Genomic DNA, 57,671 nt, shown 5'->3' on the forward strand with positions numbered 1-57,671 from the left:
GGCAGGCCATGGTTTTGCCCGAACCGCTTTCGCCGACCAGCCCGAGGATCTCGCCTTGATGCAGATCGAATGACAACCGGTCTACTAGCGTCACCTCGTGGCCACGGTTGATGGCGACCACGCTCATGTCGCTGACCTTCAGTACCGGCGTGCTCATCGGCGCTCTCCCAGTGTTTCGGCCACGCCATCCGCCAACAGGCTGAAGCCCATGGCGAGGGTGACAATGGCCAGGCCCGGAAACAGGCAGATCCACCACGCCGACGTCAGAAACGCCTGACCTTCGGCGACCATCGTGCCCCACTCGGCCAGCGGCGGTTGCACGCCCAGTCCCAGGTAGCTGACCGACGCGCCACTGAGCAACACCAGTACCGCGTCGGACATGGAAAACACGATCGAACCAAACAGCGCGTTGGGCAGCAAATGGCGAAACAGAATGCGCAGGTGCCCGAAGCCCAGGCTCTTGGCGGCGAGGGCAAAGTCGCTTTCCTTGAGTACCAGAATCTGCGAGCGGATCAGGCGGGCATACGACACCCAGCCCACCAGCGCCATGGCGATATAGAAGCTGGTCAACCCAGGGCCGATAATGGCAATGATCGCCAGCATCAAGACCAGAAACGGGAACGCCAGAACAATGTCGATCACGCGCATGCACAGGTTGTCGAAGCGTCCGCTAATGTAGCCGGACAGCGCACCGACGAAGGTGCCGATCATGAACGGGAAGACAACGCCGAGTACGCAGATCTGCAGGTCGATACGGGCGGCCCAGATCACGCGGGACAGGATATCGCGACCGAAATTGTCGGTCCCGAACGGGTGCGCCAGATGCGGCGCCATCAGGCGTAATTCGGTGTTCTGGAAAATCGGGTCATAGGGCGCCAGCCACGGCGCGAAGATCGCCAGCAGCAACCACATGCCCAGCAGCGACCCGCCAAGCAGCATGGCCAGTCGGCCGTTGCGCAAGCGCAGACGCAGTCGCGTACGCCAGTGAACCGGGGCGTGAAACTGAGCGACGGTCATTTGATGTTCACCCGGGGATCGACCGCAACCGTCGCCACGTCGGCCAGAAAATTCACCATGACCGTTGCGCAGGCGAGCACCATCGCGACGCCCTGCACCACCATGTAATCGCGGCTGAAGATGCCGCGCACCAGCAGCTGGCCGATACCCGGAATAGCGAACAGGCTTTCGATGACCACCGTGCCGCTGATCAGCCAGCCGATGTTCACCGCCAGCAGGTTGATTGAAGGCACCAGCGAATTGGGCAGGACGTGGCAGCGAAACAGCGCGCCTTCACTGAGCCCTCTGGCCCGAGCCGCCGTGACGTGGTCAGCCTGCAATTCCATCAGCATGCTGGCGCGCAGGTTACGCACCAGCACGGCAGACAGCGCCAATGCAATGGTCAGGCATGGCAGCACCATGTGGTGGATCTTGTCGAGCCAGTCGTTGCCGTAGCCTGACACGGGAAACCAGCCAAGCTGCACGCTGAACAGCAGGATCAGCATGATTCCCAGCCAGAAGGCGGGCATGCCCAGCCCTGTAGTGGTGAAGACGCGAATGAGGTTGTCGCACCAACGGCCTTTGTTGCGTGCGGCAAGGGTGGCCAGCGGGATGGCAATCAGCAGCGCCAGCAGCACGCTGCCCAGCACCAGAAACAGGGTTGGCTCCAGGCGCGTGACGATCAGTTTCAAGACATCGATCTTGTACAGCAGCGACTTGCCCATATCGCCCTGTACAAGATTTTTCATGAAATAGACGTATTGCATCCACATCGGCTGATCGAGGCCGTACTGGGCACGGATGTTGGCCAGCGCGTCGGGCGTGCTGCGGGCACCCAGCAGAATGCGCGCCGGGTCGCCGGGTATCGAGCGCACCAGGATGAACGTCACCAGGCTGATACCGAATAACACCGGCAACAGCTGCAATGGGCGTTGAAGAATGAAGCGATAGCGACCCAGATTCATTGCACGCCCCGAGGTGGTTGAAGAAGATCAAGCAGGATCAAAAAAATCGCTGCGGGCCCCTCATGATAGAACGACACTTCAGAACCGTCGGAAAACACCCGTCGCGTGATCCTGCTTCGCAGCAGATAACCGCCTTCGATCAGACAAAACGTAACCTGCTGGAGAAACACCGTTTTTCTGTGGGAGCGGACTTGTCCGCGAAAAGGTCGGTCCCCCCGATACATAGGCAGTGACCGAAATACCGCATTCGCGGACAAGTCCGCTCCCACCAGGTTTGCCGCAAGACAGCGCTGCGGTATTTCCGAAAAGATAATGACTCACCCTATCGCGCCGCCCATCGGGTGACAGCTAGCAATTCTTATAGGTTTTTAACGCACAGCTCGTCCGGATTAAGGCGCGTGGCACTGTCCTTGCTTTGTGGATTGCTATAGTTGTCATTCGATGGGTCGAATGACAAAGGAAGTCATGCCATGCACGTGAGATTGTCAGATTTCAATACACGTCTACAGTCGGCGGCCACGCTGGACCAGCAGATGGACTGCGCATGGACGCTCGCCTCGGGGCTCGGCTTCGATGCGGTGGTTTACGATTACAGCCCGGTGCCCGTGTCCCATGATGGTGCGCTGATCACCCCTTCATTGCTCACACTGCGCAACGCCCCCGAAGACTGGCACACGCTCTGGTGCCGAAAGGGTTATTACCAGATCGACCCGGTTCAGCAACTGGCGGTGAACAGCGTCTCGCCTTTTGTGTGGTCGTATCTGCCCAAGGCTGAAACGGTGTTGCAGACCGTCATCAAGGACCTGCACACACCTGTGGTCCGCTACCTGAATGAATTCCATATGACCTGCGGCGTCACGGTGCCCATTCACATGCCCAAGGGCGGTTTCGCCACGCTGACGGGCATCTGTTCCGACAGCAGTGACGTTGCGCTGGAAGATGCACGGCAAAACCTGGCCGAATTCGGCCTGCTGGCCCATGCCTTTCAGGAAGTGGCCTACCCGCTGTTCGACGAAGCCATGCACTCATGCACCACCATGAAGCTTACCCGCCGCGAACGCGAATGCCTGAGCTGGTCCGCTGAAGGCCTGACGGCCAGGGAAATTGCCCAGCACCTCAACCGCTCCGTCGCCACTGTGACGCTGCACCTCAACTCTGCCATGCAGAAGCTCGGTGCGAAGAACCGTGTCCAGGCCGTGGTGCGAGCCGTGCATTATCGATTACTCGACAGCTGACCTGTCTGATCGGCAAAAACCTATCATTTCTTCCAGTTATCCCAGATGAAAAGCAGCGCTAAGGTGTCCTGATCCATAAACGGGAGACCGACAGCATGTCAGAGAGCACGATCCAGGAAGGTTACGCACCCTTTGGCGATTACCGCACCTGGTATCGCGTTACAGGCAATCCACACGGCCCGCGAACGCCGCTGGTCATCCTGCACGGCGGTCCGGGCTGCACCCATGATTACGTGGATGCCTTCAAGGACATTGCCACCACTGGGCGTGCGGTCATCCATTACGACCAACTGGGCAACGGTCGCTCGACCCACCTGCCGGACAAGAAGGCCGACTTCTGGACGATTGACCTGTTTCTGGCTGAGCTGAACAACCTGCTGATGCACCTGGATATCGCCAACAACTACGCCCTGCTCGGACAATCATGGGGCGGCATGCTCGCTTCAGAGCACGCCGTGCTTAGGCCGTCAGGGCTCAAGGCGTTGATCATCGCCAACTCGCCAGCCGACATGCACACGTGGGTCAGCGAGGCCAATCGCCTGCGCAGCGAGCTGCCCGAAGCGGTGCAGAAGACCCTGCACGACCACGAGCAGGCAGGCACCTTGCAGGACAAGGAATATAAGGAAGCGTCCCGCCTTTTCTACAATCGCCACGTCTGCCGCGTAAACCCGTGGCCTGAGGAAGTGAAACGCACCTTCGACGAGATCGATGCCGACCCGACGGTGTACCACGCCATGAACGGCCCGACCGAGTTTCACGTGATCGGCACGATGAAAGACTGGACCATCGTGGATCGCCTGCACCTCATTCAAGTGCCAACGCTGCTGATCTCGGGACGCTATGACGAAGCCACGCCGCTGGTGGTGAAACCTTACAAGGACAACATCCGCGGTATTCAAGCGGAGGTTTTCGAGGAGTCCAGCCACATGCCCCACGTGGAAGAACGGATGGCCTGCATGGGTGTGGTCGCGAAGTTTCTGGACGAAGCGGGCGCGGTGGCAAAACCGTAACGCGTAATCAGGCACACTGGCCGGAAGGTGCCAATCAGCCTTCCGCCCGGCCGGGCTGGCTCATGTGAGGGGGCTGACGAACCAAGCCGTGTGAAAACGCAATGCTATAAAACCCGCGTATTCAGCATGTTACAAACTATTTGATCAACGCCTTCCTCAGCGCGTTAGCCACCTGTCGATAAGCACTAACTATTTAGCGCAATTAACCTAGCACTAACACTGGAAGTATCATCCTGAGTCTAGTTCTTACGACGACACGTGAATACCCTGAATAATCATTAACACACCTGACGCTACATGAAGTTTTCTTAATGAAGGTTTTATTAAAGTGCCTCCGCGCCCAGCAGAAAAACTGTTTATAGGAAGGGACACTCTTGCCCTCCGTAAACGCTTTGCCTTCGGAGGCAAACATGAACCTCAGGTCATTAAACATTTCCCGCAGAGCGTCGCTCTGCTTTGGCATCATCACTTTGCTGCTGGTGGGGCTGGGGGGCTTTTCTTACCTTCAGATGGGCCAGCTACGAGCGGCCGAACAAAATATCGCGCTGAACTCACTGCCCAGTATTCAGGTGATCGACGACATCCAGATCGCCTTGCTGCATGCGCGCCTGGAAAGCATCCGCATGCTGGCCACCGCTGCCCCGGACGCGCATCGTGCTGCCGTCGCCAAGACCAACGATGCCATCGGCGCGCTCCAGTCGAGCAGCGAGTTCTATCGAAAAAACCTCATTTCCAGTGAGCAGGACCGGCTGCAATTCAATGACGCAGGCACAAAAATGGCGCAGTACATTGATGGCTTGAAGCAGGTCATTGCGCTGGATTCCACGGATCATGACAAAGCGCTCACGCTCGCCAATAACGAACAAGCGCAGCGGGCAGGCGCGTACCAGGAAAAACTCACCGTCGTGCGCGATCAAAATGCACTGGAAGCCAAACGCTCCGGTGAGGACGCGACGGCGGTCTATGACCACAGCGTCAAAGTGCTGTTGAGCGTGGTGATCATTGCCTCGATTCTGACCGTTTTTCTGGCCATAGCGCTGACGCGCAGCATTGTCGAACCCATGACCTCGTCCTTGAAACTGGCCGAAGACATCGCGGCAGGCGACCTGACTGGCCAACTTGACGTGACCGGCAAGGACGAAGCCTCACGCTTGATGAGCGCACTGAACCTGATGTCTAACAACCTGCGCGACACCGTTCAGCAAATCTCGGGCGCTTCGACACAGTTAAGTACCGCCGCTGTTGAAATGACCTCCATCACCGAAAGCGCGGACCGTACCCTGCAACAGCAGAACAGTGAGATCGAACAAGCGGCGACTGCCGTGAACGAAATGAGTGCGGCCGTCGAAGAAGTGGCGCGTAACGCCACGTCAACCTCCGAGGCCGCCAAGCACTCTCGCACAGCGGCCGACCTTGGCAACCAGCGAGTCGCAGAAACCCTGACGGCCATGCAGGGCCTGACCACCCTGGTCGAAGGCTCTTCGGCGCAGGTCACGGCACTGGCCAATCAAGCACAGGACATCAGCAAAGTGCTCAGCGTGATCCGCGCCATTGCCGAACAGACCAACCTGCTGGCACTGAACGCCGCCATCGAAGCCGCACGTGCAGGCGAGCAGGGCCGTGGGTTTGCCGTGGTAGCCGACGAGGTTCGCGCGCTGGCCCACCGCACGCAGACCTCCACTCAGGAAATCGAACAGATGATTTCCGCCATTCAGGCAGGCTCATCCGCCACCGTCGAATCCATGCAGAAGAGCACACAGGAAGTCCATAGCACGCGCCAGATCGCCGAAGATGCCGGGCAATCATTGCGCCAGATAACTGCTTCAGTGCTGGAAATCAATGATCGCAACCTGCAGATCGCCACGGCCTCGGAGCAGCAGGCGCACGTCGCACGCGACGTCGACCGCAGCCTGGTCAGCATTCGGGACCTGGCCACCCAGAGCAGCGAAGGTACTCGTCAGACGTTGATTGCGAGCAACGAACTGTCCAGGCTCGCCGTGAACATGAATGACCTGGTGTTGCGCTTCAAGACCTGATATCGCTCGTACTGTTATGCCGCATACGACGCACTCTGCCTTAACCTGCACAACCACCGACTGTTGCCGGTCCGGGAGGCCTGAACGGATAGGACCGGGTTGAGCGTCAGGTCCGCAGGTTTTCCATCCTGGGCACTGGCGTCGTAGCCAGCCAACGCACGCCCGACGCCTGCACCCGTCTGTTCGCAAAGACACGCGTCTTGAGCGGCACGCAGCAGGCTGAGAGGCAGGCTTATATCGTTAGTACACTACGGCGCAACTACGTTATTGGGGTCAGTACAGCGTCACTTTGTCACATTCACGGAAATTTTCATGTAACCCTCGATCAGGTATGTCAGGATCGCAACCGGCATACACCGCTGGTATTCTCCAGTGCCAGATGTTATCTGCCGGTACTTCAACGATCAGGCCAGGGCCTCGCAATTGAACACTACATTGACTTCGTCAGAACTGTCCGTCATCAGTGAAATCGAGACCACCTCAAGCTTGTTGAGACTGGTGACACGACTGACCGGGCTGCGATTTGCCGCGATTGCCAAAGTCACCGACACCAACTGGACAGCGTGCGCGGTTCACGACGAGATCAATTTCGGCGTCGAAGCCGGCCATGAACTGAAACTGGAAACGACGTTCTGCAACGAACTGCGCTTGAATCATCGCCCTATCGTGATCAACGAAGTCGCCACCGACCCTGTCTACGCCAACCACGTCATCCCCGGGATGTTTGGCTTCCAGAGCTATTTCTCGCTGCCCATCATTTTCCCGACCGGGGATTTCTTCGGCACGCTGTGTGGCCTGGATCCGCTGCCGAAAAAACTCGACGATCAGCAACTCCTTGAAACCCTCAAAGTGTTCTGCACCCTGATCGCCAACTCGCTGTACGCGCACCAACAACTGACCCAGTTGCAGTCTGAATTGAGCGTCCTGCGTCCTGAGCAGACTACGGCTTGAGCACCCGCTCCATGATCAGCGTTCGCTCTTCTCCTTCAAGCTGCTCACGCACCATCGTGAACCCCAGCGCAGCATAAAAGCCCTGTGCCGTCAGCGAAGACGGCACGACCAGCACACTCACACCCGCCTCGACAGCCGCTCGCTCGACCTCATCCATCAAGCGACGTCCGACCCCTTGCCTGTGCCAGGCAGGATCGACAAACACCGAACGCACCGCCCGCCCATCCAGACTCGCCGTGCCGACCATCACACCCCCGCACACCGCTACAAAAACCCGACGCCGCATGATCAACGCCCGCACCGCTGCGGGGCTGAAGCTGTGCTGCACGCGCTCGATCACACTGGGCGGATAGTCCTGAGCATTACTGGCATGCAACGCAGACACAATCACACCACTGATGGCCTCGGCATCTGCCTGCACGGCTGGACGAATCTGACAGTTCATCTCATTCCCCGAAAACACTTACATCGTTGAAGCCCATCCAAGGGATCGCGCAACACCACGCACATCGCTAAGAGCCAGCCTTTCCCCAAAGACCAAAAAGCCCGGCACAAACCGGGCTCTTCAGACACTACACAACCGCGTGAAGCTTACTGCGCAGTCTTCAGCTTGACCACATCACCGGAAATCGTGGTGGTGTAGCCACTCAGAACCCAGGCCCAGAACCATTTTTCCTGTACTTGAGTATTGATCAGAGCATCACCGCCCTTGGACTTGATTGCCGCATCCTGAGCGCGAACAAAGCGGCTGTTCTGACGGATAGGGATCACGCCAAACAGCATCAGACCCGTAGCGCTGGCCTCGCCATGACCCAAAACGGTGTACTGGTTGCTGTCGTAATGCGGCGACTTGATCGGCGCGCCGGTGCAGCCGGCCAGAACAAGACCAAACGCTGCAGAAGCGACGACTTTGCTGATGTACTTCACTGAAAAACTCCATGGAAACATGCCCGGGATCCAATTCTCGGGGGGGGCGATACCTTACCTGTTGGTGGAGGAGATTGGAATGAATGAGGGGGTTGCGACTGAGCGGGCAGTTGCAAAGAAGTGTTGGCGCGTGCGAAGTGATAGTGGCGCATGGCCGGTATCTGATCCACTCAAATGAGTGCATTGATTAAAAGCCGTACGATGCAGCAACTTCATCAGAAAGAGTGCCACTACCAAGGCTAGGTAGCCCACTTCACCCTCTGCTTGCGACGTAGGCATGGCCTGCCACGCCGTCAGTTGCTTTTGCACATCTACTCACCTTACTTCTTTACGCAGATCACTGATAACCAGGCTCCACTAACTGACCGCTGCACCCCGAATCAATTGCTATTGCCCCATCGGTTTTCACAGAAATTCGATTCTGACTAGTCTGGAATCCCGAACCACCTGCCTCAACCCTGAAATAGGTCTCTGTTTGTTTTGGTGGTACCCCGCCCTCTTCTCAAACAAGTGGCGAGGCTGGTTCAGTTGATGCAGTTTTACCTTTCGCACCGTTAACTCATACTAGAAGTTTCAAAAGTAAATTTCACTCCTGACTGCTCCACAATAGAACCGACCTTACTTAAAAAGGTACTTGATTTTATATCTGGGGGATACTTACAGACTACGTTTATAGAGACCTGACGTCCTTTCGAATCTGGATAGACATCCAACAACTCTCCACCCTCTATAAAATCAATGTACAAATTAAGCTTTTTCTGAAGCAGCAATAAGTGTTCATCACCCCACTCCAGATGATCACTAACAGTTAAAACAAGCTCCCCACTCTCCTTATCAACACCAATAGCATCAATAACACCAGTTTGTTCGACTGTCATAAAACCTCCTTTAGGGCCTAACCACATCCACCGTCGTCGGCGGAATCTGGGTGCCTCCGGGGAACCCAGGTTTCCCTTTACCCACAACAACTGCTCCTGATTCTTTAATTTCAGGAAAGGCTATTTTTTGATTTGTGGTTAGAGGGGCTGTCGCTGACGCCTTACATTCTGTACAAACAATATTCCCCTCCGCATCTTTACCCACTAAATCGATTCTAGTTCTGGTACCACTTTGGGTTTTAACGGTCACCTGCTGGACAACACCAGTTTGAGTCTCTTGGAGCTTATCCATCGTTTGTACTTCAAAGGCCTCGCCAGCAGCTTTGTTTTTAGCTAATTGACTGACTGTATCACTTGTGGCGGTTGCACCCGATGGGGCACCTGCTTCTTTTGCACCAAAATATCCATCAGGCAGATCACACGGCCCCGTATTGTGCACCCACGTCTTCAGCTCGCCAACATAGAACGTGTGCCCTACATCCACCGTCAGGTTGTATGTCTTACCCTCTGGCAGGTACAGCTCCAGCGATTCCACCTCGGACGAGGTGTTATCGGAGTCTCCGTCAGCCAGCGATTGCAGCAGATCCCCAGGTTTCAGGTCGATGACCGGGATGAAGTCGTGCTTGGCTGGTACGTAGAACGGGTGGCTTGGTGTGACCAGCAAGGTCTCGCCTGCGGCTGTACCGTCGGCACGGACGCTTTTCAGTTTGAGGCGATAGATAGGCTGGTCGGAGCGCTGGTGGGTGGCGAGGATCTTTGCCGCGAACGGTTTACCGCCTTTCTCGGGCTTGCTCCATACAACGTCGCCAACCTTGAGCGATTCAATGGTGCGGTCGCCGTTCGGGGTCGAGACCTTGGTGCCCGCAGCGAAGCAGCAAGGGCCTTTCTCGCCGAGAAGACGCCCGGTGTTAACCTCGTCAGCCGCCCTGCCCACTGTCCCCAGATTACCCAGCGAAGCCACGCGCTCTACCGGGACGATGTTCAGACCGAACTCTAAGTTGCCTTGGTTACGGATTGCGGCAGCAGCTTCGTTATCGCCCTGCATCTGGTGAACGGTTGCCAGGCCTTCTTTGCTCTGATCTGCCCCCAGACTGTTCCATGCAGAGGCCAGAGGGTCGTTGGTCAATGACATCACGCCATTGACCAGTTGCTCACTGCTCTGGACTGGGTGGCTCAGCAGACTCCATGCGGCACTCGCGGTATCGGATACGACGTTACCAGCGCCCTGAGCAGTGCCGACCAGTCCGCCACCGATCATTTTGCTCGGGTCGTAGGAGACGGCAATATTTCTGTCGTAGAACCGGTAGTAGTCGTAGGTCAGGTCACCGGTGTAGACACCCTGAAAGTTGATGGAATTGATAGAGGTATCGGCGTAATCCGCTGGATTGGCGTCGGCAAAATGGGTGAGCAATGTGGAGGTTTCAGCCGGGGTGTACACCCTCTCTGACTGTGTGGTCGGCACGTCGGATGAATTACGGGCAGCGTACTGCCCGCCCATAGGCGCTAACGCGGAGCCGAGGTATTCGAGGGTGGTTTCGTCCGGGGCGCTGCCGTTTTCGTTGATCACCTCATACCATTTTTTGTCGGTGTAGTAGACCGCAGCCTGAGCAAGCTTCTGCTCGGCCTGTGCTGGAGAAATATTCGTATCAGCAGCAAACTGCGGCGCTTTTTCTTTAATGAGCTCGACCGCTCGGGGGTGCAGTTGCTCGTTATAACGTTCAACATTCCCTGCCACCCACGAAGCCACCTCCGGGTCGCCGTTCACCAGTGAAGCACCGGCAATACCGACCAATTGCGACGTGCCGACCCGGAATTGATTGTCGGTGACAAAACGCTCATCCAGGTACTTGCCGAGAGTTTCCGAGGCGAAGTTCGTCAGACCTTCGGCGGCAGCTCCGGCAACTGCGCCGCTTTTAAAATCGCTGCCTTTGGCGACCGATACCGCACCACCCCACAAGGAATGCATCAGCACCTTTTCGGCATCACCCGGTTCCAGGTGCCACTCCTTTGCGAAGTCGCCGATGACATTGTTGCCAGCAGCGGCCATCAGGTCGAACCCTTCGCTGACCAGGGCCGAGCCGAAGTTGTCTTTCAGGCTTCCGCCGTTGACGGCAGTTGAAACGGTGCTCTCGATGGCCGCGTGTGTTGTCCCGCGCAAGAACGCATCTTCTGCTTTTTGCCAGCTCAACCATTCTTTGGTGTAGCCAGGGTTCTGCACTGGCCCTGCCGTTGTGACCTGCGCGCTATTGGTGTTGCTTGGGTTCGCCCCCTGGAACCAGGTGCTGTCGGCGTAATTCAAAGCTCCCGCCGTCAGAGCACTGATCGTCGCGCTTTTCAGGCTGTCACTGCCAAAAGTGTCATTGAGCGCTGTCCCGATGTTGCCTTTGTTGTTGATGAAGCTCACCGCGCCGGTGCTGGCCATAGAGGTCAGCGCAGCCGTGGCCATCATGTTGCCCAGACCTGCGGCGGTGGCCGAGGTTGTAGCTGTCGCCGCTGTTGCAGCGGCCATCGTGCTGCCAGCCCCCATTGCACTTCCCGCCGAGGCAGCCAACGTGCTCGCTCCACCCGCCGTCACGATGGTGACGATGATGATCACCGCCAGCGTCGCCCCCTGCCCCATGCCCGAGTGGCTGTACTTGAACGAGTCGTGAAGCTCTTTCACCTGCCGCCAATCCACATCCCCGCGCTTCTCGGCCTCCTTGATCCATGCCAGTTGCGGGTCGGCCTTGACCATTGCGTCGATGGTCTGGCTCACGGTTTGTTGATCGACCTGTTTGACGTCGATTTTCAGACCGTCAACAGCCTTGATCACGGTCTGGCCCTGAGCGACCAGTTCGCTCTGGCGCAGGGTCTCGTCGGTGTTGCCTTTACCCTTCATCGAGAACCACGCCATGTCGCTCTTGCTCTTGGTGTGACTCTCGTCGTGGTAGTCCTTCACTTCCTCGAAGGTGATCGCTCCGCCGCTTTGCAGGGTCAGGTCCTTGCCGCTGTTGAGTTTGGCGACCTGGTACAACTGGTCACGTTCGCTGGCCAGCGTGAGGTTGCCGCCGGTCGTGATCCGGGTGCCGACGTTGGTGTTTTGCGTGACTTCGTCGCGCTGGGCTTTCTTGGCACCCCAGTTGCCCTTTTCCTTCATGTCATAAAGGGTGTGGGTGCTGTCTTGCGCGGCGAGCAGGCTGAGGTTGTTGCCGCTGTACAGGTAGGCGTCGTTGCCAGCGGTAATCTTGCTGGCAACAAGGGTGGTGTCGCGACCGGCCTGGGACACGAAGTTGTTACCCGCGCTCAGTTCGCTGGCGAGCTGAGTAGTACGGTCGTTTTCTTCGGTGATGCGTTTCTTGCCGTCCTTGGTCTTGATGGCAACGTTGTGCTCGTCACCGGCTGAGCTGACGATGAAGTCCTGCCCGGCCTTGATGCGCAGGTCGTTACCGGCCCTGACCTGGCTGGCCAGCACCTTCACATCCCGCCCCGCCGCCACCGTCACATTACCGCCCGCCGTCACGTTCGAGGCGAGGTTCTTGACGTCGGTGGTGATGCTGGATTTATGGCCGCCATCGCTGAGTTGGTGTTTCTCGCTGCGGTCGACTTTGGCGAGCAGGTTGATGTCGTTGCCGGCCTTGAGGGTGGCGTCGCCGCCTGCGTGCAGGGTGCCGAAATTGGTGATGTCGCGCCCGGCGTTGACCACCAGGTTTTCACGGGCGGTGATGGTGCTGCCGGTGTCGGTGATGGTGCGCGTGCCTGCGCCGTCGCGCACCTGAATCGCGGTGCGGTCGTTGAGGATGTCGCCTTTGACGGCCTGCACACTGACTTGCCCGCCGCGGATTTCTCCGGCCATGGCGTTGCGGATGCTGTCCTGCGCAAGCATCTGCAGGTTGTTGCCGGCATCGACCAGACCGCCCTGATAGATGCTGCCTTCACTGCGCACATTAAGGTTATTGCTGGCGCGCAGGGTGCCGACGTTGACCAGGTCGCCACCGGCGATCAGGTTCAGGTCACGGCCTTGAATCAGGCTGTTGCCGCGCACATTTCGCGAGTCGGCCTGGGCCAGGTAGAGCACGGGCACGAGCACTTTCTGGCCGTCGATGACGCGGTTTTCCATCCACACGATGTCGTGGGTCAGGGCGCTGACTTGCTCGCCAGACAACGAAACGCCGAGGCTCAGATGGAGCGCGTCCTTGCTGGCCAGGGCGTTGTCCATCAGGTAGCGGTATTGGTCGTAATCGCTGGTAAGGCCGTCGGCGAGGAAGCGGCGGCCGGTTTGCGCCAGCACGGAGTCGCGGATAAGACGCTGTTCGTAGAGCCCGTCCCCCAGGCGACGCCAGTTGCTGTCAGCACTGATGCCGAGCTTGTCGAGGACGTAATCCGAGCCCAGGAACTGCGACAGGTCGGTCAGGTTCGGATTGGTCTCGATCAGGTAACGGCTGGACGGATCAGGGTTGCGGATGAACAGACCGTAATCGCCCTTGGGCAGTTGAAAGGTCGCGCCAGCCGTGGGGTCGATGGTCGCGAACGGAAAGCCGCTGTAGTCCACCGGTGTGAAAACGGTCTGCACACTGCCGTCGGCGGCCACGCGCTGAACCGGCTGCACAGCGGCGAGGCTGGCGGCGGTCGCATCGGTGGCCTGTTTGTTGATCGTGATATCGATGCCGCCAAGCTTCGCCCCAGTCTGATCTTCACCCAGCGTGCCGGTCAGTATTTCGGGCGTGTTGTTGGCACGCAGCGAGCCGTTCTGCACGGTTCGTGCGACGTTGAGGTTCACGGTGCCGCCCGCCTGTAGCGTGGCGGCGTATTTGGGTTGCGGGTTGTCCGTCCAGGTCGTGCTGTTGCTCAGCTCGGCGAAACGGCTGTCGGCAGAGCGGGCCTTGAGCAGTTCGAATCGGGCCAGGTCGAAGTTGCCTGCGGCGACGGCGGCGTTGAAGGCCGGTACGTCGACGAACTCCATCTGATCCCAGTAACCGGTGTCGATACGCCCCGGTGTGCCGATCTGGATGTTGTTTTGTCCGGTGCGCTCGGAAGCGCCCTGATTGAGCAAGTCGTTGGCGGTGATGCTCAGGTTCTGGTTCGCGGCCATCAGGCTGTAGCGGTTCTGTACGTTACCCGCCTGAATGGTCAGGTCCTTGCCTGCCACCAGTCGCGCGGGTGCCGAGTCCTTGCTCGCGGTTTCCAGAAGGGTCTGGTCGATGTTGATGAGGCCGCGCTTGAACGAGTCGTGGCCGCCGCAATGCTGGCCGCACTGCCAGTCCAGGCGGCCGGAGATCACCTTCTGGCCCAGTTCGAATTCAGCCTTGGCGTTTTCCACTGCGCTGGCGCTGAGCAGGATGTTGCCTTCGCTCTCCACCGTGCCGGACAGGTTACTGAACCGTTGCGCCGGGCTGCCATCGACGTTGGCGACGCTCAGGTCGCCACGGCTGTAGACATCACCGTAGAGGTTGCTGAAGTAGCCGCTGCGCAAGGCCATCGTGCCGCCGCTGAACAACAACGAGTCCGCACCGTTGGTGATGCCGTTGCCAGCGTTGAGGTTGACGTTGCCCTGTGCGCCCAGCGTGCCACGGTTGTCGATCTGCGCGGCGTTGATCTGCAGGGTTTGACGCGCCGTCAGGTAACCCAGGTTGTAAAGCGCGCCGCTCAGGTTCAGGCGTACGTCGGTCCCGGCACCGATCCGGCCGCCGTTCTGGCTGACGTTGTTGGCGTTGAGGGTCAGCAGTTTCTGTGCGGACAAGCGTCCGCTGTTGGTCATGTCGCCGGTCAGGTTCAGCGTCAGGTCGCCGTCGCTGAGCAGTTCACCACCGTTGTCGAGGTTTTTCAGGTTAAGCGTCAGGCCTGTGCCACTGGCCAGCCGATCTCCGGCCAGCAGCGACAGCGAGTCGCTGGTGTAAGTCAGCGCGCGGTTGAGCTGCACGCGGCCCAGACCGTTGACAGTGCCGAAGTGCCAGTCGCCATCACCCAGAGTGGTGATGCTGCCGGCTGCGCCCGTCACGCGATCAAAGTCCAGGGTCATGACGCCGCTGTTGGCGTGCTCGATGGTGCCGGATCGGTTGTCCAGCGCTTTGGATTTCAGGGTGAACGCCTGAGTGCCGATCTCGATGCTGCCGTTGCTGTTGTTGACGCTGTTGGCAAAGTCGAACGTGCTGTCGTTGGCCGCAGCCGCCGCAGCGGGACTCGATGCCGAAGCGCTGTCGGCGGTGGCCGTGTTCAACGCCCGGAGTTGCCCCGACGCGCTGTTGTCCAGCGTATCGCCCTTGAGGGCCAGCGAGGTGTTGGACTCGACCAGGCCACCACGGTTAATCAGATTGCTGGCCGTGATGTCGACCGTGTTGCCGCTGATCTGGCCGCCGCCGGTGTTCGACAGCGTGGTGCCGTTGAACAGCAGTGCAGTCTTGGCAAAGAGCTTGCCCGCGTTGCTGGTCAGCGAATCCACCGTCAGCTTCAGGTCATCCTTGAGACTGGCAACCATGCCCGCCTGCGTGCCATCGCTGCTGGTGTTCAGCGAGCCTGCCGTGACGTCAACGCTGTCGCCCTGAATCGTACCGCCTACGTTACTGATACTGCCTTTGCCCAGTTCCAGACGGGTCAGGCCACCGGTGGTCAGCAGCGTGCCGCCGTTGTTGTCCAGCGCGCTGCCGGTAAACGTCAGCCCGCCGGAGCCTGCAATCAACTGGCCTTTCTGGCCGTTGCGCAAGATGGTCGATTGAAGGCTCAGGCGATTGCCGCGCACCGTGCCGCCCTGGTTGTTGACCTGGGATGCGCCGCTGACGGTGACCAGACTGCCGCCTGCATCGATGAGACCGGTCAGGTTGCTCAGCACGTTGCTGACTTTCAGGGTGACGTCGCCGCCGTTACCCACCAGCGCGCCTTTTTCATCGTTGATCAGACGCGGCGTTTCGACCGTGATGGTCTGGCCCAATACCGTGCCCGCGCTGTTATCCAGCCAGGCACCGGTCAGCAGCAGGCTGCCATCGCTCTGAATCTGGCCTTTGCGGTTGAGCAGTTGTGCCTGCGTGGCCGCTTGGTCGAAGGTCAGGCTCAGGCCCCGCGCACCTGCGGCAATCAGCCCTTGGTCGCCGTTGTTCAACCCTGCGGCGCTGAGGTCGATGCGGTCGCCGACCACCTTCCCGCCCCGGTTATCAATCTGCCCGCCAGCGGTTGCCACGTTGACGCCCGCACCGAGCACGCTGCCCTTGCGGTTATCGAGGCTTCGGGCGTTGAGGTCCAGATCGCCCTTGACCGCCAACAGGCGGCCGCTCTGATTGATCACGTCACCGGCGGTGAGTGTCAGCAGGTTCTGCGCCTGTACGGTGCTGGAGCTGTTATCCAGCAAGCGACGCGCCACGACTCGCGCATCGCCGGTGCTGGCAGACAGCAGGCCGGAACGGTTGGTGAGCGTGTCGGCTTTGACGGTCAGGTCGTTGGCGGCAATCTGGCCGTCGCTGTTGTCCAGGTCATCGACGGTCAGGTCCAGGCTGCCGTTGGAGGCCTGAATCAAACCGTTTCGGTTGCTCAGGCTCTGCAGCTGCAACGTGACGGCCTGCCCCGTGCCGAAGCGGATTACACCGTCCAGATTGACGATGGCCGGTGCTGACAGCGCCAGCGATTGCTCGCCGACGATCCGTGCATTCAGGCCTTGGTTGGTGATACGGGCGCTGCCGAGTGTCACGTTCGCACCCTGCACAACGCCCTGGTTGGTCAGGGTGCGGTCTGCCGTCACATTCAGGGAGCGGCTGGCTTCGATGTTGCCCGTGTTGCTGAGTACCGGGCTGGTGATGTTCACATCGCCCCGGTCGTTGAGGCTGTTATCGCTTTCGATGCCCGAGGCGATGACCCCGTTATTGGTGACCTTGCCTGCGCTGATGTCGACGCGTTCGCGCACGGCCAGACTCTTCTGGTTGACAAGTTCGCCCGGCGTACGCACGTTGGCACTGCCCGCATAAGCCCGGCCGGTCATTTCAACGCTGGGTGCCGTGACGTTCAGTGCGCCCTGGGCCGAAGCCTGCGCCATGTTCAGATGACCGTTGGCATCGATCTGGATATCGCCGCCACTGGCGGCCATGTTGCCCGCCGTGCGCACGCCGACGCCCTGCTCGGTGCCGACCAGTTTGATCGAGTTGGCGTACATGCCGCCCAACGCGGAAGAGTCGATGGCCAACTGGGGTTTATCGGCAGCGTTGCCCGCACGCGGGGTGGCCGCCAGCGAGTCGTCGTTGACGTCGTTGGCACCGGTGATGACGTTGAGTTGTCGGGCGTAGATATCGGCATTGATCTTCGCCGAGCGGGTGATGATGTCGAACTGATCAACCGTGCTGGCATCCAGCCCCTGGCCGTCGATGGTGATCGCGCCGCCATCGACTTCGAAGTGATCGAGCTTGCCGTTTGCGTCGAGGACAGGTTTGCCTGTGCTCAGTGTCACGCGGGGCGTATTGATGAAGCCGCAACCGCTGCAACTCACGCCATAGGGGTTGGCGATGATGACCCGTGCGCCTTGACCGGCAACCTCGGTATAGCCATTGAGTTTGCTGGGGTTGCCGCCGTTGACTTCGTTAAGGATGGTGCTGGCGGCGCGCCCGCCCAACTGACTGTTGCCCAGGATATTGCCGCCCAGTTGAGTGCCCTGGACAGCGTTCGTCGCATTATTGAGGATTACGCCCTCGCTGCCGACGTTGTAATCCTTGAACTGGTTATGCGAGAGACCGGCCCCGTTGGGCGCGGCGATGTTGATCACCGGCACGCCGTTGCCCGCCTGCCCTACCGACGTCGGGGTGCCACCGCTGACCGCAATGCCGTCCGCCTGTGCCCAGATCGGCTGCCAGAACATGACATTGGCCAGCAACAAGGCGAGCAAACGCTTGGTCATGCCGAGAAAGCGCGTGCGCGGAGCAACGGCAGCCGACGGCTGACGGGCCAGAAATTCCAGGTGACGAACGTCCATATTCCAGATCTCGAAGCAATGTCGAATCATTAAAAGCAGTCCGACACGGACATGCCCGCACGCCACCCTGAGGGTGGAGGTGATGCAACAGATAAAGAGTCAACGGATGCAGCGCTGGAGCATTGGGATCAGGCACAGGCTGCATAAAAAATTCAGGACATGACTCGTCCCTACCGCATGCGCCGCGCAGCTCAAAGGCTCTGCGCGGGACGTCACGGCGAACTTGGCAATACTTTGTAACAAGTGTGAAACAGACCGGAAAAAAACAAATAATTCCCGCACTGAACTATTTTCAGGAACTGCGTCACACAAAAAGATAAGGGGCGCGAGTGAGTATCGCGTGCTCAAAACGCGCCTGAACATTTAAAAGTATTGTTAATTCAATAAGATAAAAACAACGCAGGGCCAACTTCAGCCAGCGCGACTGAGCAGCTCCAGACCGCTGGCTTTTCGGTGGCCTGCTCTGGCTTGGATCAGCACAAGGGCAGTTGACTCAAAAACTCACTACTGAACGACGAATGGTGCGTTTCACTAAAAATCGCCCAATTTCGTTTAAAAACACTATTGCGACCCGGTTTTCAACGGATATCGCAACGCTCCATCGTTCTGTTTCGCCTATTAAGGGGCCTCAAACGATTAGGGATAAAGACACTGCGCTGATAAATTGAATTTGATGATGTCATATAGTCATCACTCGCCTCACTCTCCAGGACATTCATGAACGCTTGCGCCCCTATTCCGTTCAACGAATCGCAACGCCTGTTGCGCATCACGGAACTGTGCGTGCTTGAAAACACCGCTGACGAGGTCTTCGAAGAAATCGTCGCCATGGCCGCCGAGTTTTTCGAGACGCCCATCGCCCTCATTTCCATCGTCGACGAACATCGTCAATGGTTTCGCGCCCGGATCGGTCTGGCCGCCCAGGAGACACCCCGCCATGTGTCCTTCTGCGCCTATACCATTCTGAGCGATGAGCTGTTCGAAGTGACGGACGCCACGCTCGATGAGCGGTTCATGGACAACGCGCTTGTGACCGGGCACCCAAACATCCGTTATTACGCGGGCGCGCCGCTGATTACCGATGATGGCATCGCGCTGGGCAGCCTCTGCGTGATCGACACCAAACCGCGCGAGCCTATGAGTGCCAGACAATCCTCAATGCTCCAGCGCTTTGCCTCACTGGTGATGCAGCGAATCGTCAGTCTCAGGCTCAGTTGCTTCATTGACCAGCCGACCGGCCTGTACAACCGGTCGCGCTTGCAAGAAGACATCACCCAGGCGCTCAACTCCCGGCAGGATTATCGACTGGTCGCCGTGGACATGATTACGCCGGTGTTTCTGAACGACATCGTCAAAGCGTTTGGCTACAGCTTCTCTCAGGATCTGGTCATCGCGATCAAACAGCGCCTGCAACGCCTGTTGCCTGCCGATTGCTCGCTGTACAAAGTCAGCCCGACCCGCTTCGGCTTTCTGCTGTCGGGCGACACGACCAACGAACAGGTATTTCACTCGATCATCAGCGACTTCCAGATGCCAGTGGAGTGCCGTGGCATTCCGGTGCAGATGCAGGTCGGGCTGGGCGTCGTGGTGCTGGATAACAAGGTGCAGCATTTAGCCCAGACTGAGCAGGACTGGATGCGTATGGCCATCAGCGCTGCCGACAACGCGCGTGACCGCAACGTAGGCTGGGCGATGTACGAGGCGCATTCCGATGCCGCGCAGCAACGCGCCTTCAAACTGCTCAGTTCACTGACCAACGCCGTGCGTTCCAGCGATCAGCTACGACTGGTGTTTCAGCCGCGCATCGACCTGGCCTCAGGCATTTGCACATCCGTTGAAGCGCTGCTGCGCTGGAATCACCCGACACTGGGACCTATCGGCCCCGCCGAGTTCGTGCCGCTGGCCGAGAAGACGGCGCTTATGCGTCCGTTGAGCCTGTGGGTGCTCAAGACGGCGATCGAGCAAGCCGCCAGTTGGCAGCGTCAGGGCTTCGATTTCCGCATTGCGATCAACGTCACGCCCGAGGACCTTAGCGGTCCGGCATTCACCGACCGGATGATCAGCCTGTTGCGCCAGCACGCTATCGCCCCGACGCGCTTCGAACTGGAATTCACCGAAGGCGCCCTGATGCAGAACCCGGCAGAAGTGCGCAGGCAACTGGAGCGAATGCGAGAACTGGGCATGGATGTCGCTATCGATGATTTCGGCACCGGGTACAGCAACTGGAACTACCTTCGTCAGTTGCCAGCGACCACGGTCAAGCTGGATCAATCGTTGATTCGCAACCTGGCCTCGGATGAAACCGACCAGCGTCTGGTGAAGGCCCTGATTGGCCTGGCAAAAAAACTGGGTTACTGCGTGGTCGCTGAAGGCATCGAGACGCAAGAGATACAACAACTGGTCAAGCAATGGGGCTGCGATGAAGGCCAGGGTTACCTTATCGCCAAACCCATGGAAGCCGAGGCGCTGCTGGGCTGGCTCGGTCCCGATCAACGCCTGCAGAGCGCCGCCGAAGCGGCCATCGCATCGTGCGAGCGCGAGAAACGGTTATAACCTTAGATCACAACTTCATAACCGTTAATAACATAAGCCGCTATGCTGCCCGCCACTTTTTACCTGATACGTTTGCTTGACAGGGTTGGATATGGAAGCGGGTGGTTTGGGGTTTGTTGTTGCAGGTCTGGTGGTCGGGTTCATCGTGGGCATGACCGGGGTCGGGGGCGGTTCGCTGATGACCCCGATTCTGTTGTGGTTCGGTATCAACCCGGCAACCGCCGTGGGTACTGACCTGCTGTACGCGGCGATCACCAAGTCCGGTGGCGTGCTGGTTCACAGAAAGCATGACAACATCGACTGGAAGATCACCGGTCTGTTGACGCTGGGCAGTGTGCCTGCGGTGCTGATGACGCTGTGGTTTCTGAGCACCCTGCATGCCGCACCCGACGCCCTGAACGCCATCATCAAACAGGCACTGGGTTTTGTGCTGCTGTTGACTGCGCTGGCCGTGCTGTTCAAGAAACGGCTGCTGGCGTTCGCTCATGGTCGTGGCGACGGGCATTCGTTTTTTGCTGGCAGGAGCCTGACGGTACTGACGGTGATCACGGGCCTTATTCTCGGCACCATGGTCGCGCTGACGTCCATTGGCGCCGGCGCGCTCGGCACCGTGGCACTGTTCATCCTCTATCCACTCCTGCCGACCCGCCGTCTGGTGGGCACGGAAATCGCCCATGCGGTCCCGCTGACTCTGGTTGCAGGCCTCGGCCACGCCAGTATGGGCAACATGAACTGGGAGCTGTTGGGCTGGCTGCTGGTGGGCTCGCTGCCGGGCATCTATCTGGGCAGCCACATGGCTGGCCGCGTTTCCGATGACCTGTTGCGGCCTTTCCTGGCGATCATGCTGGGGATGATCGGTTTCAAGCTGGCGTTCTGAATTCGATAAACATCAAGCTGTCACACCCCTGCGTCAGGCTCTCCCCTGAAAATACAGGCCGAACGGTTTTCCAGCGGCAGGCGTCGCTGAAGCCGCACTGGTCGGGATTTGTATTTTTTTGTGGCTCAATGTGGGTTTTCGGCGCAGGATTCGGCGGTCTGATTTCGCGCCGGTGATCGGCACAGACTCATCCTTGCTGACAGGAGATGCCAACGATGCTTATCCGAATAGAAGAAGGTGTTTACGGGGCCCACTGGGTCGTGAAGCTGGACGATTACCCGGTCACGTGCCGGAACTGGCAGGAAGCCAAAGAGTTTGCAGATCGCATGAAATCCAGAATCGACGCACCTCATTCCCTGCCACCGGCGGTTATCAATGCCGCAACCGGAAGGCAATCCAGGGCCATGGCCCGCTGAGCCACTTCCGATAGCGTCGCTGCACTGTCAGCGGCGCTTTGCGTTACACCCCCGCTCCATTCCCGCCTGCAAAAAACTCGAAACCGTTCTCGTTTCCGTGACATCCATTTCACATCCTCTTCACGTCAGGCTGGGTAAATTGAACCCACTCCTTTGATGAATCCCATTTGGCCCACCCTGTTGTGGGCCATTTTTTTGCCTGCGAAAAAGTGATGCCTTCGCCCGCTCAGCCATTCATCACTCTGCGTGTTCCGGCGACAGGGTCGGCGTCTTGGACACCATCACAGCGGTGTTGCTCAGCGCCGCGGTATTCAGTTCTGCCAGACGATCATTGCCGGTTCCACTGACAACGCTGTTGCTCCAATTAGCTGTCACGGTCGCCATCCAGCCCAGCAAAAACAATGCAACAGCCTGCAACGCCCACTTGGTAATGATCGACATACGCTCTCTCCCTTGCTGAAGTCTTGATGACGAGCATCTAAACACCTCGTCATTGCAAAAGAATTGCAGACTTTTCCATTTTTGCCACCAGGCCGCTCAACATTAATGATGAAATCAGGCGTGCCCGCGCTGCGTTGGGACACTGACTGGAGAATGCCCAGACAAGGGCGGGCTCGCGACAGGCTCGCGCACTAACGGCGCTCGGCAGTCACCGCTGCAGGCAATCAAGCTTTGATGGCCTGCAAGGAGCCAAGGGGGGACGTATTGCTGGCTGAATCAGTATTTAGTGTTCTGCTGCTCGGGCTTGGCCGGCGTGTCAACATGACGCGGACCTGCTACCAGCAACGCCAGAACGCCAAGAATCGGGACGGCCACAATCACAATGATCCACATCAGCTTGTTGCTGGACTCCGTGACGCTTTTACGCACACGCATCACCGCCCATATATCCGAAATCACGATCAAAGCCGTAATCGCCGCAAACAGCCACAAATGATTTTCCGATATCCAAGGCATTTGAAATCTCCTGCACATTCAACGAAGGCGTCCAGACCGGACCCCCTTACTGTAGAAGAGGCTTGAGAGGGTCCTAAAGTTCAGAGAAGTAGGAAAAATCAGGTGTTTTCCCGGCCTTGCGTCACTGCCTGCGCAGCCTGGCGAGGCCCTTGTGCCACGATGCATCAGACCTCGATGAAGGCCCGCAGAGACGTGCGATACCGATCACGCCAAAGGGAGATGCCATGAACCTGTTCATCGTCAAGCTGTTCACCCAGCCCGCCAATGCGTGGCGTGACAGGCGGGAGGAAGAAGATCACAGCCCGCGCCAGTACATACCGCACCTGATACTACTGGGCCTGATTCCGGTGATCTGCCTGTTCATTGGCACCACACAGACAGGCTGGATCATGACCCTTGGAGACCATGTTCGACTGAGCACACGCAGTGCGCTGCAGCTGTGTACCCTGCTGTCTGTGGCGACGCTGATGGGTACGGCATTGATGGGGTTCTTTCTGCGCTGGATTTCGCGCCGCTCTACAGCCAGCCCGACGCTGAATCAATGCATCGGCTTTGCGACCTATACCCTCGCGCCCTTTTTCCTGTCGGGCATCGCAGGCCTGTACCCCAGCCGCTGGCTGATGATTCTGGTGCTGGGGCTGGCAGCGATCCATTCGACGTTTCTGCTGTTCATCGGCATCGGCCCCTTTATGCGCCTGCCGGAAGGCAACGCACCACTTTACGCGGCCGCCGTATGGGCCGTGGGCGTGCTGCTTCTGGTGACGATTCTGGTGACGACCATACTGCTTTGGTACAACGTGCTCACACCTGATTACGTGCGCAACCTGATGGGAGACGTGCCCGGTGGGTGATGCAGGATAAATACAGGCTTGGCAGCGCCAAGGCTCTCGCCCTGCAACGTTCGTGGGAGCCAACTTGTCCGCGAAGGGGCCCATACATCCGACAATATTCAGAGGCTGAAACACCGTATTCGCGGACAAGTCCGCTCCCACCAGGGTAAGTGCCCTGCCCAAGCTATCGGGTGCAACTCACACTCCGTGGGAGCGGACCGGGCGGCGTTCCGCTTGTCCGCGAAGGGGCCCATACATCCGACAAATATTCAGCGGCTGAAACACCGTATTCGCGGACAAGTCCGCTCCCACCAGGGTAAGCGCCCTGCCCAAGCTATCGGGTGCAACTCACACTCCGCCCGGTCCGCTCCCACAAAATCGCGTTCCTTCAGTGGGTTACAGGTTGTTTGACAAGCGTCTGGCGCGCACTCAGCGCGTCTTGGCCGGTGTTGCGTCGACCTTCACCCGAAACAGGCTGTAGGGCTTTTCCCGTAAATCCTTGCCTCCGTGAAACAGCGCCTGGCGATGCAGCTGGTTGGCAATGAAGTAGAGGTACCCATCGTTCGCCACAGACAACGTGTCCGGCCACAGCATTCGAGGATCGTGAGCGATCGTCTGCCAGGTCCCGTCCGCAAGACGTTTGCGAATGCTGTTATCTTCATAGTCGCCAGCGTAGATCGCGCCATTGCTGTCAGCCTCCAACCCATCCGACGCCCCTTTCTCTCCCAGATCCTGTACCGCTTTGACGAGCTGATCCTCGGTCACGGCAGGATCGCGCAGCAGCTTTGTCGGCACCGAATACAGGTGTCGGCTGGAGAGCGGGGAGAAATAAAGTGTCTGGCGATCCGAGGACAAGGCGATACCGTCGGAAGCAACCGCAAAGGGTTTGCTGGTCCCGTCGGCGTTACGCATTTTCAGAACCTGACCTTCAACCCTTGGCACGAAGGCCGGATCTGCCGACGTCGAGGCTGCGCCACTCAAGCGCCGTACGGCGTTGCCGGTGGCAATGTCCATGACAATGATTGCGCCGGGGCCACTGACAGAAGAGTCGGTGACATAAATCACGCCTTCCTTGCCAGCACTGAAGTCAAAACGCATATCGTTGACATAGGTGCCTGGCAGAATGACGTTCTCAGGGAAAACCAACGTCTTGACGACCTTGTTTGTCTTGAGGTCAACGGCCACCAGTTTGGCGCCGCCAGCGATCGGTTTAGAGAACTCAGGTGCAGCGGTATCGAGTATCCACAGATGGCCCAGGCCGTCGGCGACGACGCTCTGGACGCTGATGAATCCCTTCTCGGGATGTTTCGGGTCCGCCTGATTCAAGGCGCTGTCAGGGTAAGGCACCACCTTGCCGTCGCGTAGTTCGCCTACGGTGAACGGCACCTTGTCGCCCCAACGCGGGAAGTTGACAAAAATACGTCCTGTTTCAGTGACGCTGACGCCTGTCGGCATCGCATCATGGAACGCGAAGACCTGTTCGATTTTCCCCACGGGCTTGTCTTCTGGAAGCTTGGCGGAGGTCGCAGCCTGAACAGCCTGGCTACCGAGCGCAACCATCAAGGCCGCAGAAGCCCAGGACATCGGTTGTTTCAAAGACAAGAAAGGTCTCCTTGGCCAGCATCGGGCAGGCCAGTATCGAAAAATGAAAATGGCTGGCTTGAATGGCTGGATGCACCAGACAGGCAACACACCTGCTGCGGATACTGATCCCTTTATTGCAAAGAAAGAAGCCGTTAAATTCACTAACACTTTAAATCAAATAGAGAAAATGAGACGTCTGGCGGCAACTGCACTCGCTGCTCGTGCCGCCAGCCGGGGGCTTTTGTCGAGGCTGTGGCCGCCGTTTTGACGAGGCCAATAGGAATGTCTAACAGACGGTTGCCTGAGAGAGATCCGCTGCTTCGGGAAAGCAGCGGAATGGGAAAAGTCTCGACTTCACCTGCAGGGACCATGCCCCGACACTGTCAGGTAATAGGCGCGGGGTTGAACAGGGTAATGTCGTTGTGCAGGCGGTAGTGCTCGGTCCAGGTCTTTTTCTTGCCGCTGGCCACTTCCAGGTAGTAGTGGAACAGCTCCCAGCCAAGATCCTCGATGCTTGCACGCCCGGTAGCGATACGCCCTGCGTCGATGTCGATCAGGTCGGGCCAGCGCTGGGCCAGTTCGGTGCGGGTCGAGACCTTGACCACCGGTGCCATCGCCAGACCATAGGGTGTGCCGCGCCCGGTGGTGAACACGTGCAGGTTCATACCGGCCGCCAGTTGCAGCGTGCCGCACACAAAATCGCTGGCTGGCGTGGCGCAGAAGATCAGTCCTTTGCCGTTCACCCGTTCGCCAGGGCCCAATACGCCGTTGATGGCGCTGCTGCCGGATTTGACGATCGATCCCAGGGACTTCTCGACAATGTTCGACAACCCACCCTTCTTGTTGCCCGGCGTGGTATTGGCGCTGCGATCTGCCTCGCCCTTGGCCAGGTAACGGTCGTACCAGTCCATCTCGCGCACCAGTGCCTGGGCGACGTCCTGATCCTGCGCACGTGAAGTCAGCAAATAAATGGCATCGCGCACTTCGGTCACTTCGGAAAACATCACCGTCGCCCCTGCACGCAGCAAAAGGTCCGACGCATAGCCCAGCGCCGGGTTGGCCGTGATGCCGGAAAACGCATCGCTGCCGCCGCACTGCATGCCCAGAATCAGCTCCGAGGCAGGCACCGTCTCGCGACGACGCAGGTCCAGCTTCTTCAGGCGCACCTCGGCCAGGTCCATGATCTGCTCGATCATTTCACTGAAGCCGTGGCTGGAATCCTGAAGTTTGTAGAGCCATGGCTCGCTGAGGTCCACCGAGCTGTCGCCCTCGTGCATCACTTGACCGGCCTGCAGCTTTTCACAGCCCAGACTGATCACCAGCGCCTCGCCGCCCAGATTCGGGTTACGCGCCAGGTTGCGCACAGTGCGGATCGGGATGTAGGCATCGGTGGCGGTAATGGCCACGCCACAGCCGTAGCTATGGGTCAGGGCCACCACGTCATCGACGTTCGGGTATTTGGGCAGCAATTCGTCACGAATGCGCTTGACCGCAAAGTCGAGCACGCCGGTCACGCACTGCACGGTGGTGGTGATCCCCAGAATATTGCGGGTGCCTACCGTGCCATCGGCGTTGCGATAGCCCTCGAAGGTATAGCCTTCCAGCGGCTCGCCCTTCTCAGGTACTGCGTCGGACATCGGCAGGCTGTCGAGCGCAGGCGCTGACGGCATACGCAACTGGTCTTCCCTGACCCAACTGCCACGCGGTATCGCTTGCAGGGCGTAGCCAATGGTGTGGCCGTAGCGGATCACGGCGTCGCCTTCAGCCAGGTCAACGGTACTGACCTTGTGGCTCTGCGGTACGTTATCGACAGTCACCAGGCCGTTATCGAATTCGGTTCCGGCCGGCACACCCTGGTCGTTGACCACCACGACCACGTTATCCAGCGCATGCAGCCGGATGTAACGTGGAGAATCGGCATGTTGAATCAGGTTCATCACGGTTTCCTCAGGATTTTGCTTCGGAAAGGTTGCTGGCCGGATCGGTCGGCAATGGCCCCTTGACTGGCGGCTCTATCAATTCCACACGCTTGATTTCACCCACGATGAAAATGTAACTGATCACCGCCAGCAGCGCGTTGGCGCCAACAAACACCAGTGCCCATTTGAACGAACCGGTGGTGCTGATGATGTAACCAATCACGATCGGGGTGGTGATCGATGCAATGTTACCGAAGGTGTTGAACAGGCCGCCGCTCAGGCCGGCGATCTGCTTGGGCGATACATCGGACATGACAGCCCAGCCCAGTGCACCTACGCCTTTGCCGAAGAATGCCAGGGCCATGAAACCCACGACCATCCATTCGATGTCGACATAGTTACAGGTCACGATGGACGTCGACAGCAGCAGACCGCTAATGATCGGCGCCTTGCGGGCGAAGGTCAGCGAGTGGCCTTTGCGCAACAGGTAGTCGGAGATGACCCCGCCCAACACACCACCAATGAAGCCACAAATGGCCGGCAGCGACGCAATGATGCCCGCCTTGAGGATGGTCATGCCGCGTTCCTGCACCAGGTACACCGGGAACCAGGTCAGGAAGAAGTAGGTGATGCCGTTGATGCAGTACTGGCTCAGGTAAATACCCAGCATCATGCGGTTGGTCAGCAACTGCTTGATGTAGTCCCATTTCGGGCCGCTGCTGGCGTCCTTTTTGGACTTCGATTTGTCCTGATCCATATCGACCATGCCGCCGTTGCTGGCGATGTGATCAATCTCGGCCTGGTTGATACGCGGATGGTTGCGCGGGCTGTAGATCACCTTCATCCAGATGGCGGAGAAGACGATGCCCGCCGCGCCCATGACGATGAACACGTGTTGCCAGCCGTAGGTGTAAACGATCCAGCCCATCAACGGCGCGAACAGCACGGTGGCGAAGTATTGCGCGGAGTTAAAGATGGCCGACGCCGTGCCGCGTTCGGCGGTCGGGAACCAGGCCGCAACGATACGGGCGTTGCCGGGAAAGGATGGCGCTTCGGCCAGGCCCACCAGAAAGCGCAGCATGAACAGCGCAACGATCGCGGTGGAGATACCGAACTCACCCACATAGCCTTGCAGCAAGGTGAACAGTGACCAGGTGAAAATGCTCAGGGCGTAGACTTTCTTCGAACCGAAGCGGTCGAGAAGCCAGCCACCGGGGATCTGACCGGCCACGTAGGCCCAGCCAAATGCAGAAAAGATATAGCCCAACGTGACCGCACTGATGCCGAGGTCTTTCTGGATGCTGGAGCCGGCGATTGCGATGGTGGCACGGTCGGCATAGTTGATCGTGGTGACCAGAAACAGCATCAACAGGATCAAATAGCGGACGTGCGTCGGCTTGGACGATTGCATTGGTTGAACTCCCACTAGTTATTTTTTTACGCGGGTAAATCTGTTTTTGGGTGTAGCGCTACAGGCCCCTTAGAGGTGTCGCGGTGACGTCAGCCTCTACCTGTACGGGTCATGCATTCCAACGACAAAACCGCTGATCGCTCAGCGGTTCGGTCTATGAAGGTGTTATTGCTTGCCTTGCTTGTCCATCAGGGCGGCGAGCATGTCGCACTCGTCCGGGGTCAGGTCGGTCAGTGGCGAACGAACGGGACCTGCGTCGTAGCCTGCGATTTTCGCACCGGCCTTGACGATGCTGACGGCGTAGCCCGCCTTGCGGTTGCGGATTTCCAGGTAAGGCAGGAAGAAATCGTCGATGTACTTGCCGACTGCCTCGTGATCGTCACGGGCGATGGCGTGGTAGAAATCCATCGCCAGTTTCGGTACGAAGTTGAACACCGCCGAAGAATAGACCGGCACGCCCAGTGCCTTGTAGGCAGCGGCGTAGACTTCAGCGGTCGGCAGACCACCCAGGTACGAGAAACGGTCGCCCAGACGACGGCGGATCGAAACCATGAGTTCGATATCGCCCAGGCCGTCCTTGTAGCCGATCAGGTTCGGGCAGCGCTCGGCCAGTTTCTCCAAGAGAGTCGCGTTCAGGCGGCAAACGTTACGGTTGTAGACCACCACGCCGATCTTGACCGACTTGCAGACTGCTTCAACGTGCGCAGCAACGCCGTCCTGGCTCGCTTCCGTCAGGTAGTGCGGCAGCAGCAACAGACCTTTGGCGCCCAGACGCTCGGCTTCCTGAGCATATTCGATGGCCTGGCGAGTCGAACCGCCCACGCCTGCGAGGATCGGCACGCTGGTGGCGCAGGTGTCGACGGCCGTCTTGATGACTTCGGAGTATTCACTGGCAGCCAGGGAGAAGAACTCACCTGTACCGCCTGCCGCGAACAGAGCGCTGGCGCCGTACGGGGCCAGCCACTCGAGACGCTTGATGTAGCCAGCGCGGTGGAAATCGCCCTGGGCATTGAAATCGGTAACCGGGAAAGACAGCAGACCGGAAGAGAGGATGGACTTCAGTTCTTGTGGATTCATTATTCGAACACCCTGTGGGACATAAAATGTGAATGGATCACCGGGGCAGTGCCGATGTCGTAAGTCATCGTACAACTGAATATAAATTCCCTCAACTGGGATTTTCGGGTTTTTCTCGTTCGGAGCGATGAGTGGGCTCGAAGGCCTTGTTCAGCCTGGGCCTGGCGGGATTAAGGATGGCTGAAAGTTATACGATAACTGCAGATTTCGTCGGGATCGAAACACCGGAGTGACGCGCTGATCGTGCGCGCTCTGCGTTATAGACAAATCCGGAAGAAGCGCAAAACAAGGCCAAAACGGGAACGTCTGGTTGAATACAGTGGGAGCGGACCGGGCATCGTATTCCCCATGAGGAGTTGCGTATAAAACTGAGCGCTCCGCATCGGAACGCTCAGCAAGCACCCCTCAGGCGCGCTGCGATTCAGCCTCTTCATGGGCATGGCGCAGGCGTTCGCGGCTGTTGGTCAGGTGCAGGCGCATGGCGGCACGGGCGGCGTCGGAGTCCTGGCGGGCGATGGCCTCGTAGATTTCCTCGTGCTCGCGGCTGAGCCGGTCCATGTAATGCTGCTGATCATCATGGGCCAGACGCGCAGAATTCAGCCGCGTGCGCGGGATGATGCTGGTGCCCAGGTGGGTCATGATGTCGGTGAAGTAACGGTTGCCGGTCGACAGCGCGATCTGCAGGTGAAACTGAAAGTCCGAGGCCACCGCATCTGTGGCGTGGGCCGCGCTTTCGTTCAACGCGTCCAGTGCCGCCCGCATGGCCGCCAGCTCTTCGGCGCTGCGGCGCTGCGCGGCGAGCCCAGCGGACTCGACTTCAAGGCTGATGCGCAGTTCGAGAATCGCCAGCACATCACGCAAGGTCACGATGGTGGCCGGATCAATCCGGAAACCACTCGGGCTCGGCGTATCCAGTACAAAGGTGCCGATCCCGTGACGGGTTTCGACCAGCCCCGACGCCTGCAGACGCGAAATCGCTTCACGGACCACAGTACGGCTGACGCCCTGCTCCTCCATGATCGCGGATTCAGTGGGCAGTTTATCGCCACGCTTGAGCTGTCCGCTGCGAATACGCTCGGACAGTTCAGTCACCAGCTCCTGCGCAAGGCTGCGGTGTTTTCTACGAGCGCGGGGCGGAGCGCTTTGATTTTCCATATCCAACGTCGATCTCTGGACAGTTAAACGAGCGTCAATCATAGCTCAGCGGTTGTATGATCACACCTCAAAAGCTCCACCTGCTATCCAAAAGCGACATCAGGCCGGTTCAGACGCGCGCCGCTCGATCAATTGTCCCGCTTCGACATGCACATGCCGGTCATGAAAACGCTTGAGACTGCTGCGATGCCCAACGCTGAGCAGGGTCAGACCGGGGATATCTTCGATGATCGCGTGGTGCATGGCCGCTTCATCCTCTTCATCCATTGCCGACGTCGCTTCATCCATATACAGCCAGCGCGGTGCCAGCAACAGAGCGCGGGCGAAGGCTACTCGCTGCTGCTCGCCGGGCGACAGCATGCGTTGCCAGTGATTGCTCTCGTCAAGGCGTGAGGCCAGGTGTTCGAGACGGCACTTGTTCAGCACGTCGATGAACCGCTCGGCAGCAAAACCTTCGGCCGGCTGTGGATAACTCAAGACCTCTCGCAGGGTTCCAATCGGCAGATACGGGCGCTGCGGCAGAAACAACCCTTCGCCGACAGGCATCCGAATCTGGCCCTGCCCCAGTGGCCACAGCCCGCCCAGCGCCCTGAGCAGCGAGCTTTTACCGCTACCCGAACGGCCGCTGAGCATCACCTTCTGACCTTTGGCGATATGCAGATGGGCACAGTTCAACAATTGACGTCCGCCGGCCAGGGACAGCCCCAGGTCTTGCAGATCGAGCGCGTCATCGGCATGAACCCGTTCAATCGCCGGTGGACGATTTTCCAGGTCGGTCATGCCTTGGCGAAAGCTCAACAGACGATCACTCGTCGCCCGCCAGGAGGCCAGCGTGGAGTAAGCGCTGATGAACCAGCTGAAGTTTTCCTGCACATTGCCGAACGCCGAGTTGATCTGCATCAGATCACCCAGCTCGATCTTGCCGGCGAAGTACCGGGGAGCGGCGACGATAAAGGGAAAGATAAGCGCGATCTGTGAGTAACCCGAGGTGAAGAATGTCAGACGTTTCTGCACCTTCATCGAGGTCAGCACGTTGTTCCAGATCATGGAAAAACGCCCGCTCAGACGCTGGTTCTCGTTACGTTCGCCATCGGACAGCGCAATGCTTTCAGCATTTTCACGCACACGTACCAACGCAAAACGCATGTCCGCTTCGTAGCGTTCCTGTTGGTTGCTCAATGGAATCAAGCGCCGACCGATCCAGTGGGTCAACAGACTGCCGACGATTGCGTACAGCATGGCAGCCCAGAACATGTAGCCCGGGATCGTGATCCCGAACAGTTCGATACTGCCTGACACGCCCCACAGGATGACCGAAAACGACACCAGGCTGACCACCGCACTCATCAGGCCAAGTCCCAGACTCAAGGTGCTGGTGGTGAACTCGTTGAGGTCTTCGGAAAGGCGTTGGTCGGGGTTATCGGTGTAGCCGCCCTGCTCCAGATGGTAGTAGTTCTTGTGCGCCAGCCAGCGGGCAAAATGCTGCTCGGTCAGCCAGCGCCGCCAGCGGATCGTGAGCATCTGGGTCAGGTAAAGCCGGTACACGGCCGCCAGAATGGCAACAGCGGCAATGCCGCTGAAGTACAGAATCAGGTGCGTGAACGCGGCCAGATCCTTGTTTTGCAGCGCGTTGTAAAAATCCCGGTACCAACTGTTGAACAGTACGGAGACCTGCACACTGAACAGTGACAGGGCGATCACTGACACCAGCAGTACCCAGGCCATGGTCTTTTCTTCGCTGCGCCAGTAGGGCGTGATCAGCCTCCAGACCCGGGGAAAGAACGCCCCTTTAACGGTGTCGTTGACGTCGGAGTATTCGGCATTGCGTTTCATGTGATTCAGGCTCGCTGTCTATAAAAGAACGATGCCTGACCACAATGAAGCAAAAAAACACCCGATTGATCACCATGAAGAAAGCTTCATTAACGACGCACGGGACGCTTCTGCAATTTGCGCTGCAAGGTACGACGGTGCATGCCCAGTGCCCGGGCGGTCGCCGAAATGTTGCCTTCATGCTCGGTCAGCACGCGCTGGATGTGCTCCCACTGCAGGCGGTCCACCGACATGGGGTTTTCCGGGACCAGCGTGTCGAGGTTGGCATGCTCGGACAACAGCGCCGCCAGCACATCGTCAGCGTCGGCCGGCTTGCACAGGTAATTGCAGGCCCCGCGCTTGATGGCCTCGACCGCCGTGGCGATGCTCGAATAACCGGTGAGAATCACCACGCGCATGTCCGGGTCCATTTCCAGTAGCTTGGGCAGCAGCACCAACCCGGAGTCGCCGTCCATTTTAAGGTCCAGCGCGGCGTATTCAGGAATGTCCTGTTGCGCCAGTATCAGGCCTTCCTCGGCAGAACCGGCGGTACTGACCCGAAAACCGCGACGGCTCATGGCGCGAGCCATGACGCGGGTGAAGGTTGCGTCGTCATCGACCAGCAGCAGGTGCGGCAACTCTTCGCCTTCCACCTGAATCTCTTCGTCACTCATGTTTCTTCTCCTCGCGTGTCACGGGGCAGTCGCAGCTCGGTGAGCGTGCCGCCTTCTTCATGACTGTAGAGCTTTACCGAGCCACCCGCGCGGGTGACGCTGGCCTTGCTCAGGAACAGGCCCAGGCCGAAACCTTTGCCCTTGGTAGTAAAGAACGGTTTGCCGATCTGTTCGGCAATGGCCAGCGGCACGCCAGGGCCATGGTCACGAATACTGATGCAGACCTCGGCGCTGTCCCAGTCCAGACTGACTTCCAGCCCATCGGGACAAGCATCGGCGGCGTTGTTGAGCAGGTTGAGCAGCGCCTGAGTCAGGTCCGGCGGCGGTGCCAGCAGCGGCACCTCGTCCTTGCCCAGTTTCTGGAAGCGATAGCTGACTTCGGGACGCATCAGGTGCCAGCGATTGAGCGATTCGTCCAGCCATTGCGTAGCCGGCTGCATCTCGACTGCCATGCGTCGGTTCGCCTCGGCGGCGCGCACCAGTTGCTGAAGGGTCTGTTTGCACTGTTTGACCTGCTCCTGCAGCACCGACAGGTCGTCCTGCAGGGCCGGATCGCTGTGGTCCTGGCGCATTTCCTTGAGCAGCACGCTCATGGTTGCCAGCGGCGTACCCAGTTCATGGGCCGCACCGGCAGCCTGGGTCGCCACGGCCAGCAGTTGCTGATCACGCAGTCCTTCTTCCCGGCGCTCGGCTCGCAGTTGTTCCTGTCGGCGGAGCTCTTCAGCCATTTTCGCTGCAAAAAACGTGATCACCCCGGCAGCCAGCACGAAGCTCAGCCACATGCCGTAGACCTGCATGTTTTCCCGGGCGATGGGATAGGTTTCCAGCGGATAGGACTGCACCATCAGGAAGGTGTAGAGCCCCAGCGCGAAGCCGGACAGGATCAGCGAGTAACGCCACGGCAAGGTCGCCGCCGCAATGGTCAGCGGCACCAGGTAATAAGACACGAACGGGTTGGTCGAACCGCCCGAGTAGTACAGCAAGGCGCTGTGGATCAACAGGTCCAGCGCCAGCTGCAAGGCGTATTCCAGCTCGGTCAGGGGCAACGAGGTGCGCAGACGAATGGCCGTCAACAGGCACAGGACCAGCGAACAGCACAATGTGATGGACAACTGCAGCCACGGCAGCGGAAGGAAGTCGAACAGCCAGGCGAGCCCCACCGAACCGGCTTGAGCGGCCAGCACCAGGATGCGGATGAATGTCAGGCGCCACAGGTTCTGGCGCGTGGCTGAAAGCATTTGAACGGGGGCGAGCATGAGCTCTCCTGATGAGCGCTCCAGGCGGATCGCAACGAGTATAACCAAGCACGGCGTAAAACTGGAAAAGTGCGTCAACGCGCCGCATCGTCGGGCACGTCGGCCACGCAGGAACCAGAAACGATGGCTAGAGTCTCATGGGTCTGTGCCGCCCGACAGTGGTCGGAGGCCGTCTCATGACAAGGAGTTCTCATGTTCAATCTTCGCCCTGCTCTCACGCTGTTCGCGCTGACGGCTGCCGCCCTTTCCAGCCTCCCGGCTATGGCTGAAGAGGCCCGCTACAACCAGATTTCCCTGCGCGCCGAAGTCAATCAGGAAGTACAGCGCGACCTGATGCTGGTGACGCTCTACACCGAAGCACAGGACAGCGATCCTGCCAAGCTGGCCGCGCAGATCACCGAAACCCTGAACAAGTCACTGGGTCAGGCGCGCCAGGTCAAGGACGTGAAGATCAGCCAGGGCAGCCGCAACAGCTATCCGATCTACAGCGACAAAGGGGGAAAGATCACCGGCTGGCGTGAGCGCGCCGAACTTCGCCTGGAAAGCGCCGACTTTGCAGCATTGTCCAAACTGACCGGCGAGCTGCTCGGCGATCTGAAAATGGGCGGCATGGACTTCTCGATCTCGCCCTCCACTCGCAAGGCCAGCGAAGACACCCTGCTCAAGGATGCCGTGACAGCGTTCAAGGCGCGTGCGCAACTGGTCACCGAGGCGCTGGGCGGCACCGGTTACAAGCTGGTCACCCTGAACCTCAATACCTCCGGCTATCCACAGCCGTATCTGCGCGCACCGGTCATGATGATGAAAGCATCACGCGAAGACGCAACACCGACGCCTGACGTCGAGGCCGGCACCAGCCAGGTCAGCGTTGCAGCCGATGGCGTGATCGAGGTGGCGATTCCTTGAGTCGAAGGTCCATCTGACCTCAACTGATTGAACACAGGCGGTTTCCAATAGAGGACACCGCCGTCCCTTCGCGAGCAAGCTTGCTCCCGCGAGATCGCACGTCTTCAATGGCTGCGTAATGTTTGACAAGCGGCGACTTCCTACGGCACCTGCCGGAATGGCTGATTTCGCACCACACCCCCATCCGTAAACTTGAACGCACTTCCCAACCGGGTATCGCTGCGTAGGCGAGCACCTGCCTCACTTTCAGGAATCACGGATGAATCCTTCAGAACACCCAACAGAACGCCCTGCCCCGATGGCCGCATTCATGCGCTTTGAAGCGGGTGAAGGGGATGAACACAAACACACCCACAGCTCCATCGAAGCTGTCCTGGAAACTGCCGGTTTCAGGCATGACGAAATGCGCGCCATCTACTACGGCAACTGGCTGCGCGATTACTCGCAACTGGTCGACCCCAAGATCGTCCGCGCACCCGATATGCCCAAAAGTTTTCCTGACCTGCTGTCTCGCGAGGCGCTGACGAAAATCGTCGATGTGCTGGCCGTGAAAGCCTTCACCGACCTGATGAAAATCGACCGCTCACGCTTCATCGTGACACCACAGAGACTGGGCGTTTATCGCGCCAGTGAACACATCGACAATCCCAGGGTGATCAACCCGAACCCCGCCGACCCAAAGGCGCGCGATGCAGACTTCGATGACTGGCTGCTGCCTGACGATCCTGCGTTGGAGGTCGATCCCGACACCTCCATGAAGCGCTATATACAGCGCTCTGTAGACCTGATGAGCGCCGACCTGAACGTCGCTGCGCAGGCAGGCCCCTCCTCCACCGACGGGCTCAGAGCCCTGGGCGCAGCGCTGCATATCCTCGAAGACTTCTTCGCTCACTCCAACTTCGTCGAATTGAGCCTGATCAAGCTGGGCCATACCGATGTGCTGCCGTGGACCTCCGAAGTGGAGTGCAAGCATCGTCTGCCACTGGTGACCGGCAGTTTTGGCGGCAGCGACATCATTGCCAGCCTTGCGGTACCGCTTGGCAAGATCCTGTTTCCAACTGACCAAAAGCCGTTTGAAGCCCTGCAGCCAGGCGCTCGCTATGAGCGTGACCAGATCATTCAGATCCTGCTCGGCGAACACCCGGACGAGCGATTGCTTCAGGGCTACGAAGACTTCCTGACCGCCCGCGACGGCTGGGCGCAGCTTCCATTTTCCGAGCAGGTCGAGCGCTTCTACGCCTTCGTTGCGACACCAGGCCGACTCCTTGGCAACGCCGTGGGCGGTGTCATGCAGGGCTTGATGACAGTGCTCGGCAACAGTATCGACGACATACAGACCGGGCTGGGCGACGACCCCAACACCAATGGTTCGTCAGATCCGTCCCACTCTCAACTGGCCAAAGACCACGCCGAACATCCGCTGCACGATCTGGCTGCGCTGCTGGCAAGGCATGCCGTGCTTCAGGTAGGCAAGGCGGTGCTGGGTCAATGGCACGACGCAGAAGCGGCCGGACACCCGTCGCAGGTAGCAGCGCAGTTCTTCACCCATGCCATGGACACTGACTGGCAAGACACGCTGGTCGGCAAGTGGGCCGAGGCCAATCCCGAACAGGTCAGGCGCGCCGCTTTGAAAAGTGAACTGGATCAGGTACAGCGTCACATCCAGAGCCATGCGACAGAGGCAATGCAGCAATTCCAACAAGGCAGCGGCAGCTTTCTGGATACTTTCTTTGAAAGCACTTCACTGTCGGATCTATGGAAAAAGATTACCCGCAAGTAAGAATTGTCCGACTCCGAACAAGTGCGGCACTATCGTGGTCCATCGGGTTGTCGACACTGTGCGTGACGACCACCCACCCGGTTATTGCCGTACTTCGCGAGGGCTCCATGGGACAAACCATTTTCAAACCGCTGCTCCTGACCACTGCACTGCTGGCCTGCGCGCCATTTGCTCAGGCAGCCAGCACCCTGGTGTATTGCTCCGAAGCAAGCCCGGCAGGCTTCGACCCCAGCCAGTACACCAGCGGCACCGACTTCGATGCCTCGGCCGAAACCGTCTTCAACCGCCTGACGCAATTCAAGCGTGGCGGTACCGAAGTGGAGCCGGGACTGGCAACGAAATGGGAGAGTTCTGCGGATGGCCTGACCTACACCTTTCACCTGCGTGAGGGCGTGAAGTTCCACACCACGGACTATTTCAAACCGACCCGCACCTTTAACGCCGATGACGTGCTGTTCACCTTCAATCGTCTGCTGGACCCGAACCATCCGTTTCGCAAGGCTTACCCGTCCGAGTCGCCCTACTTCACCGACATGGGCCTCAACACCACGATAAAAAGTGTCGAGAAGGTCGATGCCAATACGGTCAGGTTCACGCTGAACAACACCGATGCCGCGTTCGTGCAGAACCTGGCCATGAGCTTTGCCTCCATTCAGTCTGCCGAATATGCCGACCAGCTCCTCAAGGAAGGCAAAGCCCAGGACCTCAATCAGAAGCCGATCGGCACAGGACCGTTCGTGTTCAAGCGTTACCAGAAAGACTCGCAGATTCGTTACGCAGGTAACACCGAGTACTGGAAGCCTGAAGACGTCAAAATCGACAATCTGATTTTCTCGATCAACAGCGATGCCGCTGTTCGCCTGCAGAAGCTCAAGGCAGGGGAATGTCAGGTCAGCGGCTACCCTCGTCCGCAGGACATCGAAGAGGTCCAGAAAGACCCGAAATTGAAGGTATTGAGTCAGCCGGGCTTCAACCTGGGCTTTCTGGCGTACAACGTGACCCACGCGCCGCTCGATCAGCTCAAGGTTCGTCAGGCGCTGGACATGGCCATCGACAAACAGGCCATCATCAAGGCGGTCTACCAGAGCGCGGGGCAACTGGCTGAAAACGCACTGCCGCCAGGCCAGTGGAGCTACGACCCGACGATCAAGGACGCACCCCGCGACCTGACCAAGGCCAGGCAGTTGCTCAAGGAAGCCGGCGTGGCACCGGGCACGAAGATCGATCTGTGGGCCATGACGGTTCAACGCGCCTCCAACCCCAATGCGCGTATGTCGGCGCAGATGATCCAGTCCGACTGGGACAAGATCGGCATCAAGGCCAACATCGTCAGCTACGAATGGGGCGAGTACATCAAGCGCGCCAAGGCAGGCGAACATGACGCGATGATCTACGGCTGGACCGGTGACAACGGCGACCCGGACAACTGGCTCGGTGTGCTCTATAGCTGTGCAGCCGTCAAAGGCAGCAACTACGCTAAGTGGTGCGACCCGGCTTACGACAAGCTGGTACAGCAGGCCAAGCTCACGACAAACCGCGACGAACGCATAAAGCTGTATCAACAAGCCCAGCATATCCTCAAGGAACAGGTGCCGATCACACCGATCGCCAACTCCAAAGTGTTCCAGCCGATGCGCAAGGAAGTGCAGGACTTCAAGATCAGTCCGTTCGGCCTGACGCCCTTCTATGGGGTCAGCCTGAGCCAGTGAGGTAACAGTCAAGGCCCCAACCGGGTGCATTTATGTAACCCGGTTGCGCCGAGATGGTGCGCTAAATGTTTCCAAATACGACGCGCAAACGATCAAATGCGTCCGAAATTACACTTTCGCGACATTCGTGTACGATCGTGCCACTCTTTGTTGCTTCTTTGGCGTCAACGTATTGCTTTGGGTATGGCCCCTGCATAAGTATCGGATGGATCGGCTCATGAGGTCGGTCCCTCTAATCAAAAAATGACAACAACTGAGGCCACCATGCTCAAAAAAGCGGTCATTCCGTTCCTAGTCGGCAGCGCTCTGCTTGCCAGTGCACCTTTCGCTCACGCAGCATCGAATCTGGTGTTCTGCTCCGAAGGCAGCCCTGCGGGCTTTGACCCGGCCCAGTACACCACCGGCACCGATTTCGATGCGTCGGCAGAAACCATGTTCAACCGTCTGGCCCAGTTCGAGCGTGGCGGTACCGCCGTTCAGCCAGGTCTGGCAACCAGCTGGGATATCTCTGACGACGTACTGACGTACACCTTCCACCTGCGCAAGGGCGTCAAGTTCCACACCACGTCTTACTTCAAGCCGACCCGCGACTTCAACGCCGATGACGTGCTGTTCACGTTCAACCGGATGATCGATTCGGACATGCCGTTCCGCAAGGCAGCCCCGACCGAGTTCCCGTACTTCACCGACATGGGCATGGACAAGAACATCGCCAAGATCGAGAAGGTCGATGACTACACCGTCAAGTTCGTGCTGAACACTGTCGATGCCGCGTTCATTCAGAACCTGGCGATGAGCTTTGCCTCGATCCAGTCTGCCGAGTACGCCAACCAGCTGCTCAAGGAAGGCAAGGCCGCGGACATCAACCAGAAGCCTGTAGGCACTGGCCCGTTCGTGTTCAAGAGCTACCAGAAGGATTCCAACATCCGCTTCACCGGCAACAAGGATTACTGGAAGCCTGAAGACGTCAAGATCGACAACCTGATCTTCGCCATCACCACCGACCCGTCGGTACGTGTGCAGAAGCTCAAGAAAGGCGAATGCCAGATCACCGCCTATCCACGCCCGGCGGACCTTGAGCCACTCAAGGCTGACAAGAATCTGAAAATGCCTGATCAGGCTGGCTTCAACCTGGGTTACATCGCCTACAACGTGATGGACAAGATCAAGGGCGAAGACCGCGAGAACCCGCTGTCCCAGCTCAAGGTCCGTCAGGCACTGGACATGGCCGTCAACAAGCAGCAGATCATCGACTCGGTCTACCAGGGCGCAGGGCAACTGGCGGTCAACGCCATGCCGCCAACGCAGTGGTCCTACGACGACACCATCAAGGATGCCAAGTACGATCCTGAAAAAGCCAAGGCATTGCTCAAGGAAGCCGGCATCAAGGAAGGCACCGAAATTACCCTGTGGGCAATGCCGGTTCAGCGTCCTTACAACCCGAATGCCAAGCTGATGGCCGAGATGCTTCAGTCCGACTGGAAGAAGATCGGTATCAACGCGCGCATCGTCAGCTACGAGTGGGGCGAGTACATCAAGCGCGCCAAGAACGGCGAAAACGGCGCCATGCTGATTGGCTGGAGCGGCGACAACGGTGACCCGGACAACTGGCTCGGTACCCTGTTTGGCTGTGACGCCCTCAACGGCAACAACTTTGCCAAGTGGTGTGACAAGCCTTACGACGCCATCATCAAGCAGGCCAAGGCAACACCTGACCAGGCCAAGCGCACCGAACTGTACAAACAGGCGCAACACCTCCTCAAGGACGCAGTGCCGCTGACGCCTATCGCGCACTCGACGGTCTATCAGCCCATGAGCACCAAAGTGCAGGACTTCAAGATCAGCCCATTCGGCTTGAACTCTTTCTACGGTGTGAGCGTGAAGTAAACGCGTAGGGACTGTGCTGTTCGCGCAGCACAGTCCACGCTCTTCTTGAACAAAAGTACTCTGAGAGTTAGCGAGCAAAGTGCAACTAAAGGCACTAAGCCACTACATCCAGAGATATTTCCTACAAGTCTTGAAGCCTGCAAGCCTATTTACCAGATGCCTTCGCCGACATACCGTCGGGAGGTGATGGCATAGGCAGGGAGCCCGCCATCATGGCCCGGCACCAGCAAGCAAGGCGTGTTGTTCAGGTTATTGCCTTAAGGGCCTGTTAGTTACCGAGCCTGAGTGCTCATCCTTGAAGGATAGGGATCATCATGCGTAAAACTCTTGCGATGACGTCTTGCCTTGGCCTGAGTCTGCTTGCACTGACTCCGTCGGCCAATGCTGCGAGCAATCTGGTGTTCTGTTCCGAAGCAAGCCCTGCGGGTTTTGATACTGCGCAGTACACCTCGGCCACCGACAACGATGCGGCCGAACCCATCTACAACCGTCTTTACGAATTCAAGCAGGGCGACACCACTGTCGTTCCCGCACTGGCAACCTCTGTAGACGTCTCGCCCGACGGGCTGGTCTACACCTTTCATCTGCGTCAGGGCGTGAAATTTCACAGCAACCAGAACTTCAAGCCCAGCCGCGAGTTCAACGCCGATGATGTGCTGTTCACCTTCAACCGCATGCTCAAGCCCGATCATCCGTTCCGCGTCGCCTACTCGACCGAGTTTCCTTACTTCACCGGGATGGGCCTGAACAAGAAGATCAAGTCGGTCGAAAAGACGGATCCGATGACGGTGGTCTTCACGCTGAACACTGTCGATGCCGCGTTCATTCAAAACATCTCGATGAACTTCGCCTCGATCCTGTCTGCCGAATATGCCGAACAATTGATGGCCAGCGGCAACGCGCGCGACATCAACCAGCAGCCCATCGGCACGGGTCCGTTCGTGTTCCAGCGTTACCAGAAGGACTCGCAGATTCGCTATCGCGGCAACAAGGAGTTCTGGGACCCGAGCCGGGTGAAGATCGATCAGCTGATTTTCGCCATCAATACTGACGCTTCGGTGCGTGTGCAGAAGCTGCGCAAGAACGAGTGCCAGGTCACGCTCAACCCGCGTCCGGCCGACCTCGAAGCGCTCAAGACCGACAAGGCGCTGAACGTCATGGAGCGTCCAGGGTTCAACCTCGGCTACATCTCCTACAACGTGCGCCACGAACCGCTGGGCAACCTGCAGGTACGCCAGGCGCTGGACATGGCGGTCAACAAGAAGGCAATCATCAGCGCGGTGTATCAGGGCGCAGGCCAACTGGCCGTCAACGCGATGCCGCCGACCCAATGGTCCTATGACGACACCATCAAGGATGCGGCCTACGACCCGGAGAAAGCCAGGCAGATGCTGCGCGATGCGGGCGTCAAGGAAGGCACCGAACTGACACTGTGGGCCATGCCCGTGCAGCGTCCGTACAACCCCAATGCCAAGCTGATGGCCGAGATGCTGCAGTCCGACTGGGCCAAGGTGGGCATCAAGGTCAGGATCGTCAGTTACGAATGGGGTGAATACCTCAAGCGCACCAAGAACGGCGAGCACGATATTTCGCTGATCGGCTGGACCGGTGACAACGGTGACCCGGACAACTGGTTGGGCACGCTTTACAGCTGCGCGGCCATCGGCGGCAACAACTACTCGATGTGGTGCGATGAAAAATACGACGCACTGATCAAGGCCGCCATCGCCACCACCGACCGCGAACAACGCTCCGATCTCTACAAGCAGGCACAGCGTTACCTGAAAGAACAGGTGCCTATCACGCCCATCGCGCACTCGACGGTCAATCAGCCGTTGCGCAAAGAGGTCGAAGGCTTCCACGTCAGCCCGTTCGGTCGTAACAACTTTTCCGGCGTCAGCGTCGCCGACTAATTCCGAAAACACGTGCGTATCGCCTGCGCCGGACTAGCGCAGGGCGATAGCGCCTGCGCCGTTCACAGGTTTCATCGATAACAAGGCAGGGTTCCAAGGCCCTGCATCACTAAAGCCAGACCTCAAAAAGCTGGCGTTTATAAAAGTAGTAAAGGGAGCTGTACATCGTGAAAACAACCAGCACTGCATTATTGGCCTTGTCTCTTTCGTCCTTTGGCGCGATGGTTCAGGCAGAACCCGCCAGCCAGGCTTTCGTACCGACCGAGCTGAGTTCAAAGAACGCACAGGCTGAAGCCAATGGCTTCTTCGAAGACCAGCACCTGACCGGGACCACCCGCAACTGGTATGCCAACGAACTGCGTCGTCGCGACAGCACGTTCTCCTACACCGAAGACGGTGTCAGGAAGCAGACGCCGCGTCGTATCAACTGGCAGCAAGGCACCATCGTCAACTACAGCTCGGGTTACACCCAAGGCACCGTGGGTTTCTCCACCGAGCTTGCGCTGTACAACGCCATTGCGCTGGATCGCGACACCGGCGACTTCGCCGGCAACTCCAACCGCACCCTGGCGGACAGCGACGGCGATGCCGTGGGCCAGTGGAGCAAGATGGGTCTGGGCAACGTGAAGGCGCGCGTCTCCAACACGGTACTGACCATGGGTCGCCAGTCGGTCAACACCCCGGTGATTGCCTTCATCGGTAACCGTGCACTGCCCTCCAGCTTCCAGGGTTTCGCCGTACAGAGCGATGAGTTGAACAACCTGTCCTTGCAGGCCGGCAGCTTTGACCGCGTCTCTCCCCGTATGGAACAGAGCCTGGACAAGTTCCGCTCCGAATACGGTGATCGCAGCCAGACCGCCGACCGTCTGGATATGTTCGGCGCTGACTACAAGCCAACCGACAGCCTGACCACCAGCTTCTACGCGTCGAACCTGGAAGACTTCTGGCATCAGTACTACTTCGGCTTCACCCATGAAATCGGTGACAGCAAGGTCTTTGCGCTGAGCAGCAACCTGAACTACTACAAGACCAAAGACGCTGGCCAGAGCAAACTGGGCGCCATCGACAACGACACCTACAGCTTGTCGTTCACCGGTACGCACAACGCCCACAGCGTGAGTGTTGCTTACCAGGAAGTCGCCGGTAACGAGTACTTCGACTACGCACACGAAACCAACGCCATCTTCCTGGCCAACTCCCTGCTGTCGGACTTCAACGGCCCGAACGAGAAATCCCTGCAGATCGCCTATGTGCTGAACATGGCCGAATACGGCGTACCGGGCCTGAAATTCAACATCTACCAGGCGCGTGGCTGGGATATCGACGGTACACATTACAAGGGCACCGGCTACACCGACGTGCTGGCAATGGACGGCGAGACCCATTACGAGTACGGCATCGGTACGTCCTACTCCGTACAGTCCGGCCCGCTCAAAGCCACCGCGATTCGTGCGACCTACACCACCCACCGCGCCAGCGAAAACCAGGCTGATGGCAACATCAACGAATTCCGTCTGGTAACCACCATTCCATTCAACATTCTGTAAGCGATCGAGGAACGGCGGCTGATATCCCATCAGCCGCCGTTTCGCGTTACATCAAGGAGGCTTCTATTGAAACTGCTATCGCTCCGCGCTTCTATGGCCATTGCGCTGCTCAGCGCTGCTGCAACTGTCTCGGCCAAACCGCTGGTGGTCTGTACAGAGGCCAGCCCTGAAGGTTTCGATATCGTGCAGTACACGACTGCCGTTACGGCAGACGCCTCGGCAGAAACCATTCTCGAACGCCTGGTCGCCTTCACACCCGGCACCACCGACACGGTTCCAGGTCTCGCCGAGAGCTGGGATATCAGCCCCGACGGCATGACGTACACCTTCAAGCTGCGCAAGGGTGTGAAGTTTCAGACCACCGACTATTTCAAACCCACCCGCGAAATGAACGCCGATGACGTGGTCTGGAGCTTCCAGCGACAACTGGACCCCAAGCACCCGTGGCACGCACTTTCGTTGGTCGGCTACCCTTATTTCGAGAGCATGGGCTTCCAGGACCTGCTCAAGAGCGTCGAGAAAGTCGACGACTCCACCGTCAAGTTCACCCTCACGCGCCCTGAGTCGCCGTTCCTGCGTGATCTGGCCATGCCGTTCACCTCGATCTACTCCGCCGAATACGCCGACCAGTTGCTCAAGAGCAACAAGACTGCCGAATTCAACAGCAAACCGATTGGCACAGGGCCGTTCATCCTGACGCGCTATGCCAAGGACGCTCAGGTCCGCTATAAAGCCAACCCTGATTACTGGAAGGGCAAAGTGCCCAGCGAAGTGCTGATCTTCGCCATCACGCTGGACAACAACACGCGCCTGCAAAAACTGAAGGCCAATGAATGTCAGGTTGCGCTTTATCCAAAACCTGACGATATTGCCAACATCAAGGCTGACCCCAATCTCAAGATCGACGAGATGGAAGCCATGATGACCAGCTATGTCGCGATCAACACCTCGCACAAATACCTGAGCGATGTGCGTGTGCGACAGGCCATCAATCTGGCCTTCGACAAGAAGTCCTACATCAGGGCGCTGTTTGGTGAAGGCAAGGCCACTGAAGGCGTCGGGCCTTACCCGCCGACCATGATCGGCTACGACACCGATATCAAGGCGACGCCTTACGACCCGGACAAGGCTCGTGCCCTGCTCAAGGAAGCTGGCGTACCCGAGGGTCAAGTGTTTACCCTGTTCGCCCGCAACGGCGGCGCGGTGACCAACCCCAACCCGATGGTGGGGGCGCAGATGCTCCAGGCCGATCTGGCCAAGGTGGGCATCAAGATCGATATTCGCATCATGGAATGGGGCGAAATGCTCAAACGCGCCAAGAATGGCGAGCATGACATGGTCTTCGCAGGATGGGCCGGCGACAACGGCGACCCGGACAACTTCCTGACCCCCAACCTGAGCTGCGATGCAGCGAAGAATGGCGAGAACTATGCCCGCTGGTGCAACAAGGCCTTTGAAGAGGCAATCACCCAGGCTCGGAAAATGACCGAACCGAGCGAACGGGCTGCCCTCTATAAAGAGGCTCAACACGTGTTCAATCAGGAACAGCCCTGGATCAGCCTGGCTTATCCAAAACTGTTCGTGGCAATGCGCAAAAATGTCGAAGGCTTTCATATCAGCCCGCTGACCAATAACAACTTCACCACGACCGGGGTGAAGTAGAAAAAACCACCGCCTGCGCTTCACAAGAGCAAGGGCGGTACGCCTGACCGGCTGATGAGGTACACCACAAGATGTTTAGTTTTATTGCCCGCCGGGTGGGGTTATTGATCCCCACCTTCTTCGGCATCACCTTGCTGACCTTCGCGCTGATTCGTCTGATTCCGGGCGACCCGGTGGAAGTCATGATGGGCGAGCGCCGGGTCGACCCGGAAATGCACGCTCAGGCCATGGAACGCCTCGGCCTCAACAAGCCGCTGTATGCCCAGTACATCGATTACATCGGCAAGCTCGCCCAGGGCGACCTCGGTGAATCGTTGCGTACGCGCACCAGCGTGTGGACCGAATTCACTTCGCTGTTCCCGGCGACCCTCGAACTGTCGCTGGCAGCGTTGATCTTCGCTGGCGTGCTCGGGCTTCTGGCCGGCGTGATTGCGGCACTCAAACGCGGATCCCTGTTCGACCATGGGGTCATGGGGATTTCCCTCGCCGGATATTCGATGCCGATCTTCTGGTGGGGCCTGATCCTCATCATGTTCTTCTCGGTTTCGCTGGGCTGGACGCCGGTGTCCGGGCGGATTGATCTGCTCTACGACATCCCTCCGGTGACCGGCTTCATGTTGATCGACACCCTGCTCAGCGATGAGCCAGGCGCGTTTCTGGACGCCCTGCATCACCTGATTCTTCCGGCCATCGTACTGGGCACCATTCCGCTGGCGGTGATCGCCCGAATGACTCGCTCCTCGATGCTCGAAGTGCTGCGTGAAGACTATGTGCGCACAGCGAGAGCGAAGGGCCTGTCGCCTGCACGCGTAGTGTTTATCCACGGCCTGCGTAACGCCTTGATTCCGGTCCTGACCGTTTTCGGTCTGCAGATCGGCACCTTGCTGGCCGGTGCGGTACTGACCGAAACGATCTTCTCCTGGCCGGGCATCGGCAAGTGGCTGATCGAAGCCATCGGCGCCCGCGATTATCCGGTCGTGCAAAACGGCATCCTGCTGATCGCCTGCCTGGTGATCCTGGTCAACTTCGTGGTGGACATCCTCTACGGCTTTGCCAACCCACGCATCCGTCACCAGCGCTGAGATCATCGATATGAGCACACCTACTCCTTCGGTAGCAGTCGATCAAAGCCTGCTTTATCCGTCCCCGTACAAAGAGTTCTGGCAAGCGTTCTCCAAGAACAAGGGTGCCGTTGCCGGGCTGATCTTCATGACCATCATCGTGTTCTGCGCACTGTTCGCCCCTTGGGTCGCACCGCATGACCCGAGCGAGCAGTACCGCGACTTCCTGCTGACCCCACCGGTCTGGCTGGAAGGCGGCCAATGGCAATTCATCCTCGGCACGGACGAGCTGGGCCGCGACCTGCTGTCGCGCCTGATTCAGGGCTCGCGCCTTTCGCTGCTGATCGGCCTGTCTTCGGTGGTCATGTCGTTGATCCCCGGCATCCTGCTGGGCCTGCTGGCGGGCTTTTTCCCGCGTATTCTGGGTCCTTCGGTGATGCGCCTGATGGACATCATGCTCGCCCTGCCCTCGCTGCTGCTGGCAGTGGCCATCGTGGCGATCCTCGGCCCTGGCCTGATCAACACCGTGATCGCAATCGCGATCGTGTCGCTGCCGTCCTATGTTCGTCTGACCCGTGCTGCGGTGATGGGCGAACTGAACCGCGACTACGTCACCGCTGCGCGCCTGGCCGGTGCAACCCTGCCGCGCCTGATGTTCATCACTGTGCTGCCCAACTGCATGGCGCCACTGATCGTTCAGGCCACCCTGAGCTTCTCTTCGGCGATTCTTGATGCTGCTGCACTGGGCTTCCTGGGCCTTGGCGTACAACCGCCGACGCCTGAGTGGGGCACCATGCTTGCCTCGGCCCGCGACTACATCGAACGCGCCTGGTGGGTCGTGAGCCTGCCCGGCCTGACCATTTTGCTCAGCGTGCTGGCAATCAACCTGATGGGCGACGGCCTGCGCGATGCGCTGGACCCGAAACTCAAGAACGCCGCCTGAGGAGATTCGTATGTCACTGCTTGAAATCAAGAATCTCAACGTCCGCTTTGGCGACGCCAAGGCTGTACCCGTCGTGGATGGCCTGTCCCTGAGTGTCGAGAGAGGCGAAGTACTGGCCATCGTAGGCGAGTCGGGCTCGGGTAAATCCGTGACCATGATGGCGCTGATGGGCCTGATCGATGCGCCAGGCATCATCACCGCCGACGCACTCAACTTCGACGGCAAGGACCTGACCAAACTCAGTTCGCGCCAGCGTCGCCGCATCATCGGCAAGGACCTGGCGATGGTGTTCCAGGACCCGATGACCGCGCTGAACCCCAGCTACACCGTGGGCTTTCAAATCGAGGAAGTACTGCGTCAACATCTGGGCATGTCCGGCAAGGCTGCGCGCCAGCGTGCGCTGGAACTGCTGGAAAAGGTCGAGATCCCCGGCGCTGCCGCACGTCTGAATGCGTACCCGCATCAGCTGTCTGGCGGTATGAGCCAGCGCGTCGCAATCGCGATGGCCATTGCGGGCGAGCCGAAACTGCTGATCGCCGACGAGCCGACCACGGCACTGGACGTGACCATTCAGGCGCAGATCATGGAATTGTTGCTGAGCCTGCAGAAAGAGCAGGACATGGCGCTGGTTCTGATCACCCACGACCTGGCCGTCGTCGCCGAAACCGCTCAGCGGGTCTGCGTGATGTACGCAGGCCAGGCCGTTGAAGTAGGCCAGGTGCCCGGTCTGTTCGATGTGCCTGCGCATCCGTACAGCGAAGCGCTGCTAGCGGCCATTCCGGAGCACAGCATGGGCGCTGAGCGTCTGGCGACCTTGCCGGGCATGGTTCCCGGTCGTTACGACCGTCCGCAAGGCTGTCTGCTGTCGCCGCGCTGCCCATACGTGCAGGACAACTGCCGCGTCCAGCGTCCGGCACTGGACCCCAAGGCCCACAGCCTTGCGCGTTGCTTCTATCCCTTGAATCAGGAGGTGGCGTAATGAGCGTCGTACTTACCGCCCGCGACCTTACCCGTCACTATGAAGTCTCTCGCGGCCTGTTCAAAGGCACGGCACTGGTGCGTGCCCTCAACGGCGTGTCTTTCGAACTGGAAGCAGGCAAGACCCTGGCGGTGGTGGGCGAATCCGGTTGTGGCAAGTCCACGCTGGCACGCGCCCTGACCCTGATCGAGGAGCCATCGTCCGGCTCGCTGAAGATCGCCGGGCAGGAAGTGGCTGGCGCCAGCAAGGCCGAGCGCAAGCAGTTGCGCAAAGACGTGCAGATGGTGTTCCAGAGCCCGTATGCCTCGTTGAACCCGCGGCAGAAAATCGGCGATCAGCTCGGCGAGCCGCTGCTGATCAACACCAAACTGTCTGCGGCCGAACGCCGCGAGAAAGTGCAGGCGATGATGGCTCAGGTCGGCTTGCGTCCCGAGCACTATCAGCGCTATCCGCACATGTTCTCCGGCGGTCAGCGTCAGCGCATCGCACTGGCGCGGGCGATGATGTTGCAACCCAAGGTACTGGTGGCGGATGAGCCGACGTCGGCACTGGACGTGTCGATTCAGGCACAGGTGCTGAACCTGTTCATGGACCTGCAGCAGGAATTCAACACCGCTTACGTGTTCATCTCGCACAACCTGTCGGTGGTGCGTCATGTCGCCGACACCGTGCTGGTGATGTACCTGGGCCGGCCTGCGGAAATGGGTCCCAAGGAAGAGATCTACAACCGTCCGCTGCACCCGTACACCCAGGCGCTGCTGTCAGCCACACCGACCATCCATCCTGATCCGCTGAAACCCAAGATCAAGATCGTCGGCGAGCTGCCCAACCCGCTCAACCCGCCAAGCGGCTGCGCCTTCCACAAGCGCTGCCCATACGCAACCGAACGCTGCGCCACCGACGTACCGGAACTGCGTCTGGTCGACAACCGCCAGGTGGCTTGCCACTACGCAGAGCAGTTTGTCGCGGCGTGATTGAGTAGCACAGGCACCTGTGGGAGCTTGCTCGCGAAAACGTCAGTACATTCGAACCCTATTCAGAGTTTGGACTACTGTCTTCGCGAGCAAGCTCGCTCCCACTGGGAGTGTGTGTGACGCAGCACTCGGGAGCGATCAGCTACCTCAGTAAACATCCCGCCGATAGCGCCCCTGCTCCACCAGCTCGCTGACGGCCTGTTGGCCGAGCACTTCGTTCAGTACCTGATCCACACCTGCCGCCATGCCCTGCAAGCTACCGCAGATGTAGATGGCCGCGCCTTCATCCAGCCAGGTGCGCAGTTCCTGGGCTGCCTCACGCAGCACGTCTTGCACGTAGACTTTCTCTGCCTGATCCCGTGAGAACGCCAGGTCCAGTCGCGTCAGGTCGCCCGACGCCAGCCAGCCCTGTAACTCGGCACCACAGTGAAAATCGTGCGCCCGTTGACGCTCGCCGAACAGCAGCCAGTTGCGTGTCTGACCTTGCGCAATGCGCGCCTTGAGCAGGCTGCGCAGCCCCGCCAGACCCGTGCCGTTGCCCAACAGGATCAGAGGCACCGGAGCCCCAGGTAAATGGAAACTGCTGTTGCGGCGCAAGCGCAGGCTGATCGCTGCACCTGACGCCGCATGTGCAGTGAGCCAGCCAGACCCGAGCCCAAGGCTGCCGTCCGAATGAATTTCCTGGCGCACGATGAGCTGCAGGCATCCGTCCTCGGGAATCGAGGCAATGGAGTACTCGCGCGCGGACACCGGCACCAACGCGTCGATCAGTGCCTGAGCATGCAGGCCCACCAGATGCGCCCGATGTTGTGGCAACTGACGGGTCGCCAGCGCCTGTGCAACGGGCTCTTGCAGGCCGTCCACACGGACCGGGACTTCAGGATCGATGCCCAACCCGCTCAGCAACTGCCGCACGGCATCGTCGCTGTTACGTGGCAGGATTTCGACCAGATCGCCTGCCTGCCAGCTCTTGGCATCGGGAGCGGCCAGCTCCAGCAGAAAGGCGCTCGAGCCACTGCTGCCCGGGTTCAGGTGTTCTCGACGGGTCAGCGTCCAGTTCTCAAACACCGGTGCCTGCCAGAGATCAGTCGGCGTGCGGCCGGTCAGTTGCCCAAGATGCACTTGCCATTGTTTGAGCGCGGCAGGGTCTGCACTGTCGACCTCAATCGGCGCAAACAGGGTGCTGCCGCCGCGCTCGGCCAGCCAGTCATGTAGACGATGGGCAAACCCGCAGAAGTGCTGATACTGCCGGTCGCCCAGCGCCAGCACAGCATAGTTGAGCGTGTTCAGGGAAAGCGGACGGCCCAACAGCTTGCGCTCGAAACCCCGCGCGCTGTCCGGGGCTTCGCCGTCGCCAAAGGTACTGACCACAAACAGCGCGTTGCGACTTTCGCTCAGGTCCTGCTCGGTCATGTCGCCAAGCCGTTGCACACGAACCGGCAACCCTGCAGCCTGCAACTGGCCTGCGGTCTGCCAGGCCAGTTGCTCGGCGAAACCGCTCTGGCTGGCGAACCCGATCAACCAAGACGAGGCATCCGGCGCAGCGCTGGCCGAGACGTCACCTCGTGCGGCCTTGATCTGACGTTTCTTGCGCCGGCGGTCCAGATACAGCAACCAGCCGGTGATGAAGAACAGCGGCATCGTCAACGATGCAACGGTCATGATGATTCGCCCTGCCATGCCGAAGTAACTGCCGACATGCAGCGAGTAGTTGCTGATCAGCAACTGCGCACCCAGACTGCGCTCCGCGTAACGCGAAACCGAGCTGACCGCGCCGCTGGCCGGGTCAAGCGTGATGGTATTCAAGGCCCGAGGATGAGGTGAGTCCTTGAGCAGGTAGAACACCGTAGCCGGTTGACCGCCCGCGGGCGGCAGGCGCAAGTTATAGGCACTGAGTTCAGGACCGGCGACCTTCTGGATGCTGTCCCACACCGCCACGTAATTCACCACCAGAGGACCAGGTGCCGGCTTGCCAGCCTTGGCACCGCGACCCGCGCCGTCCTTGCGCTGCTCAACCGGTGCGTCGTTCAGCAATCGGTTCAGGCCGTTGCTGACCCAGTCGTAAGACCAGTTCAAACCGGTGATGGCGAACAACAGGTAAAACACCAGGCACCAGGTGCCGAAGACAGCGTGCAGATCCCAGTTGAAACTACGACCTTTCTTCGCCCAGTCCAGCGTCAGCCACACCCGCCAGTTCAGCGCCTTGCGCGGCCAGCGCAAGTACAGACCCGACAGGCAGAAGAACACCAGAATCAGCGTACACGCCGCAGTGATCTGTTTGCCCACCTCGCCAATGGCCAGAAAGCGGTGCAGTCGCAACACGAAGTCAAAGAACCCCTCGCCCACACCGCTGCCTCTGATCTCGCCGGTATAAGGGTCGAAATTGCGCTTGGGACCGCGCCGCTCGCCAGGCTTGGGCGTGAAGTACACCTGAGCAACCCGGTTGCCGACGGTCTCGACCCTCAGAATCGCGACGGTCAATCCGGTGGCCGCTTCCAGCCGACGGGTCAGCTCAACAGGCGGCAAGGTTTCGCCCTGCGGCTGCACCAGCAGCACGTCGGGGTTGAGTGCATCGAGAATTTCGTCCTCGAACGAATACAGCGCGCCGGTGATGCCCATCAAGGTCAACACCAGACCCGCCGTGATCCCGAAGAACCAGTGCAGCTGAAACAGTACTTTCTTCAACACTTGCTACCCTCACCCACCTGCTCTGACACCGGCTTTGATACCTGGAAACGGCGTCGACTGTCTTGTCTGGATCTGTTCGGTGCCGCGGCCTTATACAGAAAAACCCCGCCTACCGGAATAAGCGGGGTTTGCCTTGCGTGGCTTCCTCAGAAGTGGAAGTTGGCGCTCATCAAGGCGGTGCGACCGGCAGCCACGTGTGCGTAGTGCGTCTGGAACACCTGATCGAAGTAACGCTTGTCGGTCAGGTTCTGGACATTGAGCTGCAGGTCGACGTTTTTGCTCAACGCGTAGGTGGCCATTGCATCGTAACGCCAGTAGGACGGGACTTCGACCGAATTGGCTTCGTTACCGAAACGAGAATCGACGTACGTCGCGCCACCGCCAATGGTCAGCTTGGGCATCAACTGGTAAGTGGACCACAGATTGAAGCTGTTGCGCGGCGTGTTGGGCATGTGATTGCCCTTGTCGGCCGCCAGGGTGGTCTTGAGCAGTTCGCTCTCCATGTAGGTGTAACCGCCATACACTTTCCAGCGGCTGCTCAGGTTACCTGCGTAGGTGAACTCGACACCCTGCACGCGTTGCTCGCCATCGAGCGTCTGGAAGGTGGTGTTGTCCGGGTCGGTGATGCGCGCATTGGTCTTGTCGGTGCGGAACAGAGCCGCGGTCAGCGAAAGATCATCGCCGAAGAAATCCCACTTGGTGCCCAGCTCGTAGTTACGGTTCTTTTCCGGATCGAGATCGGCGTTGTTGAGCGCCAGTTCCAGACCGCCGTTGCCGCTGGTTTCGCCGGACGGGTTACTGGACGTGGACAGCGCGGCATACACACTGCCGTTCGGAGCCGGTTTATAGACGACGCCAAGCTGGTAATTCCAGAGCTGTGTGGTCTTCTGACGATCAAAACTGGCCGCCGGTGTGGTGCCACGTGCCGTCGCAAAACCGCTGGAGCGTGTGTCGTAGTGGTCGTAACGCAGGCCCAGGTTAACCGACCACTGCTCGTTGAGGGTCAGGGTGTCGAATGCGTAAGCAGCGCTGGTCTTGGTGTCGGTATCGGTGTACGCCAGGCCATCGGAGATCACGCCATTCCACGCATCCTTGGGGGATGGGTCGGCAAGGCTGGTGCAGTCACCGGACCGGAACAATCCGGCGGAACAGGTGCTGGCAATCGCACCGCCAGCCGCATTGAGGATGCTGTAAGGACGGTTGTGCGTGTCCTGATAGGAAAACTCAAGACCGGTCACCAGGCTGTGGCTGATGAAGCCGGTGTCGAACTTGCTGGTCAGGTCGGTCTGGTTGACGAAGCCGCTGGAGGTGGAGTTACGGCTCTTGGCCGAGCGTGAGACGCTGCCATTGGCGACGTTGCCACGGCTGTCGTCGGGGTTGGTGACCACGTAGTCCAGCGTCGAACGCGACATACGGAAACTGTTGGAGAGCGTCATGCTGTCGTTCAGGTCATGCTCGATCCGCACGGTGCCGCTGTCATTGCTGCTCTTGCGGTAGTCGCGACTGGTCAGGCCGTAAAAATTGCTCTTGTCGACGCTGGCCGGCTTGTCGACGATGTACTTGCTGCGACCCGGCGTGGACGTCAGCGGGATGCCATAGTCGGGCATGTCGTCGGTTTCAAGGTGGTAGTAATCCACCTTGATCCGGGTGTCAGTGCCCAGGCCGAACGCGAACGACGGCGCCACGCCCCAACGACTGGTGTCGACGTTGTCGCGCCCTGCGACATTGGCATCGTGCTTCATCAGGTTCAGGCGAAACGCCGAGGTGTCGGTCATCTGCTGATTGACGTCCAGCGTGTAGCGCTGGGTCTGGTCGGAACCGAAGGTGTAACCGCCGTTATAGGCGTTGCCCAGATGCGCGCTCTTGGTGATCAGGTTAAGGCTGCCGCCCGTGGAGCCTGCGCCGGTGAAGGCAGAGCCTGGGCCTTTGCTCACTTCGACGGATTCGATGTTGAAGATCTCGCGTGACTGGGCTGCCACGTCACGCATGCCATCGACAAACACGTCGCTTTCAGCGTTGAAGCCGCGAATGATCGGTCGGTCTGCCGCCGGATTGCCACCTTCGCCTGCGCCAAAGGTGATGCCTGGCGTAGTGCGCAGCGCGTCGGTCAATGTGGTCGCGCCGGTATCACGGATAACCTGCTGCGGGATGACTGTGACGCTTTTCGGGGTGTCGCGCAGCGGCGCGGTGTACTTCTTCGAGGCCGAATCTGCAGCGGTGTAAGACGTGTCAGCCTGATCACCGGTGATGTTCGTCGCCCCCAGCGACAAGGCCTTTTCATCGGAGCCTTCAGCGGCGTGAACCATATGAGCCGCAGACATGGCTGCGATGGCGACCCCGACCGCAGACGCAATAGAGCGTTGCGAGCCAGCCTGATGCGACAGTGTTTGACGTGACATGGTAAATCCTCCCCCAAGGCAATCGAGGCGGCGGAATATAGTGCAAACGCTTATTTGTATCAATTGAGATGTATTAACATTTACGAAAATATATTATTCCTGCACATCCTGTTCACAAAACTTTCACGAGAGATTCGATTCAGCCGAAAACAGGCTTGCACAGCGCCAATGGGAATCACTACTATTCGCAACCTTTTGCCCGTCCGGTGTCCAGATGCTGTTACACATTCCAGGTGTTTTTGATCGCGATGAAGTCGTGCGCATCCGTGAAGCACTGGCGCAGACCGACTGGGCAGACGGGAAAATCACTGCCGGGTACCAGTCGGCCAAGGCCAAGCAAAACCTGCAGCTTCCTGAAGGGCACCCGCTTGCTCGGGAAATCGGCGCCGCGCTGCTGGAACGACTGTGGCGCAACCCGCTGTTCATGTCTGCGGCCCTGCCCCACAAGATCTTTGCGCCTCTGTTCAATTGCTATAGGGAAGGCGGCAGCTTCGATTTCCACATCGATAACGCTGTACGTCAGCCACCCGGCGGCGCGGAGCGGGTGCGCACGGACATCTCGTCCACGCTGTTTTTCAGCAATCCGGAAGACTACGACGGCGGCGAACTCGAGATTCAGGACACCTTCGGCACCCGACAGATCAAGCTGCCGGCAGGTGACATGCTGATCTATCCGGCCACCAGCCTGCATAAGGTCAACGCGGTGACGCGCGGCGCACGTTACGCCTCGTTCTTCTGGACCCAGAGCCTGGTCCGCGAGGACAGCCAGCGAACCCTGCTGTTCGAGATGGACACCGCCATCCAGCAACTCACCCTGGATATGCCAGAGCATCCGTCACTGATCCAGCTGACCGGCACGTATCACAACCTGCTGCGCCGCTGGGTCGAGGTCTGAAACGTGAGCTGGACGCTTGCACGCAAGGAACTGCTGGACATCGAGGACCTGCGAGCGATGCTTGAAGAAAGCCCTGCGCAGGCAGCCAAGGCGATTCTGGCCGCCGCCACGCAGGGCAACATCGAAGCGCACGCACTCCTGGGGCAGATCCTGCTCGACGGCAGCGGCATTCAGCGCGATCCGACGCTGGCCATGACCTGGTTCACTATTGCTGCGCGTCAGGGGCATGCGATGGCTCGCAACATGCTGGGGCGCTGCTTCGAACATGGCTGGGGCTGCGTGCCGGATCTTAAACAGGCGGCGCTGCATTATCGGCTGGCGGCCGAACAGGTACTGGATTGGGGGCTCTACAACCTAGGCAATCTGCTGGCAACAGGGCGCGGCGTGGAACAGGATCATACGCAGGCCCTGATCTGTTATCGCAAGGCCGCGAACCTGGGGCATGCCAAATCCATGAATCTGTTGGGCCGTTATCTGGAGGAAGGCCTTCAGGGTCAGCGTGACAAGACGGCAGCCCACGAGTGGTACAGGCGTTCTGCCGAAGGCGGGGATTTTCGCGGTCAGTTCAGCTACGCAAGCGTGCTGGCAGAACAAGGCGACATTGAGCAGGCGCTGGCCTGGCTGAGAAAAGCGCTGACGGGAGGGAATCTGAATTTTCTGAGGACAGCACGCAAGGCACTGCTGGATGCGGCGCATGCGGATGTTCAACGCATGGCCATCGAATACTTTCAACGCGCGGCCGTCATCGGTGGAGAGCCGGACCGGATGGCGTTGCTTGATATCTCAGCCCGACCTGCCTGAAGCGCAGAGCACTTCAGGCAGGTCAATCGGCAAAGGTCTTACAGGTAGAACGCTTTCAAAGGCGGGAAGCCATTGAATTCAACGGCGCTGTAGCTGGTGGTGTAAGCACCGGTCGACAACCAGTACATGCGATCACCAATGGCCAGGTTCAGCGGCAGGCCGTACTTGTAGTTCTCGTACATGATGTCGGCGCTGTCGCAGGTAGGACCGGCGATGACCACTTCTTCCATCTCGCCCTTCTTCTCGGTCCAGATCGGGAACTTGATGGCTTCGTCCATGGTTTCGATCAGGCCGGAGAACTTGCCCACATCGGTGTACACCCAACGCTCGACCGCGGTGCGCGACTTGCGTGCGACCAGCACCACTTCGCTGACCAGAATACCGGCGTTGGAAATCAGCGAACGGCCTGGCTCCAGAATGATTTCCGGCAGGTCATCACCGAAGTCTTCCTTCAGGAAGCGGATGATTTCCTCGGCGTAGGTTTCAAGGCTGTTGGTACGGGTGATGTAGTTGGCCGGGAAGCCGCCACCCATGTTGATCAGCTTGAGCACGATGCCGTCTTCTTCTTTCAGACGCTCGAAGATCACCTTGACCTTGGCAATGGCCGCGTCCCAGACGCTGATGTCGCGCTGCTGCGAACCCACGTGGAACGAGATGCCGTAAGGCACCAGGCCCAGGTCACGAGCCAGGATCAGCAGGTCCATGGCCATGTCGGTCTGGCAGCCGAATTTACGCGACAGAGGCCAGTCGGCCGTGGTCGAGCCTTCGGTCAGGATACGTACGTAGACTTTCGAGCCTGGCGCGGCCTTGGCGATGTTGCGCAGGTCGGCTTCGGAGTCGGTGGCGAACAGACGCACGCCCTTCTCGTAGAAGTAGCGAATGTCCTTGGATTTCTTGATGGTGTTGCCGTAGCTCATGCGATCCGGGGTCACACCGCAGCTCAAGACCTTGTCCAGCTCATAGATCGAGGCGATGTCGAAGCTCGAACCCTTGTTCTTCAGCAGTTCGATGATTTCGACTGCAGGGTTGGCCTTGACCGCGTAGTAGACCTTGGCAAAGTCGAAACCTGCGCGCAGGTCATCGTAGGC

42 protein-coding genes and 1 pseudogene (2 of these 43 running past the window's edge) are annotated in these 57,671 nt (G+C 59.0%); 23 read left to right on the top strand and 20 right to left on the bottom strand.

Features of this window, described 5'->3' with window-relative positions; translation table 11 throughout:
- The 3 genes in view from H8S56_RS14320 to H8S56_RS14330 are tightly spaced (each overlapping or abutting the next) and all read right to left on the bottom strand, a layout consistent with a single transcriptional unit that may run on beyond the window.
- Window positions 1-157 carry the 5' end (the start) of an ABC transporter ATP-binding protein gene (locus tag H8S56_RS14320; protein ID WP_187519006.1) on the bottom strand. 848 nt of this gene lie to the left of the window's left edge, so 157 of the gene's 1,005 nt are visible here — the first part of the coding sequence; the start codon lies at window positions 155-157; its stop codon lies off the left edge, out of view.
- Entirely contained in the window at window positions 154-1,017 is an 864-nt protein-coding gene (locus tag H8S56_RS14325; protein WP_187519007.1) for an ABC transporter permease, read from the bottom strand. The genes H8S56_RS14320 and H8S56_RS14325 overlap by 4 nt, the downstream gene beginning before the upstream one ends.
- Window positions 1,014-1,961, bottom strand: a complete 948-nt coding sequence (locus H8S56_RS14330) for an ABC transporter permease (RefSeq protein WP_187519008.1) — start codon at window positions 1,959-1,961, stop codon at window positions 1,014-1,016. The genes H8S56_RS14325 and H8S56_RS14330 overlap by 4 nt, the downstream gene beginning before the upstream one ends.
- 470 nt (window positions 1,962-2,431) lie before the next feature.
- Between H8S56_RS14330 and H8S56_RS14335 the strand changes: the two genes are divergently transcribed.
- The 5 genes and pseudogenes from H8S56_RS14335 to H8S56_RS14350 all read left to right on the top strand — a co-directional run bounded on the left by H8S56_RS14335 (window position 2,432) and on the right by H8S56_RS14350 (window position 7,193).
- Window positions 2,432-3,196 carry a LuxR family transcriptional regulator gene (locus H8S56_RS14335; RefSeq protein WP_187519009.1) on the top strand — a complete coding sequence of 255 codons (765 nt, stop codon included), beginning with the start codon at window positions 2,432-2,434 and terminating at the stop codon, window positions 3,194-3,196.
- A gap of 95 nt (window positions 3,197-3,291) precedes the next feature.
- Window positions 3,292-4,206 (top strand): proline iminopeptidase-family hydrolase, encoded by a 915-nt coding sequence (locus tag H8S56_RS14340; protein WP_187519010.1) that lies wholly within the window; start codon window positions 3,292-3,294, stop codon window positions 4,204-4,206.
- A gap of 410 nt (window positions 4,207-4,616) precedes the next feature.
- Window positions 4,617-5,387, top strand: a pseudogene (locus H8S56_RS24905) (MCP four helix bundle domain-containing protein); the annotation flags it as partial.
- 66 nt (window positions 5,388-5,453) lie between these two features.
- Window positions 5,454-6,242: a methyl-accepting chemotaxis protein gene (locus tag H8S56_RS24910; RefSeq protein WP_408003817.1), complete on the top strand. Its 789-nt coding sequence runs from the start codon at window positions 5,454-5,456 to the stop codon at window positions 6,240-6,242.
- Between the two features lie 423 nt (window positions 6,243-6,665).
- Window positions 6,666-7,193: a GAF domain-containing protein gene (locus tag H8S56_RS14350; protein WP_024696032.1), complete on the top strand. Its 528-nt coding sequence runs from the start codon at window positions 6,666-6,668 to the stop codon at window positions 7,191-7,193.
- Here H8S56_RS14350 and H8S56_RS14355 read toward each other — a convergent pair.
- The 4 genes from H8S56_RS14355 to H8S56_RS14370 form a co-directional block, all read right to left on the bottom strand.
- On the bottom strand, window positions 7,183-7,638 hold the full coding sequence (locus H8S56_RS14355) for a GNAT family N-acetyltransferase (protein ID WP_187519012.1): 456 nt from the start codon (window positions 7,636-7,638) through the stop codon (window positions 7,183-7,185). The two genes, H8S56_RS14350 and H8S56_RS14355, sit on opposite strands and share 11 nt — an antisense overlap.
- Before the next feature lie 146 nt (window positions 7,639-7,784).
- Window positions 7,785-8,120: a hypothetical protein gene (locus H8S56_RS14360; protein WP_024686356.1), complete on the bottom strand. Its 336-nt coding sequence runs from the start codon at window positions 8,118-8,120 to the stop codon at window positions 7,785-7,787.
- A gap of 554 nt (window positions 8,121-8,674) precedes the next feature.
- Complete coding sequence (locus H8S56_RS14365; protein ID WP_187519013.1) at window positions 8,675-8,998, bottom strand: DUF6572 domain-containing protein; 324 nt, start codon at window positions 8,996-8,998, stop codon at window positions 8,675-8,677.
- Window positions 8,999-9,008: 10 nt separating this feature from the next.
- On the bottom strand, window positions 9,009-17,918 hold the full coding sequence (locus H8S56_RS14370) for a two-partner secretion domain-containing protein (protein WP_187519014.1): 8,910 nt from the start codon (window positions 17,916-17,918) through the stop codon (window positions 9,009-9,011).
- Between the two features lie 717 nt (window positions 17,919-18,635).
- Between H8S56_RS14370 and H8S56_RS14375 the strand changes: the two genes are divergently transcribed.
- From H8S56_RS14375 to H8S56_RS14385, 3 genes are all read left to right on the top strand, one after another.
- Complete coding sequence (locus H8S56_RS14375; protein ID WP_187519015.1) at window positions 18,636-20,471, top strand: sensor domain-containing phosphodiesterase; 1,836 nt, start codon at window positions 18,636-18,638, stop codon at window positions 20,469-20,471.
- A 91-nt stretch (window positions 20,472-20,562) separates the two neighbouring features.
- Window positions 20,563-21,348 (top strand): sulfite exporter TauE/SafE family protein, encoded by a 786-nt coding sequence (locus tag H8S56_RS14380; RefSeq protein WP_187519016.1) that lies wholly within the window; start codon window positions 20,563-20,565, stop codon window positions 21,346-21,348.
- Between the two features lie 215 nt (window positions 21,349-21,563).
- Window positions 21,564-21,764 (top strand): hypothetical protein, encoded by a 201-nt coding sequence (locus tag H8S56_RS14385; protein ID WP_024687656.1) that lies wholly within the window; start codon window positions 21,564-21,566, stop codon window positions 21,762-21,764.
- A gap of 237 nt (window positions 21,765-22,001) precedes the next feature.
- Here H8S56_RS14385 and H8S56_RS14390 read toward each other — a convergent pair whose 3' ends face one another.
- Window positions 22,002-22,205, bottom strand: a complete 204-nt coding sequence (locus H8S56_RS14390) for a hypothetical protein (RefSeq protein WP_024687657.1) — start codon at window positions 22,203-22,205, stop codon at window positions 22,002-22,004.
- A gap of 276 nt (window positions 22,206-22,481) precedes the next feature.
- On the bottom strand, window positions 22,482-22,721 hold the full coding sequence (locus tag H8S56_RS14395; RefSeq protein WP_187519017.1) for a PLD nuclease N-terminal domain-containing protein: 240 nt from the start codon (window positions 22,719-22,721) through the stop codon (window positions 22,482-22,484).
- A 224-nt stretch (window positions 22,722-22,945) separates the two neighbouring features.
- Here H8S56_RS14395 and H8S56_RS14400 point away from each other — a divergent pair, with 224 nt between their 5' ends.
- Complete coding sequence (locus tag H8S56_RS14400; RefSeq protein ID WP_187519018.1) at window positions 22,946-23,572, top strand: Yip1 family protein; 627 nt, start codon at window positions 22,946-22,948, stop codon at window positions 23,570-23,572.
- A 408-nt stretch (window positions 23,573-23,980) separates the two neighbouring features.
- Here the strand turns inward: H8S56_RS14400 and H8S56_RS14405 are convergent, their stop codons facing one another.
- The gene (locus H8S56_RS14405; protein ID WP_187519033.1) at window positions 23,981-25,111 is read right to left on the bottom strand and encodes an L-dopachrome tautomerase-related protein; all 1,131 of its coding nucleotides are present in this window, start codon (window positions 25,109-25,111) and stop codon (window positions 23,981-23,983) included.
- A gap of 85 nt (window positions 25,112-25,196) precedes the next feature.
- Between H8S56_RS14405 and H8S56_RS14410 the strand changes: the two genes are divergently transcribed.
- On the top strand, window positions 25,197-25,403 hold the full coding sequence (locus H8S56_RS14410) for a hypothetical protein (protein WP_187519019.1): 207 nt from the start codon (window positions 25,197-25,199) through the stop codon (window positions 25,401-25,403).
- Between the two features lie 115 nt (window positions 25,404-25,518).
- Here the strand turns inward: H8S56_RS14410 and garD are convergent, their stop codons facing one another.
- The 7 genes from garD to H8S56_RS14445 all read right to left on the bottom strand — a co-directional run bounded on the left by garD (window position 25,519) and on the right by H8S56_RS14445 (window position 34,439).
- Window positions 25,519-27,072 carry a galactarate dehydratase gene (gene garD / locus H8S56_RS14415; RefSeq protein ID WP_024687661.1) on the bottom strand — a complete coding sequence of 518 codons (1,554 nt, stop codon included), beginning with the start codon at window positions 27,070-27,072 and terminating at the stop codon, window positions 25,519-25,521.
- 10 nt (window positions 27,073-27,082) lie between these two features.
- Window positions 27,083-28,465: an MFS transporter gene (locus tag H8S56_RS14420; RefSeq protein WP_187519020.1), complete on the bottom strand. Its 1,383-nt coding sequence runs from the start codon at window positions 28,463-28,465 to the stop codon at window positions 27,083-27,085.
- Between the two features lie 165 nt (window positions 28,466-28,630).
- Entirely contained in the window at window positions 28,631-29,542 is a 912-nt protein-coding gene (gene kdgD, locus H8S56_RS14425; RefSeq protein ID WP_024687663.1) for a 5-dehydro-4-deoxyglucarate dehydratase, read from the bottom strand.
- 405 nt (window positions 29,543-29,947) lie between these two features.
- On the bottom strand, window positions 29,948-30,697 hold the full coding sequence (locus H8S56_RS14430; RefSeq protein WP_004883131.1) for a FadR/GntR family transcriptional regulator: 750 nt from the start codon (window positions 30,695-30,697) through the stop codon (window positions 29,948-29,950).
- A 99-nt stretch (window positions 30,698-30,796) separates the two neighbouring features.
- Window positions 30,797-32,530, bottom strand: coding sequence for an ABC transporter ATP-binding protein/permease (locus tag H8S56_RS14435; protein ID WP_187519021.1), 1,734 nt, complete (start codon window positions 32,528-32,530; stop codon window positions 30,797-30,799).
- A gap of 89 nt (window positions 32,531-32,619) precedes the next feature.
- Window positions 32,620-33,183 (bottom strand): response regulator transcription factor, encoded by a 564-nt coding sequence (locus H8S56_RS14440; RefSeq protein ID WP_004883127.1) that lies wholly within the window; start codon window positions 33,181-33,183, stop codon window positions 32,620-32,622.
- The gene (locus H8S56_RS14445; RefSeq protein WP_024687665.1) at window positions 33,180-34,439 is read right to left on the bottom strand and encodes an ATP-binding protein; all 1,260 of its coding nucleotides are present in this window, start codon (window positions 34,437-34,439) and stop codon (window positions 33,180-33,182) included. The genes H8S56_RS14440 and H8S56_RS14445 overlap by 4 nt, the downstream gene beginning before the upstream one ends.
- A 192-nt stretch (window positions 34,440-34,631) precedes the next feature.
- Here H8S56_RS14445 and H8S56_RS14450 point away from each other — a divergent pair, with 192 nt between their 5' ends.
- From H8S56_RS14450 to H8S56_RS14500, 11 genes are all read left to right on the top strand, one after another.
- Window positions 34,632-35,345, top strand: a complete 714-nt coding sequence (locus tag H8S56_RS14450; protein ID WP_024687666.1) for an SIMPL domain-containing protein — start codon at window positions 34,632-34,634, stop codon at window positions 35,343-35,345.
- A 259-nt stretch (window positions 35,346-35,604) separates the two neighbouring features.
- Complete coding sequence (locus H8S56_RS14455) at window positions 35,605-37,125, top strand: HET-C-related protein (RefSeq protein ID WP_187519022.1); 1,521 nt, start codon at window positions 35,605-35,607, stop codon at window positions 37,123-37,125.
- Between the two features lie 107 nt (window positions 37,126-37,232).
- The gene (locus tag H8S56_RS14460) at window positions 37,233-38,834 is read left to right on the top strand and encodes an ABC transporter substrate-binding protein (protein ID WP_024687668.1); all 1,602 of its coding nucleotides are present in this window, start codon (window positions 37,233-37,235) and stop codon (window positions 38,832-38,834) included.
- A gap of 264 nt (window positions 38,835-39,098) precedes the next feature.
- Complete coding sequence (locus tag H8S56_RS14465) at window positions 39,099-40,721, top strand: ABC transporter substrate-binding protein (RefSeq protein WP_187519023.1); 1,623 nt, start codon at window positions 39,099-39,101, stop codon at window positions 40,719-40,721.
- Window positions 40,722-41,035: 314 nt separating this feature from the next.
- Entirely contained in the window at window positions 41,036-42,634 is a 1,599-nt protein-coding gene (locus H8S56_RS14470) for an ABC transporter substrate-binding protein (RefSeq protein WP_187519024.1), read from the top strand.
- Window positions 42,635-42,801: 167 nt separating this feature from the next.
- Window positions 42,802-44,181, top strand: coding sequence for an OprD family porin (locus tag H8S56_RS14475; protein WP_024687671.1), 1,380 nt, complete (start codon window positions 42,802-42,804; stop codon window positions 44,179-44,181).
- 66 nt (window positions 44,182-44,247) lie between these two features.
- Window positions 44,248-45,843: an ABC transporter substrate-binding protein gene (locus H8S56_RS14480; RefSeq protein ID WP_024687672.1), complete on the top strand. Its 1,596-nt coding sequence runs from the start codon at window positions 44,248-44,250 to the stop codon at window positions 45,841-45,843.
- A gap of 71 nt (window positions 45,844-45,914) precedes the next feature.
- Window positions 45,915-46,925, top strand: a complete 1,011-nt coding sequence (locus tag H8S56_RS14485) for an ABC transporter permease subunit (RefSeq protein WP_024687673.1) — start codon at window positions 45,915-45,917, stop codon at window positions 46,923-46,925.
- 10 nt (window positions 46,926-46,935) lie between these two features.
- Entirely contained in the window at window positions 46,936-47,847 is a 912-nt protein-coding gene (locus H8S56_RS14490) for an ABC transporter permease subunit (RefSeq protein WP_187519025.1), read from the top strand.
- A 10-nt stretch (window positions 47,848-47,857) separates the two neighbouring features.
- Window positions 47,858-48,826, top strand: coding sequence for an ABC transporter ATP-binding protein (locus H8S56_RS14495; protein WP_187519026.1), 969 nt, complete (start codon window positions 47,858-47,860; stop codon window positions 48,824-48,826).
- Window positions 48,826-49,800, top strand: a complete 975-nt coding sequence (locus tag H8S56_RS14500) for a peptide ABC transporter ATP-binding protein (RefSeq protein WP_187519027.1) — start codon at window positions 48,826-48,828, stop codon at window positions 49,798-49,800. Before H8S56_RS14495 ends, H8S56_RS14500 begins: the two co-directional genes overlap by 1 nt.
- A 147-nt stretch (window positions 49,801-49,947) precedes the next feature.
- Here the strand turns inward: H8S56_RS14500 and H8S56_RS14505 are convergent, their stop codons facing one another.
- Both H8S56_RS14505 and H8S56_RS14510 read right to left on the bottom strand, forming a co-directional pair.
- Complete coding sequence (locus tag H8S56_RS14505; RefSeq protein WP_187519034.1) at window positions 49,948-52,485, bottom strand: PepSY domain-containing protein; 2,538 nt, start codon at window positions 52,483-52,485, stop codon at window positions 49,948-49,950.
- A gap of 149 nt (window positions 52,486-52,634) precedes the next feature.
- The gene (locus H8S56_RS14510) at window positions 52,635-54,887 is read right to left on the bottom strand and encodes a TonB-dependent receptor (protein ID WP_187519028.1); all 2,253 of its coding nucleotides are present in this window, start codon (window positions 54,885-54,887) and stop codon (window positions 52,635-52,637) included.
- A 214-nt stretch (window positions 54,888-55,101) separates the two neighbouring features.
- Here H8S56_RS14510 and H8S56_RS14515 point away from each other — a divergent pair, with 214 nt between their 5' ends.
- A complete protein-coding gene (locus tag H8S56_RS14515) occupies window positions 55,102-55,782 on the top strand; it encodes a Fe2+-dependent dioxygenase (RefSeq protein ID WP_187519029.1) in 681 nt (226 codons plus the stop codon).
- Between the two features lie 3 nt (window positions 55,783-55,785).
- Window positions 55,786-56,583, top strand: coding sequence for a tetratricopeptide repeat protein (locus H8S56_RS14520; RefSeq protein WP_187519030.1), 798 nt, complete (start codon window positions 55,786-55,788; stop codon window positions 56,581-56,583).
- 38 nt (window positions 56,584-56,621) lie between these two features.
- Here H8S56_RS14520 and H8S56_RS14525 read toward each other — a convergent pair whose 3' ends face one another.
- A protein-coding gene (locus H8S56_RS14525; protein WP_024695417.1) for a type III PLP-dependent enzyme crosses the window boundary here: on the bottom strand, window positions 56,622-57,671 show its 3' portion. The gene runs 114 nt beyond the window's last position; only the last 1,050 of its 1,164 coding nucleotides appear in the window; its start codon lies beyond the right edge, outside the window — the gene reads right to left on this strand; the stop codon is at window positions 56,622-56,624.

Source organism: Pseudomonas triticifolii (assembly GCF_014358015.1).
In the GTDB taxonomy this organism is placed as follows: domain Bacteria; phylum Pseudomonadota; class Gammaproteobacteria; order Pseudomonadales; family Pseudomonadaceae; genus Aquipseudomonas; species Aquipseudomonas triticifolii.

Excerpts from the sequence above, each read along its gene's own strand:
- H8S56_RS14325 (WP_187519007.1), bottom strand. The coding sequence starts at position 1,017 with ATGACCGTCGCTCAGTTTCACGCCCCGGTTCACTGGCGTACGCGACTG.
- H8S56_RS14330 (WP_187519008.1), bottom strand. The coding sequence starts at position 1,961 with ATGAATCTGGGTCGCTATCGCTTCATTCTTCAACGCCCATTGCAGCTG.
- H8S56_RS14335 (WP_187519009.1), top strand. The coding sequence starts at position 2,432 with ATGCACGTGAGATTGTCAGATTTCAATACACGTCTACAGTCGGCGGCC.
- H8S56_RS14340 (WP_187519010.1), top strand. The coding sequence starts at position 3,292 with ATGTCAGAGAGCACGATCCAGGAAGGTTACGCACCCTTTGGCGATTAC.
- H8S56_RS24910 (WP_408003817.1), top strand. The coding sequence starts at position 5,454 with ATGACCTCCATCACCGAAAGCGCGGACCGTACCCTGCAACAGCAGAAC.
- H8S56_RS14355 (WP_187519012.1), bottom strand. The coding sequence starts at position 7,638 with ATGAACTGTCAGATTCGTCCAGCCGTGCAGGCAGATGCCGAGGCCATC.
- H8S56_RS14365 (WP_187519013.1), bottom strand. The coding sequence starts at position 8,998 with ATGACAGTCGAACAAACTGGTGTTATTGATGCTATTGGTGTTGATAAG.
- H8S56_RS14370 (WP_187519014.1), bottom strand. The coding sequence starts at position 17,918 with ATGGACGTTCGTCACCTGGAATTTCTGGCCCGTCAGCCGTCGGCTGCC.
- H8S56_RS14375 (WP_187519015.1), top strand. The coding sequence starts at position 18,636 with ATGAACGCTTGCGCCCCTATTCCGTTCAACGAATCGCAACGCCTGTTG.
- H8S56_RS14380 (WP_187519016.1), top strand. The coding sequence starts at position 20,563 with ATGGAAGCGGGTGGTTTGGGGTTTGTTGTTGCAGGTCTGGTGGTCGGG.
- H8S56_RS14385 (WP_024687656.1), top strand. The coding sequence starts at position 21,564 with ATGCTTATCCGAATAGAAGAAGGTGTTTACGGGGCCCACTGGGTCGTG.
- H8S56_RS14390 (WP_024687657.1), bottom strand. The coding sequence starts at position 22,205 with ATGTCGATCATTACCAAGTGGGCGTTGCAGGCTGTTGCATTGTTTTTG.
- H8S56_RS14395 (WP_187519017.1), bottom strand. The coding sequence starts at position 22,721 with ATGCCTTGGATATCGGAAAATCATTTGTGGCTGTTTGCGGCGATTACG.
- H8S56_RS14400 (WP_187519018.1), top strand. The coding sequence starts at position 22,946 with ATGAACCTGTTCATCGTCAAGCTGTTCACCCAGCCCGCCAATGCGTGG.
- H8S56_RS14405 (WP_187519033.1), bottom strand. The coding sequence starts at position 25,111 with ATGGTTGCGCTCGGTAGCCAGGCTGTTCAGGCTGCGACCTCCGCCAAG.
- H8S56_RS14410 (WP_187519019.1), top strand. The coding sequence starts at position 25,197 with ATGAAAATGGCTGGCTTGAATGGCTGGATGCACCAGACAGGCAACACA.
- garD (WP_024687661.1), bottom strand. The coding sequence starts at position 27,072 with ATGAACCTGATTCAACATGCCGATTCTCCACGTTACATCCGGCTGCAT.
- H8S56_RS14420 (WP_187519020.1), bottom strand. The coding sequence starts at position 28,465 with ATGCAATCGTCCAAGCCGACGCACGTCCGCTATTTGATCCTGTTGATG.
- kdgD (WP_024687663.1), bottom strand. The coding sequence starts at position 29,542 with ATGAATCCACAAGAACTGAAGTCCATCCTCTCTTCCGGTCTGCTGTCT.
- H8S56_RS14430 (WP_004883131.1), bottom strand. The coding sequence starts at position 30,697 with ATGGAAAATCAAAGCGCTCCGCCCCGCGCTCGTAGAAAACACCGCAGC.
- H8S56_RS14435 (WP_187519021.1), bottom strand. The coding sequence starts at position 32,530 with ATGAAACGCAATGCCGAATACTCCGACGTCAACGACACCGTTAAAGGG.
- H8S56_RS14440 (WP_004883127.1), bottom strand. The coding sequence starts at position 33,183 with ATGAGTGACGAAGAGATTCAGGTGGAAGGCGAAGAGTTGCCGCACCTG.
- H8S56_RS14445 (WP_024687665.1), bottom strand. The coding sequence starts at position 34,439 with ATGCTCGCCCCCGTTCAAATGCTTTCAGCCACGCGCCAGAACCTGTGG.
- H8S56_RS14450 (WP_024687666.1), top strand. The coding sequence starts at position 34,632 with ATGTTCAATCTTCGCCCTGCTCTCACGCTGTTCGCGCTGACGGCTGCC.
- H8S56_RS14455 (WP_187519022.1), top strand. The coding sequence starts at position 35,605 with ATGAATCCTTCAGAACACCCAACAGAACGCCCTGCCCCGATGGCCGCA.
- H8S56_RS14460 (WP_024687668.1), top strand. The coding sequence starts at position 37,233 with ATGGGACAAACCATTTTCAAACCGCTGCTCCTGACCACTGCACTGCTG.
- H8S56_RS14465 (WP_187519023.1), top strand. The coding sequence starts at position 39,099 with ATGCTCAAAAAAGCGGTCATTCCGTTCCTAGTCGGCAGCGCTCTGCTT.
- H8S56_RS14470 (WP_187519024.1), top strand. The coding sequence starts at position 41,036 with ATGCGTAAAACTCTTGCGATGACGTCTTGCCTTGGCCTGAGTCTGCTT.
- H8S56_RS14485 (WP_024687673.1), top strand. The coding sequence starts at position 45,915 with ATGTTTAGTTTTATTGCCCGCCGGGTGGGGTTATTGATCCCCACCTTC.
- H8S56_RS14490 (WP_187519025.1), top strand. The coding sequence starts at position 46,936 with ATGAGCACACCTACTCCTTCGGTAGCAGTCGATCAAAGCCTGCTTTAT.
- H8S56_RS14495 (WP_187519026.1), top strand. The coding sequence starts at position 47,858 with ATGTCACTGCTTGAAATCAAGAATCTCAACGTCCGCTTTGGCGACGCC.
- H8S56_RS14500 (WP_187519027.1), top strand. The coding sequence starts at position 48,826 with ATGAGCGTCGTACTTACCGCCCGCGACCTTACCCGTCACTATGAAGTC.
- H8S56_RS14510 (WP_187519028.1), bottom strand. The coding sequence starts at position 54,887 with ATGTCACGTCAAACACTGTCGCATCAGGCTGGCTCGCAACGCTCTATT.
- H8S56_RS14515 (WP_187519029.1), top strand. The coding sequence starts at position 55,102 with ATGCTGTTACACATTCCAGGTGTTTTTGATCGCGATGAAGTCGTGCGC.